Origin of the sequence: Streptomyces sp. MS06 (assembly GCF_047200655.1) — a bacterium.
GTDB lineage: Bacteria > Actinomycetota > Actinomycetes > Streptomycetales > Streptomycetaceae > Streptomyces.
Genome location: NZ_JBJZOJ010000007.1, coordinates 57,672 through 113,066, shown reverse-complemented (window position 1 = coordinate 113,066; position 55,395 = coordinate 57,672). Strand labels below are relative to the sequence as shown.

General features: G+C 71.8%; 56 protein-coding genes (1 of these 56 cut by a window edge). 24 read left to right on the top strand and 32 right to left on the bottom strand.

Translation table 11 applies throughout. The features are described from left to right. Nucleotides 1-51 precede the first annotated feature (51 nt). Nucleotides 52-2,232 carry a DEAD/DEAH box helicase gene (locus ACL02U_RS05515; RefSeq protein WP_412789494.1) on the bottom strand — a complete coding sequence of 727 codons (2,181 nt, stop codon included), beginning with the start codon at nucleotides 2,230-2,232 and terminating at the stop codon, nucleotides 52-54. On the opposite strand from ACL02U_RS05515, the gene ACL02U_RS05510 reads away from it, so the two are divergent. After that, on the top strand, nucleotides 2,210-2,713 hold the full coding sequence (locus tag ACL02U_RS05510; protein ID WP_412789493.1) for a CPCC family cysteine-rich protein: 504 nt from the start codon (nucleotides 2,210-2,212) through the stop codon (nucleotides 2,711-2,713). The genes ACL02U_RS05515 and ACL02U_RS05510 overlap by 23 nt on opposite strands. 14 nt (nucleotides 2,714-2,727) lie before the next feature. Here the strand turns inward: ACL02U_RS05510 and ACL02U_RS05505 are convergent, their stop codons facing one another. The 6 genes from ACL02U_RS05505 to ACL02U_RS05480 form a co-directional block, all read right to left on the bottom strand. Next, entirely contained in the window at nucleotides 2,728-3,168 is a 441-nt protein-coding gene (locus ACL02U_RS05505; RefSeq protein WP_412789492.1) for a hypothetical protein, read from the bottom strand. Nucleotides 3,169-3,368: 200 nt separating this feature from the next. Further along, complete coding sequence (locus tag ACL02U_RS05500; protein WP_412789491.1) at nucleotides 3,369-3,782, bottom strand: PIN domain-containing protein; 414 nt, start codon at nucleotides 3,780-3,782, stop codon at nucleotides 3,369-3,371. Beyond that, entirely contained in the window at nucleotides 3,764-4,048 is a 285-nt protein-coding gene (locus tag ACL02U_RS05495; protein ID WP_412789490.1) for a hypothetical protein, read from the bottom strand. Before ACL02U_RS05495 ends, ACL02U_RS05500 begins: the two co-directional genes overlap by 19 nt. Before the next feature lie 692 nt (nucleotides 4,049-4,740). Then, nucleotides 4,741-4,956 (bottom strand): hypothetical protein, encoded by a 216-nt coding sequence (locus tag ACL02U_RS05490; protein ID WP_384453052.1) that lies wholly within the window; start codon nucleotides 4,954-4,956, stop codon nucleotides 4,741-4,743. 293 nt (nucleotides 4,957-5,249) lie between these two features. After that, entirely contained in the window at nucleotides 5,250-5,813 is a 564-nt protein-coding gene (locus tag ACL02U_RS05485; protein WP_412789489.1) for a peptide deformylase, read from the bottom strand. Further along, entirely contained in the window at nucleotides 5,810-6,784 is a 975-nt protein-coding gene (locus tag ACL02U_RS05480) for a helix-turn-helix domain-containing protein (protein ID WP_412789488.1), read from the bottom strand. Before ACL02U_RS05480 ends, ACL02U_RS05485 begins: the two co-directional genes overlap by 4 nt. Before the next feature lie 147 nt (nucleotides 6,785-6,931). On the opposite strand from ACL02U_RS05480, the gene ACL02U_RS05475 reads away from it, so the two are divergent. The 5 genes from ACL02U_RS05475 to ACL02U_RS05455 are packed head-to-tail and all read left to right on the top strand — an operon-like array spanning nucleotide 6,932 to nucleotide 11,453. Beyond that, a complete protein-coding gene (locus ACL02U_RS05475) occupies nucleotides 6,932-8,086 on the top strand; it encodes a glycosyltransferase family 1 protein (protein ID WP_412789487.1) in 1,155 nt (384 codons plus the stop codon). Beyond that, nucleotides 8,083-8,787, top strand: a complete 705-nt coding sequence (locus tag ACL02U_RS05470) for a hypothetical protein (protein WP_412789486.1) — start codon at nucleotides 8,083-8,085, stop codon at nucleotides 8,785-8,787. The genes ACL02U_RS05475 and ACL02U_RS05470 overlap by 4 nt, the downstream gene beginning before the upstream one ends. Beyond that, entirely contained in the window at nucleotides 8,784-10,013 is a 1,230-nt protein-coding gene (locus ACL02U_RS05465; protein WP_412789485.1) for a glycosyltransferase, read from the top strand. The genes ACL02U_RS05470 and ACL02U_RS05465 overlap by 4 nt, the downstream gene beginning before the upstream one ends. Continuing rightward, complete coding sequence (locus ACL02U_RS05460) at nucleotides 10,014-10,880, top strand: glycosyltransferase family 2 protein (protein ID WP_412789484.1); 867 nt, start codon at nucleotides 10,014-10,016, stop codon at nucleotides 10,878-10,880. 48 nt (nucleotides 10,881-10,928) lie between these two features. Further along, entirely contained in the window at nucleotides 10,929-11,453 is a 525-nt protein-coding gene (locus ACL02U_RS05455) for an AAA family ATPase (protein WP_412789483.1), read from the top strand. 27 nt (nucleotides 11,454-11,480) lie between these two features. Here the strand turns inward: ACL02U_RS05455 and ACL02U_RS05450 are convergent, their stop codons facing one another. Together ACL02U_RS05450 and ACL02U_RS05445 are read right to left on the bottom strand one after the other, a co-directional pair. Next, nucleotides 11,481-11,963 carry a hypothetical protein gene (locus tag ACL02U_RS05450; protein ID WP_412789482.1) on the bottom strand — a complete coding sequence of 161 codons (483 nt, stop codon included), beginning with the start codon at nucleotides 11,961-11,963 and terminating at the stop codon, nucleotides 11,481-11,483. 1 nt (nucleotide 11,964) lies between these two features. Further along, nucleotides 11,965-12,189: a hypothetical protein gene (locus tag ACL02U_RS05445; protein ID WP_412789481.1), complete on the bottom strand. Its 225-nt coding sequence runs from the start codon at nucleotides 12,187-12,189 to the stop codon at nucleotides 11,965-11,967. Nucleotides 12,190-12,289: 100 nt separating this feature from the next. On the opposite strand from ACL02U_RS05445, the gene ACL02U_RS05440 reads away from it, so the two are divergent. After that, nucleotides 12,290-12,697, top strand: coding sequence for a hypothetical protein (locus ACL02U_RS05440; RefSeq protein ID WP_412789480.1), 408 nt, complete (start codon nucleotides 12,290-12,292; stop codon nucleotides 12,695-12,697). A gap of 108 nt (nucleotides 12,698-12,805) precedes the next feature. Here the strand turns inward: ACL02U_RS05440 and ychF are convergent, their stop codons facing one another. Beyond that, nucleotides 12,806-13,894 carry a redox-regulated ATPase YchF gene (gene ychF / locus ACL02U_RS05435; protein ID WP_412789479.1) on the bottom strand — a complete coding sequence of 363 codons (1,089 nt, stop codon included), beginning with the start codon at nucleotides 13,892-13,894 and terminating at the stop codon, nucleotides 12,806-12,808. A gap of 413 nt (nucleotides 13,895-14,307) precedes the next feature. Here ychF and ACL02U_RS05430 point away from each other — a divergent pair, with 413 nt between their 5' ends. After that, entirely contained in the window at nucleotides 14,308-14,706 is a 399-nt protein-coding gene (locus tag ACL02U_RS05430) for a DUF6542 domain-containing protein (protein WP_412789478.1), read from the top strand. Between the two features lie 221 nt (nucleotides 14,707-14,927). Here the strand turns inward: ACL02U_RS05430 and ppgK are convergent, their stop codons facing one another. Continuing rightward, a complete protein-coding gene (gene ppgK / locus ACL02U_RS05425) occupies nucleotides 14,928-15,671 on the bottom strand; it encodes a polyphosphate--glucose phosphotransferase (protein WP_412789477.1) in 744 nt (247 codons plus the stop codon). A gap of 29 nt (nucleotides 15,672-15,700) precedes the next feature. Next, nucleotides 15,701-16,735 (bottom strand): 4-hydroxy-3-methylbut-2-enyl diphosphate reductase, encoded by a 1,035-nt coding sequence (locus ACL02U_RS05420; RefSeq protein ID WP_412789476.1) that lies wholly within the window; start codon nucleotides 16,733-16,735, stop codon nucleotides 15,701-15,703. Nucleotides 16,736-17,234: 499 nt separating this feature from the next. Between ACL02U_RS05420 and xseA the strand changes: the two genes are divergently transcribed. The 3 genes from xseA (at nucleotide 17,235) to ACL02U_RS05405 (ending at nucleotide 19,403) form a co-directional block, all read left to right on the top strand. Beyond that, a complete protein-coding gene (xseA, locus tag ACL02U_RS05415; RefSeq protein WP_412789475.1) occupies nucleotides 17,235-18,443 on the top strand; it encodes an exodeoxyribonuclease VII large subunit in 1,209 nt (402 codons plus the stop codon). A 9-nt stretch (nucleotides 18,444-18,452) separates the two neighbouring features. Then, nucleotides 18,453-18,695 carry an exodeoxyribonuclease VII small subunit gene (locus ACL02U_RS05410; RefSeq protein ID WP_412789474.1) on the top strand — a complete coding sequence of 81 codons (243 nt, stop codon included), beginning with the start codon at nucleotides 18,453-18,455 and terminating at the stop codon, nucleotides 18,693-18,695. 117 nt (nucleotides 18,696-18,812) lie between these two features. Continuing rightward, nucleotides 18,813-19,403: a malonic semialdehyde reductase gene (locus ACL02U_RS05405; RefSeq protein ID WP_412789473.1), complete on the top strand. Its 591-nt coding sequence runs from the start codon at nucleotides 18,813-18,815 to the stop codon at nucleotides 19,401-19,403. A gap of 184 nt (nucleotides 19,404-19,587) precedes the next feature. Here ACL02U_RS05405 and ACL02U_RS05400 read toward each other — a convergent pair whose 3' ends face one another. Further along, nucleotides 19,588-20,115, bottom strand: a complete 528-nt coding sequence (locus tag ACL02U_RS05400) for a DUF4245 domain-containing protein (protein ID WP_412789472.1) — start codon at nucleotides 20,113-20,115, stop codon at nucleotides 19,588-19,590. Between the two features lie 126 nt (nucleotides 20,116-20,241). Here ACL02U_RS05400 and glpX point away from each other — a divergent pair, with 126 nt between their 5' ends. Further along, nucleotides 20,242-21,276, top strand: coding sequence for a class II fructose-bisphosphatase (glpX, locus tag ACL02U_RS05395; protein ID WP_412789471.1), 1,035 nt, complete (start codon nucleotides 20,242-20,244; stop codon nucleotides 21,274-21,276). A 105-nt stretch (nucleotides 21,277-21,381) separates the two neighbouring features. On the opposite strand, the gene ACL02U_RS05390 is transcribed toward glpX, so the two are convergent. After that, on the bottom strand, nucleotides 21,382-21,759 hold the full coding sequence (locus ACL02U_RS05390) for a WhiB family transcriptional regulator (RefSeq protein ID WP_412789470.1): 378 nt from the start codon (nucleotides 21,757-21,759) through the stop codon (nucleotides 21,382-21,384). Nucleotides 21,760-21,934: 175 nt separating this feature from the next. Continuing rightward, nucleotides 21,935-22,621: a DUF1707 SHOCT-like domain-containing protein gene (locus ACL02U_RS05385; protein WP_412789469.1), complete on the bottom strand. Its 687-nt coding sequence runs from the start codon at nucleotides 22,619-22,621 to the stop codon at nucleotides 21,935-21,937. A 168-nt stretch (nucleotides 22,622-22,789) separates the two neighbouring features. Between ACL02U_RS05385 and ACL02U_RS05380 the strand changes: the two genes are divergently transcribed. From ACL02U_RS05380 to ACL02U_RS05365, 4 genes are all read left to right on the top strand, one after another. Beyond that, nucleotides 22,790-24,481 (top strand): fumarate hydratase, encoded by a 1,692-nt coding sequence (locus tag ACL02U_RS05380; protein ID WP_412789468.1) that lies wholly within the window; start codon nucleotides 22,790-22,792, stop codon nucleotides 24,479-24,481. A 301-nt stretch (nucleotides 24,482-24,782) separates the two neighbouring features. Next, a complete protein-coding gene (locus ACL02U_RS05375; protein ID WP_412789467.1) occupies nucleotides 24,783-26,180 on the top strand; it encodes a class II fumarate hydratase in 1,398 nt (465 codons plus the stop codon). Between the two features lie 380 nt (nucleotides 26,181-26,560). Continuing rightward, nucleotides 26,561-27,265, top strand: coding sequence for a DUF402 domain-containing protein (locus ACL02U_RS05370; protein WP_412789466.1), 705 nt, complete (start codon nucleotides 26,561-26,563; stop codon nucleotides 27,263-27,265). 298 nt (nucleotides 27,266-27,563) lie between these two features. Then, complete coding sequence (locus ACL02U_RS05365) at nucleotides 27,564-29,687, top strand: SpoIIE family protein phosphatase (protein ID WP_412789465.1); 2,124 nt, start codon at nucleotides 27,564-27,566, stop codon at nucleotides 29,685-29,687. Nucleotides 29,688-29,812: 125 nt separating this feature from the next. On the opposite strand, the gene ACL02U_RS05360 is transcribed toward ACL02U_RS05365, so the two are convergent. Next, nucleotides 29,813-32,128 (bottom strand): transglycosylase domain-containing protein, encoded by a 2,316-nt coding sequence (locus ACL02U_RS05360; RefSeq protein ID WP_412789464.1) that lies wholly within the window; start codon nucleotides 32,126-32,128, stop codon nucleotides 29,813-29,815. Nucleotides 32,129-32,626: 498 nt separating this feature from the next. Here ACL02U_RS05360 and ACL02U_RS05355 point away from each other — a divergent pair, with 498 nt between their 5' ends. From ACL02U_RS05355 to ACL02U_RS05345, 3 genes are read left to right on the top strand one after another with little or no spacing between them, the layout of a single operon-like run. After that, on the top strand, nucleotides 32,627-33,154 hold the full coding sequence (locus ACL02U_RS05355) for a PadR family transcriptional regulator (RefSeq protein WP_412789463.1): 528 nt from the start codon (nucleotides 32,627-32,629) through the stop codon (nucleotides 33,152-33,154). Then, a complete protein-coding gene (locus ACL02U_RS05350) occupies nucleotides 33,151-33,840 on the top strand; it encodes an ABC transporter ATP-binding protein (RefSeq protein WP_412789462.1) in 690 nt (229 codons plus the stop codon). The genes ACL02U_RS05355 and ACL02U_RS05350 overlap by 4 nt, the downstream gene beginning before the upstream one ends. Beyond that, nucleotides 33,837-36,170: an ABC transporter permease gene (locus ACL02U_RS05345; protein WP_412789461.1), complete on the top strand. Its 2,334-nt coding sequence runs from the start codon at nucleotides 33,837-33,839 to the stop codon at nucleotides 36,168-36,170. The genes ACL02U_RS05350 and ACL02U_RS05345 overlap by 4 nt, the downstream gene beginning before the upstream one ends. 51 nt (nucleotides 36,171-36,221) lie before the next feature. On the opposite strand, the gene ACL02U_RS05340 is transcribed toward ACL02U_RS05345, so the two are convergent. From ACL02U_RS05340 to ACL02U_RS05325, 4 genes are all read right to left on the bottom strand, one after another. Continuing rightward, nucleotides 36,222-36,653 (bottom strand): hypothetical protein, encoded by a 432-nt coding sequence (locus ACL02U_RS05340; protein ID WP_412789460.1) that lies wholly within the window; start codon nucleotides 36,651-36,653, stop codon nucleotides 36,222-36,224. Between the two features lie 4 nt (nucleotides 36,654-36,657). After that, complete coding sequence (locus tag ACL02U_RS05335) at nucleotides 36,658-37,044, bottom strand: roadblock/LC7 domain-containing protein (RefSeq protein ID WP_412789459.1); 387 nt, start codon at nucleotides 37,042-37,044, stop codon at nucleotides 36,658-36,660. Nucleotides 37,045-37,099: 55 nt separating this feature from the next. After that, nucleotides 37,100-38,023 (bottom strand): MarR family transcriptional regulator, encoded by a 924-nt coding sequence (locus ACL02U_RS05330; protein WP_412789458.1) that lies wholly within the window; start codon nucleotides 38,021-38,023, stop codon nucleotides 37,100-37,102. 422 nt (nucleotides 38,024-38,445) lie between these two features. After that, nucleotides 38,446-39,396 carry a LysR substrate-binding domain-containing protein gene (locus tag ACL02U_RS05325; RefSeq protein WP_412789457.1) on the bottom strand — a complete coding sequence of 317 codons (951 nt, stop codon included), beginning with the start codon at nucleotides 39,394-39,396 and terminating at the stop codon, nucleotides 38,446-38,448. A 133-nt stretch (nucleotides 39,397-39,529) separates the two neighbouring features. Between ACL02U_RS05325 and ACL02U_RS05320 the strand changes: the two genes are divergently transcribed. From ACL02U_RS05320 to ACL02U_RS05310, 3 genes are all read left to right on the top strand, one after another. Further along, the gene (locus ACL02U_RS05320) at nucleotides 39,530-40,084 is read left to right on the top strand and encodes a peroxiredoxin (protein WP_412789456.1); all 555 of its coding nucleotides are present in this window, start codon (nucleotides 39,530-39,532) and stop codon (nucleotides 40,082-40,084) included. Between the two features lie 6 nt (nucleotides 40,085-40,090). Beyond that, nucleotides 40,091-40,633, top strand: coding sequence for an alkyl hydroperoxide reductase (locus ACL02U_RS05315; RefSeq protein ID WP_412789455.1), 543 nt, complete (start codon nucleotides 40,091-40,093; stop codon nucleotides 40,631-40,633). A gap of 155 nt (nucleotides 40,634-40,788) precedes the next feature. Next, nucleotides 40,789-41,220 (top strand): cupin domain-containing protein, encoded by a 432-nt coding sequence (locus ACL02U_RS05310; RefSeq protein WP_412789454.1) that lies wholly within the window; start codon nucleotides 40,789-40,791, stop codon nucleotides 41,218-41,220. A 92-nt stretch (nucleotides 41,221-41,312) separates the two neighbouring features. Here ACL02U_RS05310 and ACL02U_RS05305 read toward each other — a convergent pair whose 3' ends face one another. From ACL02U_RS05305 to ACL02U_RS05290, 4 genes are all read right to left on the bottom strand, one after another. Further along, entirely contained in the window at nucleotides 41,313-42,701 is a 1,389-nt protein-coding gene (locus ACL02U_RS05305; protein ID WP_412789453.1) for an AI-2E family transporter, read from the bottom strand. A 139-nt stretch (nucleotides 42,702-42,840) separates the two neighbouring features. Next, nucleotides 42,841-43,527 (bottom strand): transglycosylase SLT domain-containing protein, encoded by a 687-nt coding sequence (locus ACL02U_RS05300; RefSeq protein WP_412789452.1) that lies wholly within the window; start codon nucleotides 43,525-43,527, stop codon nucleotides 42,841-42,843. Nucleotides 43,528-43,962: 435 nt separating this feature from the next. Then, nucleotides 43,963-45,288, bottom strand: a complete 1,326-nt coding sequence (locus ACL02U_RS05295; RefSeq protein WP_412789451.1) for a PhoH family protein — start codon at nucleotides 45,286-45,288, stop codon at nucleotides 43,963-43,965. 538 nt (nucleotides 45,289-45,826) lie between these two features. Further along, the gene (locus ACL02U_RS05290) at nucleotides 45,827-46,600 is read right to left on the bottom strand and encodes an isoprenyl transferase (RefSeq protein WP_412789450.1); all 774 of its coding nucleotides are present in this window, start codon (nucleotides 46,598-46,600) and stop codon (nucleotides 45,827-45,829) included. 876 nt (nucleotides 46,601-47,476) lie between these two features. Here ACL02U_RS05290 and ACL02U_RS05285 point away from each other — a divergent pair. After that, nucleotides 47,477-47,851 (top strand): DUF192 domain-containing protein, encoded by a 375-nt coding sequence (locus ACL02U_RS05285; RefSeq protein WP_412789449.1) that lies wholly within the window; start codon nucleotides 47,477-47,479, stop codon nucleotides 47,849-47,851. Between the two features lie 198 nt (nucleotides 47,852-48,049). After that, nucleotides 48,050-48,616 carry a dihydrofolate reductase family protein gene (locus ACL02U_RS05280; RefSeq protein ID WP_412789448.1) on the top strand — a complete coding sequence of 189 codons (567 nt, stop codon included), beginning with the start codon at nucleotides 48,050-48,052 and terminating at the stop codon, nucleotides 48,614-48,616. A gap of 135 nt (nucleotides 48,617-48,751) precedes the next feature. Here ACL02U_RS05280 and ACL02U_RS05275 read toward each other — a convergent pair whose 3' ends face one another. The 8 genes from ACL02U_RS05275 to ACL02U_RS05240 form a co-directional block, all read right to left on the bottom strand. Beyond that, nucleotides 48,752-49,399 carry an OmpA family protein gene (locus ACL02U_RS05275; RefSeq protein ID WP_412789447.1) on the bottom strand — a complete coding sequence of 216 codons (648 nt, stop codon included), beginning with the start codon at nucleotides 49,397-49,399 and terminating at the stop codon, nucleotides 48,752-48,754. Nucleotides 49,400-49,406: 7 nt separating this feature from the next. After that, complete coding sequence (locus ACL02U_RS05270) at nucleotides 49,407-50,000, bottom strand: hypothetical protein (RefSeq protein ID WP_412789446.1); 594 nt, start codon at nucleotides 49,998-50,000, stop codon at nucleotides 49,407-49,409. Nucleotides 50,001-50,035: 35 nt separating this feature from the next. After that, nucleotides 50,036-50,635 carry a pilus assembly protein TadG-related protein gene (locus ACL02U_RS05265; RefSeq protein WP_412789523.1) on the bottom strand — a complete coding sequence of 200 codons (600 nt, stop codon included), beginning with the start codon at nucleotides 50,633-50,635 and terminating at the stop codon, nucleotides 50,036-50,038. Further along, nucleotides 50,632-50,841 carry a Flp family type IVb pilin gene (locus tag ACL02U_RS05260; protein ID WP_412789445.1) on the bottom strand — a complete coding sequence of 70 codons (210 nt, stop codon included), beginning with the start codon at nucleotides 50,839-50,841 and terminating at the stop codon, nucleotides 50,632-50,634. The genes ACL02U_RS05265 and ACL02U_RS05260 overlap by 4 nt, the downstream gene beginning before the upstream one ends. 159 nt (nucleotides 50,842-51,000) lie before the next feature. Continuing rightward, a complete protein-coding gene (locus ACL02U_RS05255; protein WP_412789444.1) occupies nucleotides 51,001-51,810 on the bottom strand; it encodes a response regulator in 810 nt (269 codons plus the stop codon). A gap of 66 nt (nucleotides 51,811-51,876) precedes the next feature. Further along, nucleotides 51,877-53,523, bottom strand: coding sequence for a sensor histidine kinase (locus ACL02U_RS05250; RefSeq protein ID WP_412789522.1), 1,647 nt, complete (start codon nucleotides 53,521-53,523; stop codon nucleotides 51,877-51,879). A 25-nt stretch (nucleotides 53,524-53,548) separates the two neighbouring features. Beyond that, nucleotides 53,549-54,451, bottom strand: a complete 903-nt coding sequence (locus ACL02U_RS05245) for a DUF5936 domain-containing protein (RefSeq protein ID WP_412789443.1) — start codon at nucleotides 54,449-54,451, stop codon at nucleotides 53,549-53,551. Nucleotides 54,452-54,465: 14 nt separating this feature from the next. Continuing rightward, nucleotides 54,466-55,395 carry the 3' portion of a type II secretion system F family protein gene (locus tag ACL02U_RS05240; protein WP_412789442.1) on the bottom strand. The gene runs 15 nt beyond the window's last position, so 930 of the gene's 945 nt are visible here — the last part of the coding sequence; the start codon falls outside the window, past its right edge; its stop codon occupies nucleotides 54,466-54,468.

Here is a 55,395-nt window from a genome sequence, read left to right as displayed (position 1 = left end):
GACGGCCGTTTACGGGTGTCCCGCGGACTGGCTGCGGACCGGAGGACACCCTCACTCGGATGACGTGGGCCTCTCGTCCGCCATCCCCAGACGCGCCTGTTCCTCCTCGACGATCCGGCGTGCCAGCTCGGTGTCCGACACGTCGACCGCGTCCGGGGTGGCTTCGGCCACGGCGCTGCGGCGGGCGTAGGCGTCGAACAGGCGCGTCTTGGTTTCCAGCATCTTCACCATGCGTTCGTCCACGCCTCCGGTGGCGAGGAGACGGTGCACGCGAACCGGCCTGACCTGGCCCATACGGTGGGCTCGGGCCACCGCCTGATGTTCGATGGTCGGCTTGATCTGAGGTTCGCAGATGACGACGACGGAGGCGGCCTGCATGTTGAGGCCGACGCCCGCTGCCTGGATCTGCCCCAGGAGCACCGCCGGGCCCTGGACACCGGCGAAGTCGTCGACGATCTCCTGGCGACGCTGGGCCGGTACGGCGCCGGTCAGCGGACCGAACACGGGAGTGTCCCCGGCGGGTCCGGCCGCGAGGGCCTCCTTCACCACGCCCAGTACGTCCTTGAAGTTGGAGAAGACCACCGTCTTCTGCCCGTTCTCGCCGGCCTCCTGAACGATCTCCCGGAGCCGGTCCAGCTTGGCCGACTTCTCGGGGCGCACGTACGCGGCCCTGCGCATGGCCATGAAGTTGCCCGCGCGCACGGCTTCGCGGTACGCCTCCTCGTCCGAAGCGCTCAGCTCCTCCCACTCGTCGGTCTGCTGAAGGCTCGGGAGTTCCGTCAGCACGTCCTCCTGGTTGCGCCGCAGGTAGACCGGGGCCACAGCCTTGCGGAAGGCGACCGATCCGGCCAACGCGTCGCGTTCACCGAGGGAGTCCGCGACGTCGCCATCGAGCATCCGAACCAAGTTGCGGAACTCCACGACCCTGTTCTCCATCGGAGTTCCGGTCATGAACAGGATGCGCTCGCAACGCTCCGCCCACAGGCCGACCGCTTGGGACCGCTTGGCCTTCGGGTTCTTCACGGAGTGCGCTTCGTCGACCACCAGCAGCCCGACCTCCCCGCCGCCCGGTGCGGGAAGGCCTCGCAGCGCGTCGAACGTGGTCACCCCCACGCCGCCCCGTCCCTTCCAGTCGGCGAACGCGTAGTGCCGGTCGGGACCGTGGAGCACCATGACGCGCAGGGCGCTGCGGGCCGCGATCTCCCGTGTCCAGTTCACGAGGACGCTCGCCGGGCAGACGATCATGAAGTGACTCTGTCCCTCGGTGGCCAGGTGGGCGAGGACGGCGATCGCCTGGATGGTCTTCCCGAGGCCCATCTCGTCGCCGAGTATCACCTTGCGCTGCGCGAGCGCGAACCGTGCGCCGAACGCCTGGTAACCGCGCAGGGAGACCCGCCGGTGTGTGTCGTCGAGGTGCTGGGTCCGTACCCGCTCCGCGATCTCGTCCGGCAGAAAGCCCTCTGCGGCAGCCGCGTCCGGCAGCCGCCCGGAGATCTCGGCGAGCAGGCTGTAGTACTCGGCGGAGCGGAGTTCGAAGTCCACCCGGGCCGCGACGTCGGACGAGTGCCCACGGAGCAGGTCCACCGACGCCTGGGCGAGCAGTTCGGGCAGCCCGGCCTGCTCCGCCTCGTCCACCAGCGACCGGGTCTCGGCGACCGCCGCCCACGCGCGAGCCTTCTTCTCCCGGCCGGCCAGAAGTATCCGGACCCTTCCGGTGGCGGGCCTCGCGTCGACCAGCAACGGACCGAGCCGTTCCGCCAGGACGGTGGCTTTGTCGACCGCGCGCCGGGCGTCCGGACCGGCCTCCACCAGGACGTGCAGGGCCCTGACGAGCGCGGTGGTGCGCGGTTCCGGCCGGTCCACGTCGATGTGGACGGCCACGGTCTCGTGCACGGCATCGGAGAGCCGGCGGGCGGCGGCGAGCATCTGGTCGACGGTGCGCTGCCCGACACCGGGAATCTGCCGCAGCCGGTAGGGGCCCGCTTCGAGAACACTGCCCAGGGTGCGCAGTCCGCTCTTCTCGACGCTCCCCAGCCGCAGCCGCCCTTCGGTGACGTCCTGCAGCCGGGCGACCGGAATGGCGTCGAGCTCCCGCTTCACCGCCGCATCGTGGATCGGCTTCAGTGCCGCCCGTACCGCCTCCACCGCCCTTCCGTGGTCAGCGACCACTGCCTGAGCCGCCTCATGCAGTCGCGCTCCCCTCGCGACCGTGTCCCGCTCGCCACGCCCCACGCTTCCCGCCCCTCTCCGACCCTCCCCGCATCCTCCCACCGCCCTCACCGGGCCCGACGGGCGATTACGGGTGTCCTGCGGACTGGCTGCGGACTGGCCAGGGGCTCCGAGGCTGCGAAATCTCTGGCACACCGGCGGGGCCGGCAAGGAGACTGTGCAGGTGAGCGACTCCTACCCCTGTCCCTGCTGCGGGCACCGCGTGCTGGGCGCGATGCCCGGCTCGGACAAGATCTGCCCCGTCTGCTTCCGGGAGGACGATGTGCTGCGGGCCGGCAGTCTGGCTGCAGGTCACCGATGGCTTGAGAGCAAGACCTCAGGGCTGGGTGACGCATCCCGCTGCCGTGACGACGCCGGCGATGACGGTTGCGACCATGGGGATCTCGGCCGGGGCCCCGCTCGCCACCGAGCAGGCGGTACTCACACGCCAGCGACGCTCACGCCGTCCACTGCGACTTCCATGCCCCGGCCAGGGCCCGCCTGATCCCGTGCCCGGCGTCACGACGTCCCGCACTTGTAGTGACGTTCGATTCCTTCCGCCGCGTCTGTCAGTACCTGGCCGACCCGGGGGACCAGAACTGCGGACTTCCAGTGGTAGTGCTTGCGGACCCGGATCGTGGTGGTGAGGATCAGGTCGACCTGGCCTGTACCGTCGCGGTGCAGTGCATAGGCACACAAATCCGCCAGACGGACCCGTGCCTCGGCCTGAGTAGCCCAGCCTGCACGGCTGCCCGGCACACGCTCGGCTCCCTTGGGCGGGGTGACACTGCCCTGCATTCCGTCGCGCAACGTCAGCACGAACTGGATGTCCCGGTCGTCGTCACCGGTTCTGACCTCACACCTCGCTTCCTGCGCGTCTGCGGCTGATTCCGTGGCCGTGGCGGGGTTCTCTGTGGCGAGCAGGGGTTTGACCTGCGCCGGGGTTGGCGTCCATGCCACATCACTTCCGCCCGGGCAGGAGCGGACCGAGGTCGAGGCGTGGCTCGCGTTCGCGGATGCGTACCTCCAAAACCTCACCGAATCGGCCTCAGCGCCGAAACTGCCCACGCCGCCGAAACCCAGCGGCGACGACCTCAAGCCATTCCTCGGTCACTGGAGCCCCTACGGACCCCGCTCCTACTGAGCCGGACCAAGGGAAATCACACCGCCACGAGCCGGACCCGCTCGCCGCACAGCTTGGCCATGTCGTCAATATCGGAAGTCAGCATGACCACGGGGCGGTGCTGTCGCAGCGCGGCCTCGGCGACGGCCGCATCAATCGCGTACTTGTGTCCGTGCAACCCGGCATTCATCAGCAACTTCGAGGCAGCCCTCGCCTCCTCGTCACCGACCGGGACGACCCGCAGCCCGGAAAGCACCCAGTTCAGGCGTGACTTCTTCGTACGGGCGTGGACGGCCTCGATGATGGTGAGCGCACTGATCACGACCTCCATGCCGCGCGAGCGCGCCTCAGCGATCAGAGCCACCACCTGTTCGTCGTCAGCGAGCAGCTTGGAGAGTCCCTCGCTGTCGAGGACGAGCGTCCCCTCGTGACTCAGCCTGCGGCGGGCCACTCGGCCTCCTCGGCGAACACCTCGTCGAAGACCTGCCGCGCCCGCTGACGAGCCGGCTCGGAGACCGGCCCCTTGCGGCTCTCGTAGTCCGCCAGGTACTCGTCCAGGACCTGCCCGCGCAGCTCACGCTCGACCGCCTCGGCGATGAAAGCGGAGAACTCCCGCTTGCCCACCCGAGCCCGGATCGCCTCCGCGGTCCCCTCCGGCAGCGACAAGCTCACCCGCGTCGCTGGCCCTTCCCCGATGTTGTACGTCGCCTCAGCCATGCCCCCGATTGTGTCAAACGAGTAGGAAAAGCGCCACGTCGGCACTACCTTCACAGCTAGGTCAGCGCCCGCTCACACAAATCCCAGCACGGGCACCCCCATCCCATCCCAACACGATCCCAGCACGGTACGGATGACCAGGGATGACGACAGGTGACGAGGAATCAGCTATCCCAGCACCATCCCAGCACGGGAAAAAACAAAGGGCCCGACTCCGAAGAGTCGGACCCTATCTGACCTGCACGTTTGCCAGATCAGCGACGTGGTGTTACGCCACACGTTGAAGCGGAACGTCTGCGAGCCGATCCTGACCTGCGACGGAGCTCCGCGCTGGGCTCTGACCTAGGGTTCCTCGTTGGCATGCGTTGGCTCCCGACGGCCGTTTACGGGTGTCCTGCGGACTGGCTGCGGACTGGCCGGGCGGGCGGAGGCCGAGAAATCGATGGCGCACCGGCGGGACCAGTGAGGAGACTGCCCAGGTGAGCGACCGCTACCCCTGCCCGCGCTGCGGACACCGCGTGCTGAGCGCGATGCCCGGCTCGTACGAGATCTGGCCGATCTGATCCCGGGAGGACAACAAGGTCCAGCTCCGCCGGCCATGGGTAGCGGGGCGAGCAACAAGTTGCGCGTGCCCTGAGTGCGCCTGTTCCGCACCGCCCATCGTGACTGGTTCGGCAGTTCGCGAGATGCTCTCAGTGCGTGTACGGATCAGCCAGTGCCAACGGCGTCCGGGCCGCTTCCAGAGCCGACCCCGGAAAGGCGGGCCCGGCGGTGTAGAAGCGGGCACGGGTGCGGCCGACCGGTGTCAGGACCTCCCCCGCGACCAGGTCCCGCAGGTCGCGTTGGGCCCGCTGCAGGCTCAGGTCCTCCGTTCGTTCGTAGCGTGTACGACGTACCCGCCCGGACATCGCCACATCATGCAGGGCGGAAACCACCCTCTCGTCCAGCCCCCGGCCCTCCGCGAACTCACCCAGCAGGAGCCACAGCGTGAGGCGGGTGACTTGAGCATGTACATCTTGATGACACTGGCGCAGGTTCGGAGCGGCTCCTACGGAGCGAGGGCGTCGGCCATGGCTTGGGCGAGCTCGTCGATCGTCCGCACCACGCACCTGGGCGGCGTGATTCAGATCCGAGGCTCGGCGTCGCGGTCGTGATCGGCATCCGCCTGGCAGGGTGAGGGCGGAGCGCCGCCCGGTGCGGCCTACTCGTAGACCCAGGCCCGGCCGGTCTGGCGATACTCCTCCACCGGGATCGGGTCGACGCCGGTCCTCATGCGGGCGGTGTACAGCAGGCCGTCGAGATGGTCGATCTCGTGGTGGATGAGGCGGGCGAGACCGCGCTCGTACACGGTGGTGACGGTCTCGCCGGTCAGGGCCATGGTCTCGACGGTGATCTTCAGGGGGCGGAGGACGAGGCCGCGGACGTCGAAGAAGCTCAGGCAGCCCTCATACTGCTCGTCCAGCTCGTCGGAGCGGTCGGTGATCTTCGGGTTGAGCAGGATGACGGCGGGTGCGTCGCCGGGCGGCTGGACGACGGCTGCGGAGCGGCCGATACCGATCTGTGGGGCGGCGATGCCCATGCCCTTGGCGAAGGGGTGGACCTGGCCGATCCGTTCCATCGCGGCGAACAGTTCGTCGGTGATGCGCTCGGCTTCGTCGTGCTCGGCGGGCAGGGTGAAGGCGCGGGCCGGTTCGGCCAGGATGCCGGCGCCGTGCTGGACGACTCCGAGGTCGCGCATCTGCTGGCTGGGCCGCACGTCAATCACCTGAAGTCCCCTTGTTCAGTGTTGTGTTCGGGCCGTGCCCGGAACCTCCACTCAAGACGGTACCGAGCGTGGAGGGCGGGCGTGGTCGTGATCCAGGTGAATTGCCTCAGTTCACCGTTGTCGCTGCGGACGGGTGGGGTCCGCAGGGGTGAGGCTTCGGCGGTCATGGAGGTCTCGGTGCCCCACACGACGGGGTCAAGGGCGGCGGGGAAGGCGAGCTGGACTTCGAGTTGTTCGGTGGGCAGGCGGACGGCCCGCTGGAACCAGTTGCCCCATTTGTCGTCGCTGACGGTGTAGGCGTACTCGATCCATACGGATTCGCCGGGGTAGAGCGGGAAGCGGCCGTGTTCGTTGTCGAACAGCAGCCAGACTTCCTTGAAGGCGTCCCGGTCGTGTTTGGCCTGCCAGCGCATCGTCTCGCCGCGGCAGGTGGCGGTGAGGTCGAGTTCGGTCCAGGTCAGCGGGTGGACTCGGTAGTGGGCGTTGGACTGCTCGGGGTCGCCTGGGTATCGGTCGACGGAGATGCGGATCAGGTAGCGGGTCACCGGTTCGTCGCCGGTGTTCCGCAGCAAACGCCTCATGGTGAGCCGGTATGAGTGGCCGTCGTACTGGAGGCGGGCGGCGTCGTGTTCGACGACGAGGGCGGAGCCGGTGGCGTACGGCTGCTCGGGCCTGCGCTGGGTCGGTGGGGCTGTGGGCTGACGCCGGGACTTCGTCCGGGCCTGCTCGTAGTCGCACCAGCGCCGCCAGATCGCCTTCCCGGCGTTCAGGTGCTCGTCGGCGAGCCGGGCGAACTCCTCGGTGGGCTTGTGGCGGCCGGACTCGACGTGGCTGACGTACGACGGGTCGAAGCCCATGGCCAGCGCTAATGCCCGCTTGGACATGCCGCGTACTTCCCGCCACCGGGCCACCTCGGCCGCGAAGTCCTCGGCCGTCTGCTCGACGGTGATCTCCTCGCTGTGCGCGTCCATCGAAGCCCCGCTCCGCGTCACTTGTTGGTGAGCATGAATGAACCGTGAGTGATCCAAGTTCATCATCCCGTCACGGCGTGCGTCGCCGTTTTCCTTCCCTCAGCGGCCCGGATCGACCCCCGGGCGGATGAGGGAGGCGACGCAACCATGCGCGTGCTGTACCTGCTCAACATCTCCAACCCCGACCGGTTGTCGGCGGATTCGGGGTGGATCTTCGCGGATCTACTGGCCCCGTCCCTGGCCGACGCCGGGGCGAAAGTGACCGTCGCGGCCCCGGCTGCGGCCGGGGATGCCCGCTGCGGTTTCCACCGGACGAAGGTGCCCGGGACGAAGTACCGGGCCCGGTTCTCGGCGGACATCGACGAGTTGGTGGCCCTGATCAGTGCGGAGAAGCCGGACGTGGTGGTGGCCAACCAGGTCGAGGAGGCCCCGGCGGTCCGCACGGCGCTGCTGGAGGTCGGATCGGACGCGCTGCTGGCCGGGTACTGCCACTACCTGCCGTTTTCGTTCGCGGGCGGCGGGCAGATGTTGCTCGACCCGTCGCTGGACGACGCGGGGCTCGGGCGGCCGGTGCTGCTGGCGTTCGCTGCGGGCCTGGCTGCGTGCGACCGGGTGATGGTCCACTCCTCCACGGCCGCCTCGTGGGTGTCGGCCGCCGCGGCCCGGATGACGGTGGACCTGGGCGACCGGCTGCGGGTGGTGCCCGCACCGCGTGACGAGCGCCTGGTCCGCGCCCCCGCCACGATCCGGCCCACGGCCGGTACGGCGATCGGTGTCTACAACCACCGGCTGTACGCGCACTACGGCACCGAGCAGTTCGTGGATCTGGCCCGCCAGCTCAGCGACTCCGGCGCCGTGCGGCTGCGGGTCATGGACCTGTTCGGCCAGCGCCGGGCCGAGCGCAAGGGCCTGGACGACAGCCCCGAGAAGATGCGCGGGAAGCTCGCCGCGCTGCCGCACGTGCAGGTTGTGTCCGATCGTGGCGTCCGCGTCCGCTACAAAAACCTGCTGGCCGGCGCCCGCTTCGGCATCGCCCCGTTCCGGCCCGGCTGCCCGTGGTCGATGAGCGTGATCGACTGCCAGGGCATGGGCCTGCCGGTCATCTCGCCCCGCCTGGGCTGGCTCGCCGAACACATCGACCCCGAGCTGTGCTTCACCACCCCGGACGAAGCCGTCGTTCTGGCCGAACGCCTCGCCACAGACGACGAGTTCCACGCCGTCCACGCCAAGCGGGCCCACGCCTCCACCGCCGACTTCACCCCCGCCCTGGTGGCCGCCCGCTACCTGGAGGCGATCTCGTGACCGGCTTCGACGCCGTCTTCCTCTCCTACAACGAGCCGATGGCCAACTCCCTGCACTCCCGGCTCCAGCGGACGCTGGGCGGCACGGTCAAGCGCCTGCACGGGGTGCATGGGATGCGGCGGGCCTACCGGCTGTGCGCCGAGGTCGTGGAGCGCGAACAGTTCTTCCTCGCCGACGGCGACTTCGCCATCGACACTGACTTCGATGTGACCACCGTCGAACCGCTGGACGAGGGCATCTCCATGCGGGTGTGGCGGGCGGTCAACCCGGTCAACGGCCTGACCTACGGCTACGGCGGCCTGAAACTGATCCGCCGCAGTGCTCTGCGGGAGATGGGCGACGCCGTGGACGTGCTCGCCGCCCTGCCCGGCCGGATCGAATTCGCCCAGCACACCGCCGGGATCACGCGGTTCAACCAGAGCCCCTTCCACGCCTGGAAGGCCGGTTTCCGCGAGTGCGCGATGCTCGCCCGCGGCAGCGAATACGGCATGGCCGACGACGACGCCCACCAGCGCGTCGATGCCTGGATGCGCAGCCACAGCGGCGAGTTCGCCGCCTACGCCGCTGCCGGGGCCACCGAGGGCGTCGCCTTCGCCCGCCAGGCCGCGCGTGACCCGCAGCAGTTCGACCACCTCAACGACCCCACCTGGCTGCGGGAGAGGTTCACCGCCGCCCACGGGGACCAGGCGGTCTCCGGATGAGGGGCCCACTCGTGCTCATCGAGCCGTACGCGAACCACCTGGGCGGGCATCACCAGCACACGCTGTCGGCCCTCGCCCAGGCCCGGCCCGGCAGCCTCGTCATCGCCCCGCACGGGATCGCCACCGAGGCGGTACGTGCCCTGCGCGAGGCGGGCGCCCGGCTGGTAACCGCACCGGCCGGTCTCCCGGCTGCCGTGCTACTGGGCGTCTCCCGCCTGGCGGCCGGGCTCTCCGCGGCCGGGCAGCGGGTCCTCCGCTCGCGCCGCTGGCCCCGCCGTCTGCGCAGGGTGCCGCACCAGATCACCCTCATCGCCCGCTGTCTGGCCGAGGCGTCCGCGCTGCGGTCCGCCCGCCGCCTGGAGCCGGGTGCCGATGCGGTGGTGATCCTGACGGCGTGCGAGGCCCTGCACGGGGCCGCAGCCCTCCTCGGCGGGCAGCCGCACCTGCGGTTCGTCCACGAGGCGGTCACGAGTGAGGACACGGTCGTGCGACTGCTGGGCCGACTCACCCGCCGAGGCGAGCAACAGGTGATCGCCGTGTACCCGACCCAGGCCGTCGGCGATCAGTGCGCTACGACCTTCGCCGACCTGCCCGCGGTGGTGGGTGCCTTCGCGGTCGACGACGGCCGCCGCCTGAGTGCTGCTGAGCGCGACGGAGGCCGGGCCGCGTTCGACATACCCGCCGCAGAGGCCGTGGTCTGCCTGGTCGGCGGCTGGTGGCCCTACAAGGACATCACCGTCGTCGACGCCGCCCTGGCCCGGCTCAAGGATCCCCTGCATCTGGTGGTCACCGGCTCTCCACTCGACGAAGCCGTCCTCACGCGGTGGCGATCCCTGCCCGGCCTGCGGGTGCACGCCGTGCCCGGCCCGGTCAGCGACGCCGTGCTACGGCTCGTGTACGCCGCCGCCGACGCCGCCCTCGTCACCCGCCGCCCCGGGACCGGCAAGGAATCCGGCCTCGTCATGGACGCCGCCCGCCTCGGTGTCCCCCTGGTCATCTCCGAACACGACGGCGCCCTCACCGCCCGCCTGCACGGCCAGCCCTGGGCCCTGTCGTTCGCCGCCGGCGACCCGGACGCCCTCGCAGACGCCCTGCACGCCGTCATCCGCCAGTCGCCTCCGCTGCCCGGACCGGAGGTTCCGAGCCTGCTCGGGATGCGGTCCGCCTCCGAGCAGGCCGACTTCCTCACCCGCACCTTCGCCCCCTTGCGCACGAAGGAGTCCTGAATGCCGAGCACGCCTCCCGCGCTGATCGCCGTCGTCGGCCCCGTCGAGCCGCCTTTGCTGACCGCCTGGGCCCGCCACTACCGGTGGTTGGGCATCGAGCGGTTCCTGCTGGCCTTCCACTTCCCCGACCACGTACCCGACCGGCAACGGCATGAGCTCCAGGCCGCGTGCCGGGAGCTGGGCATCATCCCCACCGGCACCAGCACCGGCCCGTGGCACGAGCACACCAACACCCAGCTCCGCGACGCCCTGCGGCACCGGGCCGGTCCCGGCTGGCACCTGCTTGCCGACGCCGACGAGTTCCAGCAGTACCCCGCCCCGCTGAACGAGGTGATCGCCCAGGCCGAGAGGTCCGGAAACCGTGTGGTGGGCGGTCTGATGCTCGACCGTGTCGCCGCGAGCGGACGCCTGGCCAAATGGCGGCCCGAGGGCGGTCTCGATCTGGCCTATCCCCTCGGCGGTCATCTCACTCACCGGCTCCTGCACGGCGACCCGAGAAAAATCGTCCTCGCCCGCCACGACGTCACCGTCTCCTCCGGCAACCACCGTGCTCCGGGCCACCGGCCGGACGCGGACCGCATCTGCGCGGTTCACCATTTCAAGTGGCGCTCGGGCGTCCTGGACGACCTGCGCCGCCGGGTCCAGCACTTCACTTCCGGCACCTGGCAGGAACACACCCCGGCCGTCCGCGACGAGGCCGGACGCCTGCTGGCCCACGTCGGCCAGCACGGCGGCGTGATCAACACCAGTGATCCGCGGTTCGCCTTCCGCCGGGTAAGCCTGGACCGCATGCCCTTCAGCTGGCCCTCCGAGGCCCGCAACATCTTCACCACCTGGCGTCCGCACGCCCACAGCGGCCAGGATTGACACACGACGCTTTCACGAGCGGACAGCATGTCGCGGAAGGATGACCCCGTGCCCCTCGCCGTACTCCTGGCCGGCCTCACCGGCTCCGGGAAGACCACCGTCGCCCAGGCCCTGGCCGACCGCGGCTACCTCCGGCTGTCCGTGGATGAGGAGGTCCACCGCCTCCACGGCCGATACGGCGTGGACTACCCCGAGCACACCTACTTCGAGCGGGAACGGCCCGTGGTCGAAGCGACCCGAGAGCGATTCATCAAGGAGATCGAGGCCGGGAACGACGTCGTCCTGGACCACGGCCTGTGGCGCCGTGCCGAGCGCGACGCCTGGCGGCAGGCCGCCCGCGAAGCGGGCGGCCTGCCCGTTGTGGTCTACCTGCCCGCCGACCGCGAAGAGCTGCTGCGGCGCCTGGCCGAGCGCAACGTACGCGAGGACGCCAACGCGCTGACCGTCACCCCTGAAGCTCTGGATGACTTCTTCGCCCGCTTCGACCCCCCGGCCGACGACGAGGACGTGATCGTCTACACCGGTGACCTGGACGTGCTGGTGACGGCACTCATCGAGGCCCGGGGGCGATAAAGCCGCCGGGCCTCGGTCCGGAGGTCGTCAGCTGCACGATCCGTACGGGGCCGTGCCGCCGCGGGCGGCAGGCAGGCGGCTGACGTTGCCGACTGCGGCGGCCTGTTCCCTCAGCCGCTCGATCTCCTCGTGCTGGGCGGCCAGCCGGGAGATCGCGAGGGTCTTGAAGGCCGTGAGCTCGGCGAGATCCGCGTCCCGCTCGGCGGCCCGTTCCTTCAGCTCGGCGACTTGAGCCTTCAACCGTTCGATCTGGGCTGCCCTGGGGTCCGTGACGATCCCGGCAGCCTGGGCGTCCTTCACCCGCCGTTCGAACTCCTCGGCGAGGTGCTGGTAGGGGCCTGGGCGATCTCCCTTCGGATAGAAGCCGGTACGGGTCACTCCGGCCTCGACTGCCAAGGTCTTGAGATCGCAGCCGCCGCCCGGCGGGATCGCTCCGGCCAGCAGCCGGTCCATCGCCGCTCGGATCGCCTCTTCGTTCCGGGCGCGGGTCTCTGCTGTCAGGCGTCCCATCTCAGTCCTCCGTCCCGACCGCGGTTGTCGACCCATCGCTGGCGGTGTCGATGTCCGCGAGGACCTTCTCCGCGCGGGTCAACTCGGCCTCCAGCCGGGCCCGTTCGGCCTTCTGCCCGCGCCCGAGCATCCCGATGAACACCTTGTTCTGCTCGACGGTCTTCTCCCAGACCGGGCGATGGCGGGGGTGATGGGTGGCTTGCGGGCAGCGAGCCGAGTCGCACATGCCGATCAGCGGTCGGTCTGCGGTCGGTGTCCCCGCGAGTTTCAGGCCCCTGCTTCGATGGGTGTTCCGGTCGGGGACCGAGTCTCCCCCAGCACGGAACATGCTCAGGTCAGCGCCTTGGGGCCTGCACTTCGGGATGACCCTGGAGGAGATCACTCGCGTCCTCGGCAAAGGACCGGCCGTCTCGTCCTACTCCCACCACGGCGAAGACCAGCAGCTCAACTACGCCGACTTCGCTGAGAGCGGGATCAGGGCTCTCTTTCGCGACGGCCGCCTGGGGTGCGGCGTGAACGATGCGGCGGGCTACCTCGGCCCACTCGGTGTCGGTGACGCCAGGGCATCCCCTGGCGCAGTGGGGACCGAAGCGGGGACCGAACGGAGTCGCGGTACGTTGAACATCTACACCCACCTGTGGCCCGACTCCGAGGAGCGGACCCGGGCCGCCGTCGACAAGGCGTACGCGGACCAGTCCGCCGACGCCCAGCCGCAGGTCGACGAAGCGGCGTAGCCGCTCCCCCGCGCGCTGACCGACGTCGGCACGCTGCGGACTCTGTGCGGACCGCAAAGGCCGCCCAACCCGCTCCGTCGCAGGTCAGACGGCCTTTCGTCGAACGTATTAGACGTTGAAGCGGAACTCCACCACGTCCCCGTCCTTCATGACGTAGTCCTTGCCCTCCATGCGTGCCTTGCCCTTGGCGCGGGCCTCGGCGACCGAACCGGTATCGACCAGGTCGTCGAAGGAGATGACCTCGGCCTTGATGAAGCCCTTCTGGAAGTCGGTGTGGATCACACCGGCGGCCTCGGGGGCGGTGGCGCCCTTCCTGATGGTCCAGGCGCGGGATTCCTTGGGTCCGGCGGTGAGGTAGGTCTGCAGGCCGAGGGTGGCGAAGCCGACGCGGGCGAGGGTGGCGAGGCCGGGCTCGTGCTGGCCGACGGACTCCAGCAGTTCCAGCGCCTCCTCCTCGTCGAGTTCGGCGAGGTCGGCCTCCAGCTTGGCGTTGAGGAAGATGGCCTCGGCGGGGGCGACCAGGGCGCGCTGCTCGTTCTTGAAGTCCTCGTCGGTCAGCTCGTCCTCGTCGACGTTGAAGACGTAGAGGAACGGCTTGGTGGTGAGCAGGTGCAGGTCGTGCAGGGGCTCGGCGCGCTCGCTGCCCTGGACGATGCCGTGTGTGAAGAGCGTGTCGCCCTTCTCCAGGAGTTCCTTGGCCTCCTCGACGGCCTTGACCTTGCCGGCGAGGTCCTTCTTGATCCGCGACTCCTTCTGCAGGCGCGGCAGGACCTTCTCGATGGTCTGGAGGTCGGCGAGGATCAGCTCGGTGTTGATCGTCTCGATGTCACTGCGGGGGGACACCTTGCCGTCGACGTGGACGACGTTCTCGTCCTGGAAGGCGCGGATGACCTGGCAGATCGCGTCGGACTCGCGGATGTTCGCCAGGAACTTGTTGCCCAGGCCCTCGCCCTCGGAGGCGCCGCGCACGATGCCGGCGATGTCGACGAAGTCGACGGTCGCCGGAAGGACCCGCTCGGAGGAGAAGATTCCGGCCAGTTTCGGAAGGCGGGCGTCCGGGACGCCGACCACGCCGACGTTGGGCTCGATCGTGGCGAACGGGTAGTTGGCCGCCAGCACGTCGTTCTTGGTCAGGGCGTTGAACAGGGTCGACTTGCCGACGTTGGGCAGACCGACGATTCCGATCGTGAGCGACACGTTGCGACTTCCCGTACGTGAGGGTGGAGGCGGGGCGGCGGGCCCGGGTGGGCCGATCCACCAGTCTACGGGGTGCCCGACCGCCCCCCGGCGGTCGTCTCGAACGCTTGGCCAAGCTCCGGCCAACGGCGTGTCCGAGCAGTGATTCGGCACATAAACCGACCTAAGTTGGTCCAATGGAGCAGGACCAGCACGGGGCGCGACCCTCTCAGCACGGACCGCGACGGCGCACACCGTCCTCGGCGCTGCCGCCGCAGGCGCGCGGCACCGGTGACGCCCGCCCGCTCCGGCCCTCCCGGAACCCCCGACCGGCTCCGCCCCGGGCGCGCGGGTCCCGTCCGCCGGGGCCGCGGGGCGGGAACCCGGACGGCGCCGCCGGACCGCACCGTCCGGCGGCGGGGCGTACCGCGGCCGTGCCGGTCCGGCGGCTGCCCAACCCGCGGCTGACCGGGCTGGGCGGGGGGCTTTTCTGCGGGGCCGTCATGGTCGCCCTCGGCAGCCTGGACCGGCTGCTGCTCGGGCCCTCCCTGACGGTGTACGGGGTGCTGTTCCTGCCGGTGTGCGCGCTGACGGCGCTGTGGATGCGCAAGGGCGACCTGGTGTCCGCGCCCGTGGTGGTGCCGATCGCGTTCGCGGCGGGCATGGTCGCCGTGGCGGACGGCCAGGGCGTCGGCGGGCGGCTGATGGGCCTGGTCACGGCGCTGGCCACGCAGGCCGGGTGGCTCTACGGGGGGACGCTGGTAGCCGGGGGGATCGCGACGGTGCGCAAGCTCCGGATGATGGGCCGACGGCGCCTCGCGCAGCGCCGGTAGCGCTGACGCCCGCCGGACGGGCACGCCTCGCCGGACGGACACGCCTCACCGGGCGGGCACGCCTCGCCGGGCGGCAAGCCGTCGTGCGGGCACCCGCGGTCGGCCGGCACCGAGCCCGGGACGGTGCGCACCGACCACCGGGACCGGAGCGCACCGGCACCGGAGCGAGGCGCCGGTGCCGGTGCGGGTGTACCGGCACCGGCACCGGCGGGGTGGGCCGGCTAGTGTCCCGCCGCGTGCATCGCCGCGCCGACGATGCCGGCATTGTTCTGGAGCTCGGCCGGGACGATCTCCGCCCTGATGCCGTCGATGTGGGGCAGGAACTTGTGGGCCTTGCGGCTGACGCCGCCGCCGATGATGAACAGCTCCGGGGAGAACAGCATCTCCACGTGGGCGAGGTACTTGCCGACCCGGTGGGCCCAGTGCTCCCACGACAGGTCGTGGTCCTCCTTGGCCTTGCTGGAGGCCTTCTTCTCCGCGTCGTGGCCGTGCAGCTCCAGATGCCCCAGCTCGGTGTTGGGGACCAGGACGCCGTCGGTGAAGACGGCACTGCCGATGCCGGTGCCGAAGGTGAGCAGGATGACCGTGCCGTGGCGGCCCTTGCCGGCGCCGAAGTGCATCTCGGCGACGCCGGCCGCGTCGGCGTCGTTGACCACCGTCACCGGCATGCCGCCGAGCCGCTCGCCGAACAGGGCGCGGGCGTCGGTGTCGACCCAGCCCGGGTCGACGTTGGCCGCCGTACGCACGGTGGCGCCGTCGGTGACGACGCCGGGGAAGGTGAGGCCGACCGGGCCCGTCCAGCCGAAGTGCTCGACGACCTCCCGTACGCCGTCCGCCACCCGGTCCGGTGTCGCGGGTTGCGGGGTGAGCACCTTGCGGCGCTCCTCGGAGAGATCGCCCCTGTCCAGGTCCACCGGGGCGCCCTTGATCCCCGATCCGCCGATGTCCACGCCGAAGATCTGCATGGCTCCACGTTACGACGGACGACTGACCGTCACGCCCGGTCGGGTCCGGTGGTGTCGGCGGTGCCCGTGCCGCCGCGCTCGGCGACCAGGGCGGTGGCCTCGTCGCGCAGGTCGCGGCGCAGCTCCTTGGGCAGCGAGAAGGTGATGGACTCCTCGGCGGCCCGGACGATCTCCACGTCGCCGTAACCGCGCTCGGCGAGCCACTCGAGCACCTGCTCGACGAGTACGTCCGGCACGGAGGCGCCGGAGGTGACGCCGACCGTCGTCACGCCGTCCAGCCACGCCTCGTCGATCTCGTCGGCGAAGTCCACGAGGTGGGCCGCGCGGGCGCCGGCCAGCTTGGCGACCTCCACCAGCCGCTTGGAGTTGGAGGAGTTGCGGGAGCCGACGACGACGACCAGGTCGGCCTCGGCGCCCATCTGCTTGACGGCGAGCTGGCGGTTCTGCGTGGCGTAGCAGATGTCGTCGCTGGGCGGGGAGAGGAGCTGCGGGAACTTGCCCTTCAGCGCGTCGACGGTCTCCATGGTCTCGTCGACCGAGAGGGTGGTCTGGGAGAGCCAGACCACCTTCGAGGGGTCGCGCACCTCGACGTTCGCGGCGTCCTCGGGGCCGTCGACGAGCTGGATGTGCTCGGGGGCCTCGCCGGAGGTGCCGATGACCTCCTCGTGGCCCTCGTGCCCGATGAGGAGGATGTCGTAGTCCTCGTTGGCGAACCGGACGGCTTCCTTGTGGACCTTCGTGACGAGCGGGCAGGTGGCGTCGATGGTGGCGAGCCGTCCGCGCCGGGCCTCCTCGTGGACGGCGGGTGCGACGCCGTGCGCGGAGAACATCACGATGTTGCCGGGCGGCACCTCCTCCGTCCGCTCGACGAAGACGGCGCCCTTCTTCTCGAGGGTCTGCACCACGTACTTGTTGTGCACGATCTCGTGCCGGACGTAGACCGGAGCACCGTACTGCTCCAGGGCCTTCTCGACGGCGATCACGGCGCGGTCCACACCCGCGCAGTAGCCACGGGGAGCGGCGAGCAGGACACGGCGGCCAGGCGAAGCAGTCATGCACCCCATCGTAAGGCCGTGCCCGGGCGCGCTCGGCGGCGCAGGGACCGCGCGCCGCGCGGGTGCGGGGAAGGGAGGGTCGGACGGTCCGGGGCCCGCGTCCGAGACCGCCTGGGACGGGGACATCCGCCTGCGGCCGCGGGGGCGGGGGCGGGGAGGGGAAGGGAAGGGGAGGGAAGGGGAGGCACCGATCCTCCCGCCCCCTCGGCGCCGGCACCGCGCTCCGGGCCGCCGCCGAAAGGTCGAGAGCCGGGCCGGAGCCTCCGGCCCGGCGGAACTCGGCCCGGCGGAACTCGGCCTGGCGGAACTCGGCCCGGCGGAACTCGGCCCGCCAGGACTCGGCCCAGGGGAGCCGGCCCGGGGACCTGGCCCGGGGCCCCGATCCGGGCGACGGTCGGCGTGGGTGGCCTGCCGGGTTGGCGGAGGGGTGCAGGGCCGCCGGACGCGGGTGCCGCCGCGGGTGCCGCCGCGCCGTGCGTTGTCGGTGGCGGCGGCTACGCTCACCGGCATGGCTGTCAACACGTCCCCGGACGCACCGCTGCCCGTCGGTGAGGTCTCCCGGCTCATCGGGGGGTGGATCGACCGGCTCGGGGCGGTGTGGGTCGAGGGGCAGATCACGCAGTTGTCGCGGCGGCCCGGCGCGGGGGTCGTGTTCCTGACGCTGCGGGACCCCTCGTACGACATCTCCGTCAGCGTCACCTGCTATCGGCAGGTGTTCGACGCCGTCGCCGATGTGATCGGGGAGGGTGCGCGGGTCGTGGTGCACGCCAAGCCGGAGTGGTACGCGCCGCGGGGGCAGTTGTCGCTGCGGGCGGCCGCGATCCGGCCGGTGGGGGTCGGTGAGCTGCTGGCGCGGTTGGAGCAGCTGAAGAAGTCACTCGCCGCGGAGGGCCTGTTCGCGCCGGAGCGGAAGAAGCGGCTGCCGTTCCTGCCGCAGTTGGTCGGACTGGTCTGCGGGCGGGCGTCGGCGGCGGAGCGGGACGTGCTGGAGAACGCCCGGCACCGCTGGCCGGCCGTCCGGTTCGAGGTGCGCAATGTCGCCGTGCAGGGCGTGCACGCCGTGCCGCAGGTGGTGCAGGCGGTCAAGGAGCTGGACGAGATCGACGCCGTGGACGTGATCGTCGTGGCCCGGGGCGGCGGCAGCGTGGAGGACCTGCTGCCGTTCTCCGACGAGCAGCTGGTGCGGGCGGTCGCCGCGTGCCGTACACCGGTGGTGTCCGCGATCGGGCACGAGCCGGACAACCCGCTGCTGGACCATGTCGCCGATCTGCGCGCCTCGACGCCGACCGACGCGGCCAAGAAGGTCGTACCGGACGTCGGCGAGGAGCTGGAGCGGGTGCGGATGCTGCGGGGCCGGGCCCGGCGCTGCGTGGAGGCCCACGTGCAGCGGGAGGAGCGCGGGCTGGCCCACGCGCTCGCCCGGCCCTCCATGGAGGATCCGCACCGGATGATCGACGCGCGGGCGGAGCAGGTGGACGCCCTGGTGGAGCGGTCCCGGCGGTGTCTGGGGCATCTGCTGGACCGGGCGGAGTCGGAGCTGGCGCACACGCACGCGCGGGTGGTGGCGCTCTCGCCCGCGGCGACTCTGAAGCGCGGGTACGCGGTACTGCAGCAGGCCGGCGGGCACGTGGTGCGCGATCCGGACGAGGTGTCGGCGGACGAGGCGCTGCGGGTGCGGGTCGCAGAGGGCGAGTTCACGGTGAGAGTCGATGGCTAGGGTGGGCGGATGACCGGCAGTACGGATGAGGCGCTCGGCTACGAGCAGGCGCGGGACGAGCTGATCGACGTGGTGCGGCGGCTGGAGGCCGGCGGTACCACGCTGGAGGAGTCGCTGGCCCTGTGGGAGCGCGGCGAGGAGCTGGCCCGGGTGTGCCGGCGCTGGCTGGAGGGCGCGCGGGCGCGGCTGGACAAGGCCTTGGCGGAGGAGGAAGAGGCGGCGACGGAGGAGCAGCGTCCGGAACGGCTGTGAAGGTGATCACCCGACGCGGACTTTAGTTGAAGCTTTAACCTTTCCTGTCGTACCGTCGGGGACACCAGTCAATCCGGTGCGCCGGATCCGGACGCCACGCACAGAGAAGGTCCCCGCATGCCCCTCGTTCTCGACTCCGCCGCCCAGGACCTGCTGTTCCGCGAGGCCCGCACCGCCAACGCGTTCACCGACGAGCCGGTGACCGACGCCCAGGTGCAGGCGATCTACGAGCTGGTCAAGTACGGCCCGACCGCCTTCAACCAGACGCCGCTGCGCATCACCCTGGTGCGCTCCCCCGAAGCCCGGGAGCGGCTGGTGGCGCACATGGCGGAGGGCAACCGGGCCAAGACGGCCACCGCCCCGCTGGTGGCGATCCTTTCCGCGGACAACGAGTTCCACGAGGAGCTGCCGGCCCTGTTCCCGGCCTTCCCGCAGGCCAAGGACGCGTTCTTCGCGCAACGCCCGGTCCGTGAGGCCTCCGCCGGGCTGAACGCCGCGCTCCAGGCCGCCTACTTCATCGTCGGCGTACGGGCCGCGGGCCTGGCCGCCGGCCCGATGACCGGTTTCGACGCGGAGGGAGTGCGCAAGGAGTTCCTGGACGGCGACCACACCCCGCTGATGGTCGTCAACATCGGCCGGCCGGGCGAGAACGCCTCGCACCCGCGCTCCCCCCGCCTGGCCTACGAGCAGGTCTTCACCACCGTCTGAACCGCCCGACCCGCACTCCCGTCCGCGGAACACCGAGGCCCCCGGCGTCAGCGCAGCACCGCCGGGGGCCTCGGGCACTCTCCGGACGCTCCGGCTCAGGCCGGGCCGGCCCGGCTCAGCTGAGACTAGGTGGTCAGGTCAGGTCAGGTGGTCAGGCCCGGCCAGGTGGTCGGGGCGCTTCCGCTCACGCCAGGTCGAGGGCCGCCGCCATCGCCTTCAGCTGGGTGAACGATCCGGTGCCGGCCACCACCGTGGTCGAGCCGCCGGTGCGGTCCTGGAGCACCAGGGCGTCGTAGCGGCCGCCGCTGCAGCGGATCCAGGTGCGGCCGCCGATCTCCTCCGTGGTGTCCGTCGGCTTCCCGCCCTGGCTCGCCTCGTCGATGAACACGGCGCGCTTCTGAGTGGACTGCTCGATCGTCACGTACTGCCCGTCGGGGGCCTGGAAGCCGAGGTGCCAGGCGTCGAAGTCGTCGCCGCGGAAGCGCACGGAGGTCGCCTTCCAGGCCTCCGGCAGCCCCTCGGGCGCGGCCACCGGGTACGAGGCCGCGCGACGCGCCGTGAGCAGCTCGACGCGGTAGTCGACGCGCTTGAGGTCCGGGGCGTGGTCGTCGTGCGGGATGAAGAGGTACACCACCGTCGCCGCGACCACGATCAGCGCCAGGGAGAGGACCATGTCCCGGACTGTCTTCTGCTTGCCGTTCGAACCTGCCACGCCCCCTATCGTCGCAGGTGCCCGGTCCGCTCATCCGTGGGGTCCCCTGCTCATCCAGTCGGACTGGCGATAGAGTCGGGAGCACACCCTCATCCGGCCGTCGCCGTATCAGAAAGGTGCGCTCCGATGACCGAGCACCATCACTTGCCGTCCGAGCTGGACGTTCCGTCCGAGGCTCCCGACCGCAACCTCGCCCTGGAGCTCGTCCGGGTGACCGAAGCCGCGGCGATGGCCGCGGGCCGCTGGGTAGGGCGCGGCGACAAGAACGGCGCCGACGGTGCCGCCGTGCGCGCCATGCGCACCCTCGTCTCGACCGTGTCGATGAACGGTGTCGTCGTCATCGGCGAGGGCGAGAAGGACGAGGCACCGATGCTCTTCAACGGGGAGCAGGTCGGTGACGGGACCGGCCCCGAGTGCGACATCGCCGTCGACCCGATCGACGGCACCACGCTGACCGCCAAGGGCATGTCCAACGCGATCGCCGTGCTGGCCGCCGCCGAGCGCGGGTCGATGTTCGACCCGTCCGCCGTCTTCTACATGGACAAGCTGGTCACCGGGCCGGAGGCCGCCGACTTCGTCGACATCGACGCGCCGGTGGAAGTCAACATCCGCCGGATCGCGAAGGCCAAGCGGTCCACGGTGGAGGACGTCACCGTGGTGATCCTGGACCGGCCCCGCCACCACCGGCTGATCGAGGACGTCCGGGAGGCCGGCGCCCGCATCAAGCTGATCTCCGACGGAGACGTGGCCGGATCGATCTACGCCCTGCGCGAGGGCACCGGCGTCGACCTGCTGCTCGGCATCGGCGGCACCCCCGAGGGCATCATCTCGGCGTGCGCGGTGAAGTGCCTGGGCGGCACCATCCAGGGCAAGCTGTGGCCGAAGGACGACGCGGAGCGGCAGCGGGCCGTGGACGCCGGGCACGATCTGGACCGCGTGCTGACCACCGACGACCTGGTCGAGGGCGACAACGTCTTCTTCGTCGCGACCGGCATCACCGACGGTGAGCTGCTGCGGGGCGTGCGCTACGGCTCCGAGACGGCACTGACCGAGTCGATCGTGATGCGGTCGAGGTCCGGCACGGTCCGGCGGATCGACTCCGAGCACCGGCTGAGCAAGCTGCGCGCCTACAGCGCGATCGACTTCGACCGCGCGAAGTGAGGACCCGCCGGCCGCCGCAGCCGAGAGGCGCGGACCGGTCGGCCGCCGTACGCCGACGGGACGCCCCCGGTGCGGAGGGGGCGTCCCGTCGGGCGTGCCGGGCCGTCAGCCCGCCGCCGGTATCCGGTTCGCGGTGCGGGCGGCCTTCTGCAACTCCATCTCGCGACGGCGCCGCCGGGCCAGGGCCACCCGGCGCTCGGCGGCGGTGAGGCCGCCCCAGACTCCGTAGGGCTCCGGCTGCAGCAGTGCGTGCTCCCGGCATTCGATCATGACCGGGCAGCGCGCGCAGACCCGCTTGGCCGCCTCCTCCCGGGACAGCCGGGCCGCGGTGGGTTCCTTGGACGGTGCGAAGAACAGGCCGGCCTCGTCGCGCCGGCACACCGCCTCGGTGTGCCACGGTGCGTCCTGGTCCCTGTCCCGTGCCGGCACCCGCGGGGCCGGAACGGCAGCTACCTGCAGGGACGAATGCGGCGGTTGCAGCACGGTCTACTCCTGACGACGGCTTCGCGAGCGAGAGACGACGGAGCAAGGCCTACCCGCTGTACGCGCGCCTATGCACTGAGTTCCCGACCGCAGGTTCGAAAGGCCGGCGCAGGGACCCGAGGCGCGGCCCGGGACGCGACCGGGCGCCGCCCGGCGGGTCCGCGGTTCACGACCGTCAACGGTCCAGGTGTCTGCGCAAACGCTTGTCGACCTTGCGCTGCACCCGGTCGAGGATGTCCGCGACGCGCCGGCCGCGCCGGGGCCAGGCCTCCACGTTGCCCAGGACGGCCCAGCCGTCCACGTAGACGACGGGCGCGTCGGCGTCCGCCGAGTCGACCGCGTCCACCTCGAAGTTGCCGAGCACGCCGCCGCCGGACCCGCGCAGCGAGACGTTCTCCGGGACCCGGACCTCGACGTTGCCGAAGATCGAGAGCGCCTTGATCACCACCTGCTGGTACTCGAACAGCGCCTCGCTGAGGTCGAGCTCCACGCTGCCGAACACCGAGTGCGCGTGGATCCGGCGGCCGACGCGCCAGCGCCCCCGGCGGACGGCGCTGCTGAACACCGCGACCACGCGGTCGTCCGGGTCCTGCGGGACGGTACCCGGAGCCGGCCGGCGGGGCGGGGCGGCGTGCGGCGGGGCGGTCCCGCGGCCGGGGTGGGCGGCCGGCAGGTCCCGGATGAAGGCCTCCAGCTCGCCGACCGTCCTGGCGGCCAGCACCCCCTCCACCCGCTCGGCGTGCTCGGCGGCGGTCAGGCGGCCCTCGGCCAGCGCGTCCCGCAGGATGTCGGCGATGCGGTCACGGTCGGCGTCGGAGGCGCGCAGCTCGGCGGTCGGCGCGGTCTGCTTCTGAAGGTCCACGGCAGCAGCGTAGCGAAACACGATAGATCGCGACACCCCGCGCGGAGGCCGACCTCACAGTCCGGGCGCCGGCGGCACGTCCTAGGCTGGTGGGCGCTGCCAACGGAGGCCAGCCGTCGCGTCCGCGTGACCCGGGCGCGCGCGTCCGTCGAGTGAGGAATGGGCGAGATGACCCTTAGCTCCCCCCCTGTCCGCCCTGAGTTCGCGTACACCGATCTGCTCCCCATGGGGGAGGACACCACCCCGTACCGGCTGGTGACCTCCGAGGGTGTGTCCACCTTCGAGGCCGACGGGCGGACCTTCCTCAAGGTGGAGCCCGAGGCGCTGCGCAGGCTGGCCGCGGAGGCCGTCCACGACATCCAGCACTACCTGCGCCCGGCCCACCTGGCGCAGCTGCGCCGCATCATCGACGACCCGGAGGCCAGTGCGAACGACAAGTTCGTCGCCCTGGACCTGCTGAAGAACGCGAACATCGCGGCGGCGGGCGTGCTGCCCATGTGCCAGGACACCGGCACCGCGATCGTCATGGGCAAGCGCGGTCAGAACGTGCTGACCGGGGGCGGCGACGAGGAGGCCCTCTCGCACGGCATCCACGACGCGTACACCAGGCTCAACCTGCGCTACTCGCAGATGGCCCCGCTGACCATGTGGGAGGAGCGGAACACCGGGTCCAACCTCCCCGCGCAGATCGAGCTGTACGCGACCGACGGCGGCGCCTACAAGTTCCTGTTCATGGCGAAGGGCGGCGGCAGCGCCAACAAGTCCTTCCTCTACCAGGAGACCAAGGCGGTCCTGAACGAGGCCTCCATGATGAGGTTCCTGGAGGAGAAGATCCGTTCGCTGGGCACCGCGGCCTGCCCGCCGTACCACCTGGCGATCGTCGTCGGCGGCACCTCCGCCGAGTACGCGCTGAAGACCGCGAAGTACGCCTCCGCGCACTACCTGGACGAGATCCCGGGCGAGGGTTCGCCGCTCGGGCACGGCTTCCGCGACCGGGAGCTGGAGGAGAAGGTCTTCGAGCTGACCCAGAAGATCGGCATCGGCGCGCAGTTCGGCGGCAAGTACTTCTGCCACGACGTCCGCGTGGTCCGCCTGCCGCGGCACGGCGCCTCCTGCCCCGTCGCGATCGCGGTGTCCTGCTCGGCCGACCGCCAGGCCGTCGCGAAGATCACCGCCGAGGGCGTCTTCCTGGAGCAGTTGGAGACCGACCCGGCGCGGTTTCTCCCGGACACCACGGAGGAGCACCTCGACGCCGGGGGCGACGTCGTCCGCGTCGACCTGAACCAGCCCATGGAGGCGATCCTCGCCGAGCTGACCAGGCACCCGGTCAAGACGCGCCTGTCGCTCACCGGCCCGCTCGTCGTCGCCCGCGACATCGCGCACGCCAAGATCAAGGAGCGGCTGGACGCGGGCGAGGAGATGCCGCAGTACCTCAGGGACCACCCGGTGTACTACGCGGGCCCCGCGAAGACGCCCGAGGGCTACGCCTCGGGGTCCTTCGGCCCGACGACCGCCGGCCGGATGGACGGCTACGTCGAGCAGTTCCAGGCCGCCGGGGGCTCCCGGGTGATGCTCGCCAAGGGCAACCGCAGCAAGCAGGTGACCGACGCGTGCGCCGCGCACGGCGGCTTCTACCTCGGCTCCATCGGCGGCCCGGCGGCCCGCCTCGCCCAGGACTGCATCAAGAAGGTCGAGGTGCTGGAGTACGAGGAGCTGGGCATGGAGGCCGTCTGGCGGATCGAGGTGGAGGACTTCCCGGCGTTCGTCGTCGTCGACGACAAGGGCAACGACTTCTTCCAGGACCCGGCCCCGCAGCCGACGTTCACCTCGATCCCGGTGCGCGGCCCCGGCCTCTCCTGACCGGTCCCCGCCGGGCGCGGCAGCCCGCGACGACCTGAGGGCGGGCGCGGCGAAGCCGCACCCGGGCCCGCACGAAGCCCCCGGCCCGCGCCGGGGGCTTCGTGCGGTGCGCGGCCGACACCGGAGCCCCGGGCGCCCCCGGACCCGAGGGACGCCGCCGGCTGTGATCCAGGCCCCGGTTCCGGTCCGGCCCCGTCCCCATCCAGGTCCCGGTCCCGGCCGGCCGACTCGCCCCGCCGCGGGCCCGTCCCGGGAACAGCCGCCGCGTCCGGGACGCTGTGACGGACGGAGGTGATCGGCAGTGGCCGACGAACAGCAGAGCTATCGCATCGAGCACGACTCCATGGGCGAGGTCCGCGTACCGGCGGAGGCCAAGTGGCGGGCGCAGACCCAGCGGGCGATCGAGAACTTCCCGGTCTCCGGGCAGCGCATCGAGCGGGCGCACATCGAGGCACTGGCCCGGATCAAGGGGGCCGCGGCGAAGGCCAACGCCGAACTGGGCGTGCTCGACCGGGAGGTGGCCGCGGCGATCCGGGAGGCGTCGGCCGAGGTCGCCGAGGGCCGGTGGGACGCGCACTTCCCGGTCGACGTCTTCCAGACCGGGTCCGGCACCTCCTCCAACATGAACGCCAACGAGGTGATCGCGACCCTGGCCGGCGAGCGGCTGGGGCGGGACGTGCACCCCAACGACCACGTCAACGCCTCGCAGTCGTCCAACGACGTGTTCCCGTCCTCCCTGCACATCGCCGCCACCGCCGCCGTCACCCGGGACCTGGTCCCGGCGCTGCGCCGTCTGGCCGGTGCCCTGAGCCGCAAGGCGGAGGAGTTCGCCGACGTGGTGAAGTCGGGGCGCACCCACCTCATGGACGCCACGCCCGTCACGCTCGGGCAGGAGTTCGCCGGGTACGCGGCGCAGGTCCGGTACGGCGTGGAGCGGCTGGAGGCCTCCCTGCCCCGGCTCGCCGAACTGCCGCTGGGCGGAACGGCCGTCGGCACCGGGATCAACACGCCCCCCGGGTTTCCGGCCGCCGTGATCGCCGAGCTCGTCCGGGAGACCGGCCTGCCGCTCACCGAGGCGCGGGACCACTTCGAGGCGCAGGGTGCCCGGGACGGGATCGTCGAGACCAGCGGGCAGCTGCGGGTGGTCGCCGTGTCGCTGACCAAGATCTGCAACGACCTGCGGTGGATGGCGTCCGGCCCCCGAACCGGGCTGGCCGAGATCGCGCTGCCCGATCTGCAGCCGGGCTCGTCGATCATGCCGGGGAAGGTCAACCCGGTGGTCCCGGAGGCCGTTCTCATGGTGGCCGCCCAGGTGATCGGCAACGACGCCACCGTGGCCGCGGCCGGCGCGGCGGGCACCTTCGAGCTGAACGTGATGCTGCCGGTCATCGCGAAGAACGTGCTGGAGTCGGTGCGGCTGCTCGCGAACGCCTCCCGGCTGCTCGCCGACCGGACCGTCGACGGGATCACCGCCGACCGGGACCGGGCCCGCGAGTACGCCGAGTCCTCGCCGTCCGTCGTCACCCCGCTGAACAGGTACCTCGGCTACGAGGAGGCCGCCAGGATCGCCAAACGGGCCCTAGCCGAGCGGACGACCATTCGGCAGGCGGTGCTCGACGGCGGTTACGTCGAGCGCGGCGAGCTGACCGCCGAGCAGCTCGACGAGGCGCTGGACGTACTGCGGATGACCCGCCCCTGACCGGACGCCCCGACGGCCCGACCACCTGCCGCCCGGGCTGCCCGGAGGGTCGACCGGAGGTCCACCACCCCGGGCCCGGCGTGCCCGGCCGACCGGGGCCCCAACGGTCCGGCGCCCGATACCCGCACCGCCCGCCCGGCCGAGTCGGCCACCGCACCGGCCCGGGGCCCGCCGCCCCGCGCACGCCGACCCCGACGGGACCGGCCCCGCGCACGCCGACCCCGGGCGGACCGGCCCCGCGCACGGCAGCCCCGGACAGGCCGCCACACAGCGCCCCCGGGACGGCCGGGCACCCGCGCAGCGCCCCCGGACGGACCCGCGCCGCGCGGGTCGTGACGCGCGCCGCAGCGTCGTGTGCCCGGGGCACCTAAAATCCGCGCATGACGGACGGCGATGCGGTGGGTGCGAACGGCGATGCGGGTGCGGAGGCCGGGACGGCCGGGTGGTGGGCGCCCGGGAGTCAGGTCCTGTGGCGGTACCGGGAGAACGCGGGCGAGCGCTTCCACATCGCCCGCCCGGTGACCGTCGTCCGGGACGACGCGGAGCTGCTCGCCGTCTGGATGGCTCCAGGCACCGAGTGCGTGAAGCCGGTGCTCGCCGACGGCACGCCGGTGCACGAGGAGCCCCTGCACTCCCGCTACACCAAGCCGCGCACGGTGCGCCGCGACCGGTGGTTCGGCACCGGTGTGCTGAAGCTGGCCGCCCCGGGGCAGCCGTGGTCGGTGTGGCTGTTCTGGGAGCCGGGCTGGCAGTTCAAGAACTGGTACGTCAACCTGGAGCAGCCGCTGACCCGGTGGGCCGGCGGAGTGGACTCCGAGGACCATTTCCTGGACATCTCGGTTCACGCGGACCGCAGTTGGCACTGGCGGGACGAGGACGAGTTCGCGCAGGCCCAGCGGGACGGGCTGGTCGGCGCCGACCTCGCCGAGCGGGTCGGCCGGGCCGGGCGGCGGGCCGTGGAGGTGATCCGCGCCTGGGGGCCGCCGTTCTCCGACGGCTGGGAGCACTGGCGCCCGGATCCCGCCTGGCCGGTGCCCGCACTGCCGGACGACTGGGACCGCGCACCCGCACACGTGTCCTCATGAGACCCTTGATGTGCCCCCGGGCGTGAAACGTAGGATCGTCCTCCGCAAGGACGCACGGCAGCAACTCCCGGAGCGGGCGCCGAGTCTGACCTGATGTCACCGAGGGGCGGCAGGACGTGAGCGAGGGGTACGAGGTCAACGGCCGTCCGGCCGGCCGCCACCGGTGCGCCGGTGGCGGAGGAACGAGCTGCGACCACACCGGAATTCCGTTCCCAGGGCACGTATCGCGGGTATCGGGACTTCGGCGGGCCGAACTCCACGCACGGCGCGCAGCCCCGGACGGACGGACTCGACACGCGTGACGGAGCACCCCATCTCCTACGGACGCCCCCAGCCGGGCGTCGAACCCACGGACCCCCGCGGGCCGCTCCTGCGTACCCCCGCACCCGACGCACCGGCGTTCCCCTCCCCCGTCCAGGCCCGCGGCGGTGAGGTCCCGCCGTCCGGGCCGGCGCCGGACACGGCGGCGCCGCGCGGGAAGGACGCGCCCGACGTGGACACCGGACCCGAGCACGCCCAGCCGCCCGGCACGCCCGCGGCGCGGACGCAGCCACACGTGCAGGAGCACCGTCCGCGGCCCGCACCGGAGGTCATCCCGGCGCAGCCGGACGCCGGCGGCCAGGCGCGCCCGGACGGGGCGCCCGGCGGACAGGAGCGGCGCACCGGGCAGCAGCCGGCGCCGGGGCGGCCGACGCCGATGCGGCGGGACGGCGACCGGCTGCGGTTCGTCGGTGCGGCCACCCGGCGGATCGCCCGCGGCCTGGACCTGGACGAGATCGTGATGGGGCTGTGCCGGGCCACCGTGCCCACCTTCGCCGACACGATCCTGGTCTATCTGCGGGATCCGCTGCCGGTCGGCGACGAGCGGCCGGCCGGTCCGCTGCTGCTGCGGCTGCGGCGGACCGACCGGATACCCGTCGACCGGGACACCGAGGGGGGCGGTTTCGCGCCGCTGCCGCAGCCGGCTCCGGACCCGGGCGAGCCGACCGATCTGTCCGCGATCACCGCGGAGCAGTGCGAGGTGCGGCCCGGCGGTGCGCTCGCCGAGGTGCTGCGCGGGGTGCGCCCGGTGTTCGCCGACGGGCCCGACGCGCGGGCCGCCCTGCCGGAACTGCTGGGCGCGGGCAGCGAGTCGGCCGTACCGGGCGGGCAGCGCACCATCCTCGCGCCGCTGCGCGGCCGGCGTCGGGTGATCGGTGCCGCGGTCTTCCTCCGGCGCCCGGACCGGCTCGCCTTCGACGCGGACGACCTGCTGGTGGCCGCCCAGCTTGCCACGCACAGCGCCCTCGGCATCGACAAGGCGGTGCTGTACGGGCGGGAGGCCTACATCGCGGACGAGTTGCAGCGGACCATGCTGCCGGAGACGCTGCCCCGCCCGACCGGCGTGCGGCTGGCGTCGCGCTACCTCCCGGCCGCGGAGACCGCGCGGGTGGGCGGCGACTGGTACGACGCGATCCCGCTGCCGGGCAGCCGCGTCGCCCTGGTCGTCGGCGACGTCATGGGGCACTCCATGACCTCGGCGGCGATCATGGGCCAGCTGCGTACCACCGCGCAGACGCTGGCGGGGCTGGACCTGCCGCCGCAGGAGGTGCTGCACCACCTCGACGAGCAGGCGCAGCGCCTGGGCACCGACCGCATGGCGACCTGCATGTACGCCGTGTACGACCCGGTCTCGCACCGCATCACGATCGCCAACGCGGGCCATCCGCCGCCGGTCCTGCTGCACCTGGGCGGGCGTGCGGAGGTGCTGCGGGTGCCGCCGGGCGCGCCCATCGGTGTCGGCGGCGTCGACTTCGAGGCCGTGGAGCTGGACGCGCCCGCCGGTGCCACGCTGCTGCTGTACACCGACGGGCTGGTGGAGTCGCGGCTGCGGGACGTGTGGACCGGGATAGAGCAGTTGCGGGAGAAGCTCGCCGCGACCGCGCAGCTGACCGGGCCGGACCATCCGCCGCCGCTGGAGGCGCTGTGCGACGAGGTGCTGGACATGCTCGGGCCGGGCGACCGGGACGACGACATCGCGCTGCTCGCCGCCCGCTTCGACGGGATCGCGCCGAGTGATGTGGCGTACTGGTTCCTGGAGCCGGAGGAGACCGCTCCCGGCCGGGCCCGTCGGCTGGCCCGGCGGGCGCTGGCCCGCTGGGGCCTGGAGGACCTCAGCGACTCGGTGGAACTGCTGGTCAGCGAGGTGGTGACGAACGCCGTGCGGTACGCGTCCCGGCCGGTCACCCTGCGCCTGCTCCGTACCGACGTGCTGCGCTGCGAGGTCGGCGACGACGTGCCGCAGCTGCCGCGGCTGCGGCAGGCGCGCGCCACCGACGAGGGCGGGCGCGGGCTGTACCTGGTGAACAAGATGGCCCGGCGCTGGGGGGCGACCCGGCTGAGCACGGGCAAGGTGGTGTGGTTCGAGCTGCACCGGTCCTGAGCGGCCGGCCGGCGGGGTTGGGGGCGGCTCCCCGGGCCGCCGCCCGGCCGGTGGCCTGACGGGCGGTGACCGCCCGGGTGGCGGAGAGGGGAGGGGCGCCCGGACCGGGCGCCCCTCCCCCGCGCTCACTGGGTGCCGCCGCCGCCGAGCGGGTTCGCCGGGCTCTGCTGCGGTGAGCCGGACGGTGAGCCGGACGGCTGGCCGGGCGACTCAGAGGGGGTCCCGGACGGGGTCTGGCTGGGCGACTCGGTCTGCGAGGGCGACTGGGACGGCTCCTCGGTGGGCGAGGGCTGCTGGGTGGGCGACTCGGTCTGCGAGGGCGACTGGGACGGCTCCCCGGTGTCCGAGGGGGACTCGGACGGGGTCGGCGTGTCGGCCGGCTCCACCGCGGCGCCCTGCTTGGTCTCCAGGTCGAACTCGGTGACCTTCTTCTGCACGCCGAACATGTACTCGGCCCAGATCTTCGCCGGGACGTCGCCGCCGTTGATGCGCGGCTTGCCGAGCACCTTGTGCAGCGAGACGTGCCCGTACGGGGGCTTCGGCATCTCGCCGAAGACGCCGACCGCGGTGACCAGTCCGGGCGTGTAGCCGCTGAACCAGGCCGTGACGTTGTTCTCGGCGGTGCCGGTCTTGCCGGCGACCTTCTGGCCGTGGCGCTCGGGGTTGTTGCGCACCGACCCGCGGGCGGTGCCGTCGTCGACCACGCCGGTGAGCACGGAGGTGACGGTGTCGGCCGCCTCGCGGCTGATGACCTGGTCGCCTATCGGGTCGGGCAGGTCCAGGGTGCCCTTGTTCCACTGGACGTCCTTGACGACGGCCGGGGTGACCTTCTTGCCGTGGTTGTCGAGGGTGGCGTAGACCCCGGCCATCTGCAGCGGGCTGGCGCCCATGGTGCCGAGCGTCTGGGCCGGCACCGGCTGCAGTTTCTTGGTGTCCATGCCGAGCTTCTCGCCGGTCGCGAGCACCTTGCTCATGCCGACGTCGACGCCGAGCTGCGCGAAGACGGAGTTGACGGAGTAGTTCATCGCCGTCTGCACGGTGATGTCGCCGAAGTCGGTGTCGTCCTCGTTCTGCGGGGCGAAGCCGACCTTGCGGCCGTGGTCGACCACCTGCCGCCGGCTGGTGCCGTCGTAGTAGGTGTCGGCTCTGATCGGCTCCCCGTCCTGGGTCTCGGCGCCCTGGTCGAGAGCGGCGGCGAGGACGACCGGCTTGAAAGTGGAGGCGGGCTGGAAGTCGGTGCGGGTGGCGTTGTTGGTGTAGTGGTCGAAGTAGTCCTTGCCGCCGTACATCGCGACGACCGCGCCCGTCTTCGGGTCCACCGAGACGGCGCCCGCCTGGGCCTTCTGGTCGTCGGGCCGCTTGGCGTCCAGCTTGCCGGTCAGCTGGTCCTTCGCGGCCTTCTCCAGCGCCGCCTGCTTCTTGCGGTCGATGTTGAGGGTGATGGTCCAGCCGCCGCGGCCGACGAGGTCCTCGGCCTGCTTCTTGTTCTCGGCGACGCCCTGCGCGACGAGCTGCCGCTCCAGTTCCTGGTTGGCCGCCTCCACCAGGTAGCCCTTCTGCCCGCCGAGGCCGGGGGCCGGCTTGGGCTTCTGGGGTTCGGGGAACTTCATGGCGTCGCGGTCGGCCTTGTCCAGCCAGCCCTCCTCGACCATGTTGTCCAGGACGTAGTTCCACCGCGCGGTGACCAGCTTCCGGCCCTCGGCGGAGGCGACCGCCCAGTCGTACTGGCTGGGCGCCTGGAGCAGCGCGGCGAGGTAGGCGCCCTGCGCCACGGTGAGCTTGTCGGCGTCGACGCCGTAGTAGGCCTGGGCGGCGGCCTGGATCCCGTAGGCGTTGCGGCCGTAGTAGCTGGTGTTGATGTACCCGGCCAGGATGTAGTCCTTGGACTTCTCGCGGTCCAGTTTCAGCGAGATGACCAGTTCCCGCAGCTTGCGGGTGACCGTCTGCTCCTGGGTCAGGTAGTAGTTCTTGACGTACTGCTGGGTGATGGTCGAGCCGCCCTGCGCGCCCTTGCCGGAGAGCGTGTTGAGCAGGCCTCGCGCGGTGCCCTTGAGGTCGACGCCGTTGTCCTTGTAGAAGGTCTTGTTCTCGGCGGCGACGAAGGTGTACTGGACCTTCTTCGGCACGTGGGAGAGGTCGACGAGTTCGCGGTTGACCTTGCCCTGGCGGGACATGACGGTGCCGTCGCTGTACTTGTAGATGTTGCTCTGGCGGGTGGCGTCGGCATTCCCCTCGGGGATGTCGATCATCATGTAGAGCACGACGAAGGCGCCGATGCCGAGCAGGCACAGCCCGAGGAAGGTGCCGAGGATCTTCTTCCAGGTGAACAGCCGGCGTATGCCGCTCTTGCCACCGCCGGCCGCGCCCGACGAGCGGCGGCGCCCGGGTGCCGCGCGGCGGCCACCGCGCTGTCGCGCTCGTCTCTCTTCCGCTCGTCCCATGGCTCCGTCTTCTCCGCTTCGTTCTCGGCCGTCACACAGGTTCCGGGCTCAGGTCAGCTCAGAAAGCTAACACCCTGGTATGTGACAAAGGGCGTCCGATCCGCTCTTTTGCGGACGTGACAATGAGCACCCCCGCCATGGGAACCGACGAGCGGGAGGCGCGGAGGGTTGCCTCGTACCGGAAAAGCGCCGCCGGGCCGGGCGGCCCGGCTGCCGGGCGCGGGGGAGGTCCGCGCCGCCCTCGGGCAGCGGCCGCAAGTGCCGCCCGAGCCCGGTGGGGCCCTGCGCCGGCCCGCCGGGGTTGCCGCGCCTCCCGTCACAGACCCGCCCGTCGCGGAACCCCTGTCACGGAACCGCCCGTCACGGACCGGCCTGTCACGGACCGGTCTGTCACGGAACCGTGACGATCGGCTCCCACCTGGGCCGGAGCACCCCGCGCCACGCCCTCTGCACTCCATGTATACACACCGGGTATACACCGCGTGTAGAGTCGTCGGCATGTCCATCGGTCACACCCTTCTGGGACTCCTGGAGTCCGGCCCCCGCCACGGCTACGACCTGAAGCGGGCCTTCGACGAGAAGTTCGGCCACGACCGGCCGCTGCACTACGGCCAGGTCTATTCGACGATGTCCCGCCTGCTGAGGAACGGGCTCGTGGAGGTCGACGGCATCGAGTCCGGCGGCGGCCCCGAACGCAAGCGGTACGCCATCACCGAGGCCGGCGTCACCGACGTCGAACGCTGGCTCGGCACCCCGGAGAAGCCCGAGCCGTACCTCCAGTCCACGCTGTACACCAAGGTCGTCCTGGCCCTGCTCACCCACCGCGACGCGACCGGCGTCCTGGACGCGCAGCGCGCCGAGCACCTGCGCAGCATGCGCGTCCTCACCGACCGCAAGCGCCGGGGGGACCTCGCCGACCAACTCATCTGCGACCACGCCCTGTTCCACCTGGAGGCCGACCTGCGGTGGCTGGAACTGGCCGCCGCCCGGCTGGAGAAGCTCCGTCAGGCGGTGGTGTCCGCATGACCGCCCCCGCCGGCTCCCTCCTCGAGGCCCGCGGCCTGCGCAAGGCCTACGGTCCCACCGTCGCCCTCGACGGCGCCGACTTCTCCATCCACCCCGGCGAGATCGTCGCCGTCATGGGCCCCTCCGGCTCCGGCAAGTCGACCCTGCTCCACTGCCTCGCCGGCATCGTCCCGCCGGACGAGGGGTCCATCACCTACGACGGGCGGGAACTGGCCGCACTGGACGACGCCGGTCGCAGTGCGCTGCGCCGCTCCGAGTTCGGGTTCGTGTTCCAGTTCGGCCAGTTGGTGCCCGAACTGACCTGTGTGGAGAACGTGGCCCTGCCGCTGCGGCTGAACGGCACCGCCCGCAGGGAGGCCGAACGGGCCGCGCTGTCCTGGATGGAGCGGCTGGAGGTCGACGACGTGCGCGGCAAGCGCCCCGGCGAGGTGTCCGGCGGGCAGGGCCAGCGGGTCGCGGTCGCTCGCTCTCTCGTCACCGACCCCCGGGTCGTCTTCGCCGACGAGCCCACCGGGGCGCTCGACTCCCTCAACGGCGAACGCGTGATGGAACTGCTGACCGACGCCGCCCGCTCGGCCGACGCCGCGGTGGTCCTCGTCACCCACGAGGCGCGGGTGGCGGCCTACTCCGACCGCGAGATCGTCGTGCGGGACGGCCGGTCCCGGGACATGGAGCAGTTCGTATGAGCACGGCACGGCAGTGGGCCGGCGATCTGGCGATGGGGATGCGGTTCGCCTTCGGCGGCGGGCGCGAGGGCTGGACCCGGGCCCTGCTGACCGCCGTCGGCGTCGGACTGGGCGTGACGCTGCTGCTGCTGGCCGCCGCGGTCCCGCACGCGCTCTCGGCGCGGCACCACCGCGAGGAGGCACGCGCGGACCACACCTTCGGCCAGCCCGACCGGCCCAGGGCCGACAACACGCTCATCGTCGCCGACGCCAACACCACGTACGGCGAACTGAGCGTGGGCGGGCGCCTGCTGGAGGCGGAGGGCCCGCGGGCGCCGCGGCCGCCCGGCGTGGACCGGCTTCCGGCACCCGGGGAGATGGTCGTCTCCCCCGCGCTGAAGGACCTGCTCGCCTCGGACGGCGGAGCGCTGCTGCGGCCCCGGCTGCCGTACCGCATCACCGGCACGATCACCGAGCAGGGTCTGACCGGCCCGAACGAGCTGGTCTTCTACGCGGGCGCCGACGACCTCGCCCCGCGCATCGACCACGACTCGGTCGCCCGCATCACCGCCTTCGGCGAACCGGTCACCAGGATCCGGGAACGCCTCGACCCGGTGCTGCTGCTGCTGATCCTGGTCGTGTTCACGGTGCTGCTGATGCCGGTGGCCGTGTTCATCGCGGCCGCCGTCCGGTTCGGCGGCGAACGGCGCGACCGGCGGCTCGCCGCGCTGCGGCTGGTCGGCTCCGACACCCGGATGACCCGGCGGATCGCGGCCGGCGAGGCGCTCGGCGGCTCCCTGCTCGGACTGGTGCTCGGCGCGGGGTTCTTCCTGGCCGCCCGTCAGGTGGCCGGGCACGTCCAGGTGCTGGACGTGAGCGTCTTCCCCAGCGACCTCGATCCGTCCCCGCTGCTCGCCGCGGTGGTGGCACTCGCGGTGCCGGCCGCCTCGGTGCTGGTCACCCTGTTCGCCCTGCGCGGTGTGGTGATCGAGCCGCTGGGCGTGGTGCGGACCGCGAGGCCCGCCCGCCGCCGGCTGTGGTGGCGGCTGCTGCTCCCGCTCGGCGGCCTGGCGCTGCTCTACCCGATGATCGGCAAGGGCCGCGACCACGGCACGTTCAACCAGTACCTGGTGATCGGTGGTGTCCTGCTGCTGCTGGTCGGGGTGACCGCCCTGCTGCCGTGGATCGTGGAAGCGGTCGTCGCCAGGCTCGGCGCCGGCGGGGTCTCCTGGCAGCTCGCCGTGCGACGCCTGCAGTTGAGCAGCGGTACGGCGGCCCGCTCGGTCAACGGCATCGCGGTCGCGGTGGCCGGGGCGATCGCGCTGCAGATGCTGTTCTCCGGAGTGCAGGGCGACTACACCGAGCCCACGGGCAAGGACCTGCGGCGGGCGCAGATGCAGGTCGGCATCGGCGACGGAAGCCGCCTGCCGGAAGCGGCGGAGAAGCTGAACGCGACCCGGGGTGTACGCGCGGCGATCGAGCTGACCAGCCTGTCCCTGGGAGACGGGCCGAAGAACCCCGGGTCGAGCGCCGAACTCACCGTCGGCGGCTGCGCGGCCCTGCGGGAGGTCGCCACGCTGCCCTCCTGCCGCGCCGGAGACGTCTTCGCGGTGACCGGCGCCGACCACGAAATGCGGAGCCCGGCGCCCGGGCCGGGCGACACCCTGTACATCGACCCCTCCTACGAGGGCTCACCCGGCCTGCGGGTCGCCTGGAGGGTCCCCTCGGACGTCAAGCACGCCGTCTCCGTGAAGGGTCTGTTCGGCTACCGGCGGGGCGGCTTCCTGATGACGCCGCAGGCGCTTCCGCGCAGCGCGGCCCCGGCCGGGCACACGCAGATCTACCTGCGGCTGGACCGGTCGGTGCCGGACGCACCGGAGTACGTGCGCAACACCGCGGCCCGCCTCGACCCGCTCGCGCAGGTGGTGACCTGGACGGTCACCCGCGAGTCGCACCGCTTCGCCTCCATCCGCACCGGCCTGTTCGTGGGCGCCGCCTGCGTGCTGGCACTGATCGGGGTGAGCCTGCTGGTCTCCCAGCTGGAGCAGTTGCGGGACCGCAGGAAGCTGCTGTCGTCCCTGGTCGCCTTCGGCACCCGGCGGCGCACGCTGGGCCTGTCGGTGCTGTGGCAGACCGCGGTGCCGATCGCCCTGGGCCTGCTGCTGGCCTCGGCGGTGGGACTCGCCCTCGGTGCGGTCCTGCTGCGGATGGCGGCCGCCCGGATACGGGTCGACTGGGCGAGCGTGCTCTCGATGTCCGCGATCGGCGGGGGCGTCGTGCTGGCGGTGGCCCTGCTGAGCCTGCCGCCGCTGCTGCGGCTGATGCGGCCGGACGGCCTGCGCACCGAGTGAGCACCGGGTGGGCCCCGGCCGGAACAACGGGTCCGGCCGGGGCCCCCACCGTCACAGGCTGTACTCCCGGATGACCCGGCGCACCTGGGCGAACAGCATGCCCACGTTCACCGACTTGCGGCACACCACCACGGCGACGACGTCCTGCTGCTCGTTCATCCGGACGAACAGATGGGTGACGTTCTCGCTGTTGACCAGGATCTCCTGGAAGAAGTGGCCGTCGTGGCCGTTCTGCTGGCGGCGCTCCTTCCAGAGGTCCTCGATCATCAGCACGGTGCGCCCCTGGAACAGGTCGAGGGTCGCGCCCGCCAGCAGGTCGAGGACCTCCGGCGGGTGGCTGTCGACGGTCTCGTACGCCAGCAGCATTCCGGTCGCCATGTCGACGACGCCGGAGGCGACGCAGTCGGGGGCCTCGGTGCGCAGCGACTTGACCAGGCTGGTCACCTGGTCGGAGAAGCCGGTGGCCATGCGTTTGGTGGCCATGGGGTCACACTCCTTCGGGGGATTTGACGGCGAGGATCGCCTGGATGCGGTCCACGGCCGTCCGGGTGGCGACGTGCAGCCGGTCGACGTCAAGGCCCTCGTCCCCGAGGACGACCACGAGTGCGGTGTCCCCGACGGCGTAGAAGGCGGCGCAGCCGCGGCTGCCGTAGGTGACGGTGCGGCTGAAGTTGCCGCGGCCGGTGACGCTCGCCGTACGGCGGGCCAGTCCCAGACCGGCGGCGGCGAGGGCGGCGAGCTGCTCGCGGTCGATGGACTCGGCGGTGTCGGCCGCGATGAGCATCCCGTCGGCGGCCGCCACCGCCGTGTCGGTGATGCCGGCCACCTGCTCGCGCAGGCCGCGCATCTCCTGCGCGAGGGCTTCGTGGTTCATGACGTCAGGTCTCCGATGTCTGGTCGCATCTGTTCGGGGCTGAGCCCCGGTTCCTTCAGTCCGCGGTCGGGTGCCGCAGGCGGAAGAAGTCCTTCCAGGTCGGCCCGCTCCGCCGCGGGGGGCGGACCTCGGTGATGCCGCTGCTGCCGGGCCGGCGCCGCGGCAGGGCGGCGGGTGCGGGCAGGGGCTGCCGGAGCGGGTCCGGCGTGGGTTCCCGGGGCTGTACGCCCCGGCCGTCGGCCGGCAGCAGGACCGGGACGGGCGCGGGCGCCCCGGTGCACCGCAGCAGCCCTTCACCGAGCATCCAGCCGATCTCCACGGTGACCGGGTACAGCCCGCGCCCCACGCAGAAGGCCAGGTCGCGGGCGCTTCGGCGGCCGTCGGCATGGTCGAGGAGCTCGTTTCGCAGGGTGCTGAGCCGGCTGCTCACGGACGCCTGCGATCCCGGCACGGGCCGCTCCCGGTCGGGGCGCACGGGGTGCGGCAGCTCGGTCACGGCGAGGACCTTGCGGGCGGCGTCGCCCAGCACACGCTGCGGGGGCTCGCCCAGGGCGACGGGCGCGAGGGGCTTGCTGTGCGCGACCCGTTCGCAGCCGCCGATCCGGCCCGCGACGACGGCGAAGGCCGCGTCCTGCAGCGCCATCACGCACACCAGTCCGAGCTGGGCGGTTCCCGCGTACCCGTGGGCGATCAACGCCTCGGCGGGCCAGCGCGCGCCCCGCGACTCGTCGACCAGCCGCTCCCACTGCTCGCCGGTGATCCGGCCGGAACGCAGCAGCAGCGCCTGGGGGCTGGGCGCGCCGGGCGACTCGACCGCGACGACGAGACCGGACCTGAGGTGGAAGGTGCCGCCCGGTGAGCCGTTCACCCGCAGGGCCCCGGAGAACCCCTCGCGCGCACAGCCGGCCAGCGCCCGCGACAGCAGGTCGTACCCGTATCCGCCGAACGGGTCCCGCTCGTCCTCCCCGTTGCCCGCCATCACTCCCCTTGGGCCTCGCACAGATGCCTGAGACGTCACCGTTGAGGGGTATGTCTACCAGCGGGGGACGCACGGTCCGGCCGGACCTGTGGGAGCTGTCCCTACTTGACGGAAGTTGGAACCTGCGGCCGCACAATGGGGCTTTGTTCGGCGCCCATTTGAACGAATGCGATGCCCTGCCGGTCGGCGGGGACGGTCGGGAACGCCGGCTGCCGGGGCGGGAGATCGGTCTCGACGGACGAGACCGCTCGGCCGTCGAGACCGCTCGGCCGGCCGCCGCAAGCCGCCCTGCGGCGGCCGGAAGGCGGGGCGGCGACTCAAGGGGCGAGGCGGCGGCGGCCGGAGGCGGGGCGGCGGCCTCAGGGGCGGGGACGGCCGTTTCAGGGGCGGGGACGGCCGTTTCAGGGGCGGGGACGGCCGTTTCAGGGGCGGGGGTCGAGGACCCGTACCGGCAGCGGGCCCATCGCCTCGCGCAGCGCCGCCGCCAGTTGCCGGTACTCGGCGCCGCGCGCCGCGCCGGTCCGCATGGCGAGGGCGATGCGGCGGGTCGGGGCGGGGTCGGCGAAGGAGCCGGTCAGGAGCTGGTTGCTGCGGGTCGTCTCCAGCTTCAGGGCGGTGCGCGGCAGCAGCGTGCAGCCGAGGCCCCCGGCGACGAGCTGGACCAGGGTGGACAGGCCGGCGGCCGTCGTGGTGACCGGCGCGTCCTCCCGGCCGGCTTCCCGGCAGATGTCCAGCGCCTGGTCGCGCAGGCAGTGCCCTTCGTCCAGCAGCAGCAGGTTGAGCTCCCGAAGCGCCTGCCGACCGATGCCCTCCCGGCCGCCGAGGGGGTGGTCCAGCGGCGTGACCAGTACGAAGTCCTCGTCGAAAAGCGGGAGTTCGGCGACTCCGGGCACGCCCAGCGGCACGGCGAGCAGCAGCAGGTCCAGGCGCCCGGAGAGCAGACCGTCCAGGAGGCTGGCGGTCTGCTCCTCGTGGACCTGGAGGTCGAGGTCCGGGTAGCGCTCGTGCGCCAGGCGCAGCACGGTCGGCAGCAGGTAGGGCGCCACGGTGGGGATGACCCCGAGCCGCAGCGCGCCGGTGAACGGCGCCCGGACCGCCTCCGCCTCCTCCAGCAGGGCTCCGACCTCGCCGAGGACGGCCTTGGCGCGAAGGGCCAGCCGCTCACCGGCCGGCGAGAGCAGTACCTTGCGCGTCGTACGCTCGAGAAGGGTGACACCCAGTGCCTCCTCCAGCGCCGACACGGCGCCGGAGAGCGCCGGCTGGCTCATGCCGATGGCGGCGGCCGCATCGCGGAAGTGCAGATGCTCGGCCACCGCGGCGAACGCCCGGAGCTGGGACAGGCTGGGCTGCCGACGCTTGCTGCCACCACTCACTGATAACTCCCTCCGATCAACACGACCGAGTGTAGCTATTTCTCTGATCAATGCACCCTGTGCCAACATCGGCTCCGTCCAACCCATGGGAAACACCTGCAAAACGGGTGTTCCTCGCTGCAAGGAGAGCCAGTTGCTCACTGTCGGTGACAAGTTCCCCGAGTTCGAACTGACCGCATGCGTCTCGCTGGAGAAGGGCGCGGAGTTCGAGAAGATCGACCACAAGACCTACGAGGGCAAGTGGAAGGTCGTCTTCGCCTGGCCCAAGGACTTCACCTTCGTGTGCCCGACCGAGATCGCCGCCTTCGGCAAGCTGAACGACGAGTTCGCCGACCGCGACGCCCAGGTCCTCGGCTTCTCCGGCGACTCCGAGTTCGTCCACCACGCCTGGCGCAAGGACCACGACGACCTGCGCGACCTGCCCTTCCCGATGATGGCCGACTCCCGGCACGAGCTGATGCGCGACCTGGGCATCGAGGACGAGGAGGGCTTCGCCAAGCGTGCCGTCTTCATCGTCGACCAGAACAACGAGATCCAGTTCTCCATGGTGACCGCCGGCTCCGTCGGCCGTAACCCGAAGGAGGTCCTGCGGGTCCTGGACGCCCTGCAGACCGACGAGCTGTGCCCGTGCAACTGGAGCAAGGGCGAAGACACCCTGGACCCGGTCGCACTGCTGGCGGGTGAGTGACGCACCGTGTCCCTCGACGACCTCAAGGCCCGTGTACCGGACTACGCCAAGGACCTGAAGCTCAACCTGGGCTCGGTCATCGGCAACTCGGACCTTCCCGAGCAGCAGCTGTGGGGCACGGTGCTGGCGACCGCGATCGCCTCCCGCTCCCCCGTCGTGCTGCGTGAGCTGGAGCCCGAGGCGAAGGCGAACCTGAAGCCGGAGGCGTACACGGCGGCCAAGTCCGCCGCCGCGGTGATGGCGATGAACAACGTCTTCTACCGCACCCGCCACCTGCTGTCGGACCACGAGTACGGCAACCTCCGCGCGGGCCTGCGGATGAACGTCATCGGCAACCCCGGCGTCGACAAGGCCGACTTCGAGCTGTGGTCCTTCGCGGTGTCCGCGATCAACGGCTGCGGCATGTGCCTGGACTCGCACGAGCAGGTCCTGCGCAAGGCCGGCGTGGACCGCGAGACGGTCCAGGAGGCGTTCAAGATCGCTTCCGTGATCCAGGCGGTCGGCGTCACCCTGGACGCCGAGGCGGTGCTCGCCGAAGCGGCCGGGTAACCCCGCAGCGCGCCCCACGGCCCCCGCCCCGCCGGCGCTCCCGGTGCGACGGGGGCCGTGCCTCGTCCGGCGCCCCGCAGGCGCCCTCGTGCACCTGCCCCGGGCCGCGCCTACCCTGGAGCCGGGGAGAGGGGGCTCGCCGAAGGAGGCCGGCCATGACCACCCGACCCGAACAGCCGCAGCGACCGGAGCCGTCGGACCGGGCGGACCCGGTCACCCTCATCGGCCCGGAGGAGCGCCGGACGGGACCGCCGACGCCGGGGATGCGACGGCAGGAGGCCTTCGCGTCGCAGGCCATGTGGTCCGGGCTGGTACGCACCGAGCCGGGCACGGTCTCCGGCTGGCACCACCACGACGGCTACGAGACGGTCGTCTACGTGCTGTCCGGTGCGATACGCGTCGACTTCGGCCCGGACGGCGCCGACAGCGTGACCGCCCGCCCCGGCGACTTCGTCCGCGTCCCCCCGGGAACGGTGCACCGGGAGAGCAATACCTCCCCGCAGCCCGCCGAGGCCGTCGTGGTCCGCACCGGCAGCGGACAGCCCGGGCCGTCCACGGTCAACGTCGCAGGCCCGCCGCAGGCCTGACCCCGGGAGGCGGGGGCAGGCCGGCCGGGGAGGCGCCCGGGCCGCCCGGGCCGCCCGGAAGCCTCACCGCGCTGTCCGGCCGCCCGGAAGCCTCACCGCGCTGTCCGGCCGCCCTCCGGCCCGGGCCCCTCGGGCGCACCCGGCGACGGCCCCTCTGCCGCCTCCAGCTCCGGGGCCTGGGGGGAAAGGGAAAGGGCCGCGTCCGAGGCGGTGGCGCCCCTAGGCAGCGGCGCCTGGCGCACCACGGGTGCGCGGGAGTACGCCCGCAGATAGCCGACCACGGTGTTGGTGACCGCGACCAGCGGGACCGCGACCACCGCGCCGCCGATACCGGCGATCATGCCCCCGGCGGTGACCGACAGCACCACGGCCAGCGGATGCACCCGCACCGCCCGGCCGAGGATGAACGGCTGCAGGATGTGCCCCTCGATCTGCTGCACCGCCAGCACCACGACCAGCGTCATCAGCGCGGTGAACACTCCCTGGGTGACGAGCGCCACGACCACCGCCAGCGCCCCGGACACCACCGCGCCGATCAGCGGGATGAACGCGAACAGGAAGATGAACACGGCCAGCGGCACCGCCATCGGCACGTCCAGGAAGTAGATCCCGAGGCCGATGAAGGTGGCGTCGATCAGGGCGACGATCACCGTGCCGCGCACGTACGCCGTCAGCGTCCGCCACGCCCTGGGGCCGGCGCCGGCCACCCCGGGCCGGGCGGCGGCGGGCACCAGCTTCAGCGACCACTCCCAGATGCGCTTGCCGTCGTAGAGCAGGAACAGCGTGGAGAAGGCCGCCAGCAGGATGCCGGTCAGCGCCTCGACCACGACCTGCACGCCCTCCAGCCCGGCCGAGGTGATCTGGTCGGTGTTGGCGCCGACCGCGTCCCGCAGGTTCTTCGCTATCTGGTTGATCTGCTTGTCCGTGACGTGGAACGGACTGTGCAGCAGCCACTTGCGCAGCTCGTCGATACCGTCCTGGACCTGGTTGGAGAGGTTGTCGATGTTCTCCATGACCTGCCAGGTCACGAACCATCCGATCAGCCCCATGATGACGAACCCGGCGAACGCGGTCAGCGCGGTCGCCGGGCCGCGCGGCACTCCGAGCCGCCGCAGCCGGGCGACGGTCGGCTGGAGCAGCGCGGTGATCAGCAGGGCGGCCACGAAGGCGAGGACGACCAGCTGCACAGCGCTGATGACCTTCATCAGCACCCACACCGTGCCGGCGAGCACCAGCAGCCGCCAGCCCGCCTCGGCTGCGACCCGTACGCCCCACGGGACGGCCTGGGCCGGGTCGGGGCGGGCCGGCGGGACGGCTGCGGCGGGCGGCGGGTGGTCGGGCGGCGTCGACACCCGGGCAGGCGGGTGCGGAACCTCCGCGGCGTGCTCCCGCTCGACCTCGGCGCGCCGCTCGTCGAGCCGCTCGCTCATCTCGCTCAGTCCGGCACCGAGCTTGCCGAGCCACCCTGGCACTCGCGACATGATCCGTCCTCTTCCCCCGTCTTTCCCCACCACTCCCCCCAGGAGTCGTCCGGACCGACCGTACATGGCAGCAGCCCCTCCCCCTAGGACGGGGAGGGGCTGTGCGGGGTTGAGAGCCGGGGGCCTCGGGTCCGCCGATTCAGTACCAGTGGTTGGCCTGCCAGAAGGACCAGGCGGCGCAGGGGCTGCCGTACCGGCTGTTCATGTAGTTCAGGCCCCACTTGATCTGGGTGGCCGGGTTGGTCCGCCAGTCGGCGCCCACGCTGGACATCTTGGAGCCGGGCAGCGCCTGGAAGAGGCCGTAGGCGCCCGAGGAGGCGTTGACGGCCCGGTAGTTCCAGCTGGACTCGTGGCTGACGATGCTGCTGAAGCACTGGAACTGGCTGCTGGACACCATCTGCCGTGCCATCGCCTGTATCTGCGAGACGGTGTAGGAGCTCTGCACGGGGAAGCTGGCCGAGCTGCGGCTCGCCGCCAGCTTGGCCTCGGCGCGCTCCTTGGCCTCCTTGGCCGCCTTCTCCGCGCGCTCCTTCTTCGCGATCGCGGTCTTGGCGGCCTCCTTGCGGGCCGCCTCCTCGGCATCCTTCTTGGCGCTCGCGTCAGCCGCGATGGCCTGGGCGTCGGCCTGTTGCGCCAGGGACGCGGTCTGCACCTGGGCCTGCTGGCCCGCGGGGATGTCCGCGAGGAGCGTCGCGTCGGCTGCCGTCGTCTCGGCGTCGTTGTTCTGTGCTGCGGTGCTGCCCGAGGCAACACCGACGACGCTTCCGACAGCGGTGACCGCGGTGGCCGAGGCCACTGCGAATCCCCGGACCGAAATCCGGCTCACACGGTTTCCTTCCAGCAGCGCCCGCTCCGGTGACCCTGGCGGACGCAATCGTGCCCCTGACACTGGCCTCCCCAACTTCGGGGTCACGGGAGGCGCGGGCCCGGTGGGCAACCCCCTGCACGGGAGCGCCGCGTGGTGCGCGGGCGGCATACGGCGACTCTGTGGAGTTGGAAGTGTTCTGCGGTGCCGTACCGCTGGGGGTACGGAGGTGCCGTATGCGGGGCCTGACGAGATTGAGACTCTGCCGTAACCGGACGCCGGTAGGCAATTCTGCGTTGCGTGTGAAAGCTCACATCAGGTTTGGCCCTGGGAGTTTTCCCGAACGGTCACATGCGGCGGCGCCGCCGGGCTAAGCTCTTCCGCTTTGCCCGACGGCGCCGACTTACGCGCAACGGCTATGAAAACGTACGAAGTCACACAGTCGCACCAGGCGGTTCAGATACGCCCCTCCTCCAGCATTTCGGTCACCAGGGCGGCGATCTGGGACCTTTCGGACCGGGTGAGGGTGACATGCGCGAAAAGCGGATGCCCCTTCAGCTTCTCCACCACGGCGACCACACCGTCGTATCGCCCCACGCGCAGATTGTCCCGCTGCGCCACGTCATGGGTGAGGACGACCCGGGAGTTCGCCCCGATCCGGGACAGAACGGTCAGCAGGACGTTCCGTTCGAGGGACTGCGCCTCGTCGACGATCACGAACGCGTCGTGCAGGGAACGTCCGCGGATGTGGGTGAGCGGCAGCACCTCGAGCATCCCGCGCGCGGTGACCTCCTCGATGACCTCGCGGGAGGTGACCGCCGACAGCGTGTCGAAGACGGCCTGCGCCCAGGGGCTCATCTTCTCCGCCTCGCTGCCGGGCAGGTAGCCGAGCTCCTGGCCACCCACCGCGTAGAGCGGCCGGAAGACCATCACCTTCTGGTGCTGACGGCGCTCCAGCACCGCCTCCAGGCCCGCGCACAGCGCCAGCGCCGACTTTCCGGTGCCGGCCCGGCCGCCCATCGACACGATCCCGACGTCCGGGTCGAGCAGCAGGTCCAGCGCGATGCGCTGCTCGGCGCTGCGCCCCTTGATGCCGAAGGCCTCCCGGTCGCCGCGGACCAGCCGGACGTTGCCCTCGGGGGTGACCCGCCCGAGGGCGTTGCCGCGCTCCGAGTGGAGGGCCAGTCCGGTGTGCACGGGGAGGCCGGCGGCCTCCGGGACGTACACGTGCCCCTCCTCGAAGAGGATGTCCACCTGCTCCCCGGGCAGGGTCAGTTCGGACATTCCGGTCCAGCCGGAGTTCTCCGTGATCGCCAGCTCCGCGCGGTACTCCTCGGCGAGGAGACCCACCGAGGAGGCCTTGATCCGCAGGGGCAGGTCCTTCGACACGACGGTGACGTCGAACCCCTCCGCCTGCAGGTTGCGGGCGACCGCGAGGATGCGGGAGTCGTTGTCCCCCAGGCGGTACCCGCTGGGCAGCACGCTGGGGTCCGAGTGGTTGAGCTCGACCCGGAGCGTTCCGCCGAGGTCGCCCATCGGGATGGGGGCGTCCAGGCGGCCGTACCGCAACCGGCAGTCGTCGAGCAGGCGGAGGGCCTGCCGGGCGAAGTAGCCGAGTTCGGGATGGTGCCGTTTCGCCTCCAGCTCCGTGACCACGACGATCGGAAGCACGACCTCGTGCTCGTCGAAGCGGCTCAGGGCGTTCGGGTCGGCCAGCAGGACGCTGGTGTCGAGAACGTAGGTGCGCCGGTCGGGCTTGTGGCGCTTTGTGCTGGTCACCACGGAAGGACGTACCCCCTCGGATGAGGTCGGGGAGCGACGGAGTGGAGCTGGACCGGTCGTCGGCCCTCCTGCACCGCGGGCCGAGAACCGGCCCTCCGCCGCATCATCCGTGTGTTGACCGCACGGTGGGGCTGGTGCAAAGGACCTCCCGGGCGGGCGACCCCGTGCCGCCCGCTGAGACCCGACACCCGTGGGTCGGGTGTCGACCTGCTTGCTGTATGCCCTGGAAGAGGCACCGCCATGCCACGGCATATGACGGCAGGCCGGTGAACTCCGCGTTACGTTCGCGCAGAAGGGGGTATACGGCGCCCTCTCCGGGGGTGGCCCGGGGCCCGAAGGGCGTGTGCGCCGGGAGGCGGCGGGGGCGAACGGGGCGGACGGGGCGGACGGCTGCGGAAGCGTCACCGTCCGCCGCAGGGGCGGTGGCGGGCCGCGACGGCACGGTGCGGGCCGCGTAGGCCGCCGTGGCGTTGACCGCGGGTCGCGTCGGCGCGGTGGCGGGCCGCGTCAGCCGCCGTGGCGTTGACCGCGGGTCGCGTCAGCCGCCGTAACGGCGGTGGCGGGCCGCGTAGTCGCGCAGTGCGCGCAGGAAGTCGACCTTGCGGAAGGCCGGCCAGAAGACGTCGCAGAAGTAGTACTCCGAATGCGCGGTCTGCCACAGCATGAACCCGGACAGCCGCTGCTCGCCGCTGGTGCGGATCACCAGGTCGGGGTCGGGCTGGGCGGCGGTGTACAGATGCTTGCCGATCATGTCGATGTCGACGGACTCGGCGAGGTCCTCCATGGACAGCCCGCGGTCGCCGGCCTCCACGAGCATCGCGCGGACCGCGTCGGCGATCTCCTGGCGGCCGCCGTAGCCGATGGCCACGTTGACCACTATCCCGCCGACGTGGGCGGTGGTCTCCTCGGCGTTCTTGAGGGTGCGCTGCATCCCCGGCGGCAGCAGGTCCAGGGCGCCGACGTGGTGGACGCGCCAGCGGCCGTCGGTGACCAGGGCGCGGACCACGTCCTCGATGATCCCGAGGAGCGGAACGAGCTCCTCCCGGGGCCGGTCGAAATTGTCCGTCGACAGCAGCCAGAGGGTGACGACCTCGACGTCGGTCTCACTGCACCAGCCGAGGAACTCCTCGATCTTCTCCGCCCCGGCCCGGTGGCCCTGGGCGGTGGTCGAACCCGCGGCCTTCGCCCAGCGCCGGTTGCCGTCCATGATGACACCGATGTGCTTGGGCACCTGAGCGTGGTCCAGGTGGCCTTCCACCCGGCGTGCGTAGAGCCTGACCAGCAGGGCGCGCAGTTTGTCGCGCAGGTTCACGAGACTGTCAGCCCCTCCGTAGGGAACGGACCCGAAACGGTCCCCGAAGCCGGAAGCGTACCGCTGCGGAGCGCCGAGCGCCCTGCCGGGGTGCGCGCGGACGGGGCCCGACCGCGGGGCCTGCACCCGCCGGCCCGCGCCCGGCGGGGGTGCGCGACCGGGCGCGGGAGGACCCGGTACGCGCCGCGGGACCGACCGTCGGGACGGAGCGGGGGAGCGGAAGGGAGGGGGGAGGCGTCATGGGGGCGGGAGCATTCGAGTGGCGTCCGACCCGGGACACGAAAACGGGCCGGTCCGTGGGGGGGGGATACGGACCGGCCCGAGGGGGGGTTTCCACCATAACCCTTCGTGAGGGGGGATGGGTGCATCGGCGTGTCATCACTACGCTCCGCAGTCGCCCGGCGACGCGGCGGTGACGCCCGCGCCGGCGGGCAGTGCATTCGAGGAGTCTCGACACGGCAGCCCCGACCAGCGAAAACGACCGGAGCCGCGGGCGGCTCGACGATCCGGGAGCCCGCTGGGAAGCCCCTGTGGACGGAGGCCCCCATTCCCCCGCACGGGTGAGTGCACCCGTTCCGCCTCTTGACGTTGACGGCGGCGGCACCGCGCAGCCCCCTCCACTGCGCGGTGCCGCCCGCGCAGCTTTGCTCACGCGAATTACCTTGGTCTGAACCTAAGCGAGACGACCGTCGGGGTGCCAGCCATACGGGGTAACGATGTGAAAACCTTCGCCCCGCGCATCGCGGTGTCCGCCCTCCGGGGGAGCGAGCAGCGGCGGCCATGCACCGTGCCGTGCCACCAGGGCGGCGCGGTCGCCCGGTCTCTGGTTGGGTGGGCGCCGTGGTTTCGCGGGCGACGCGGCGGGAGGGACTCGGGATGCGGGCACGGTGGCCGGACGGGTGGGCGACGCTGGTCGTGGACGGGAGCGAGGGGGCGGCGCTTGCCGTTCCCCTCGAGATCGCGTCCTCCTACCGCGCCCGCACGAAGGGGCTCCTCGGGCGCGACTCGGTCGAGGGGGCCCTGCTGCTCTCCCCGGCCAACAGCGTGCACACCTTCCGCATGCGGTTCCCCATCGACGTGGCCTACCTCGACCGCGGCCTCCGGGTACTCGCCGTACGCACCATGCAGCCCGGCCGGCTCGGCCTGCCCAGGCTGCGCGCCGGGCACGTGCTGGAGTCGGGCGCCGGAGCCATGGCGGGATGGGGGCTGCGAGTCGGCGCTCGGGTGCGGGTGGACCCCGGAGCAGGCTGAGGAACACCCGTGATCGGTCTCGGATCCGCGGCGCTTCCCCTCGAGGGCGAGGTCGAGATCAGGCGGCTTGCCCGAGTCGGCGGAGTACACCACGCTGAGCCGGGAGCACGACCACCGGCGAGCCCGGATCGCGTACCGATGAGTTTCCCGCGCCGCGCTGGTCCATACGCGGGACACCCACGGACGGAAGGCTGGACCATGCGGAAACTGATCTACGGCATGAACCTGACCCTGGACGGCTACATCGCCGCGGCCGGCGACGACATCGGCTGGAGCGGGCCGCCGAGCGACGAGCTGTTCCAGTGGTGGCTCGACCACGAGCGGGAGAGTGGCCTGTCGCTGTACGGGCGCAAGCTGTGGGAGACGATGAGTTCCTACTGGCCGACGGGCGACCGGCAGCCCGACGCCACCCCGGCGGAGATCGAGTTCGCGCGGAACTGGCGGGACACGCCGAAGGTGGTGTTCTCCTCGACGATCGACGAGGTCGACTGGAACGCCCGCCTGGTCACCGGCGACGCCGTCGCCGAGATCGCCCGGCTCAAGGCCGAGGACGGCAGCCCGATGAACATCGGCGGCGCCACGCTCGCCGGGGCGGCCATGCGCGCCGGGCTGATCGACGAGTACGTGATCGCCACCCATCCGGTCCTGGTGGGCGGCGGCACGCCGTTCTTCACCGCACTGGACGGCTGGGTGAACCTGAACCTGGTGGAGACGCGGACGTTTCCCGGCGGCGTGGTCCTGACCAGGTACGAGACGAGGCGCTGAGCAGCAGCACCCAGGCGCCGGGACTGTCCGAAAGCCCCAGGACGACGGCACAGGTGCCACCGGCGTGCCATCGGGGTTGAGGTTGTGCCGCGAACTCCGAGACCCCGTACGCCCGGTGCTCAACCCCCGGCGCGCTCAGTTCTCAACCCGCGGGAACGTCACCTCCACCCGGCGGTTCTTGCGGCGGCCCGCCTCCGTCGCGTTCGAGGCGATCGGGTACTGCTCGCCGTAGCCGCGCACCTCGAAGGTGATGCTCGCATCGTTCAGGTCGCCGTCGAGGGCGTCCTGCACGGCATTGGCACGCTGCTTCGACAGGACGTCGCCGTGTGCCGAGGAGCCGAGGTTGTCGGTGAAGCCGAAGACGCGGATCCTCGTGGCGTGCTGCTTCCTGATCTCCTCGGCGATCCGCGCGATGCGCGCCTTGGCCTCCCCGCCCAGCTTCGCGCTGTCCTTGCCGAACAGGACCTCCGCCTGCAGGGCGAACGTCACGGACGTGTTGGTCACCTCCTGGCGCTCGTCCCCCGACTGCTCCTCCACCACCGACTTGATGTCCAGCACCTTCGGCGCCGCCAGGGTGGCGCCCTCGGGAAGCTTGAGGTCGGGGTCGGTGGGGTCCACCTTCACCGGTGCGGAGGGGGAGGCGTCCGCTCCGGAGGGGAGGCCGGGGTCGTCGTCGGCATGCGCGGGAGCGGGGGCGTAAAGGACGACGGTGAGCAAGAGAGTGGCGGCGGGGAGGAGGGTTCGGGGGTGGGGGTGCTGAGGGCTGTGGCGGGTGCGGGTCATGAGTGCCTCACCCGGAGATCTGGATCGCGGCGCTGGCAAACGTCGGTAGTTGGAAGGTAACTTGCGTGGTGCTTGCGGGCGGGGCCGGAAACTGCATGAACACCGGCAGGGAATCCCCTGGTTTGATCGAGGAGAAGCCCGTCGTCGTCAAAGGCCTCCCATCGGTGTCCCTTAGCACGTAGTAGCGCTTCTTCTCCTTGTCGTCGATCAGGGTCGCGCCGCCGAGAGACATGCCGTGCCGCAGGATTTCCGTCTCGTCGCCTCGCACCAGAGCGGGTACGGTCACCCGCTTGGGACCGTCGTTCTTCAGATTGCCGTTCACGGTGACGAAACCGCCTGCCTCGCGTTGAGCCGAGGTGATCTGGAGGAGAAGTCCACTCGTGCCCTTCAGTTCGGCCAACGGCGCTTCGGAGTCGCGTTCTTGCGCGCTCGGCTGGGACCCGGTGGCACTGGACGTGGAAGCCGACGACTCATGCTTGTTGCTGTCCCCGCTGTCTGCGCTGCCTCCGCTCCCACAGCCGGCCGCACCGACTACCAGACCGGCCACGAGCGTCAAGGCAGCCATCCCTCTGCGGCGTTTCGCAGCGAACCGAACACTCATCGCTCTGCTTCCTTCTTCAATCGTCTTTTCGCATGTCATTCGTCGGCCAAGTGCACGTCGAAGAGATCCTTGGGCTGAGGCAGGACAGTGAGTTCATCCGTATCCAGGCGCCAGGTCTTCCCCTTGCATGAGAGTTGGGGAAGTGCCTCGTCCGATGCCTCTTCATCAGGGAGGGCGAAGGTGCAGCGAGGCTCGATCACGGCCATGGCGGACGCAGACGCATGGCGGCTCTCAGTGTTCGGGATTACTGAACGGCCGACGGACTTGTTCGTCGTGACATCGACCCGATAGGCCAGTGGCCCGGCTGGGGAGCACCCTGTAACACGAGCGTCGTTCTGTTGTGCGAGTTGGTAGGCACGCCAGCACGACGGCACAACCTCCGCATCGCCGTCGAAGATGGCCTGCCACTTTTCCGGGTCACGCACGTTCTGGGCCCACTGGTCGGCGAGTTGGTCCCTTGTCTCCTGCGCCGCGGCAAGAGCAGCGGCATCTGCGGCGCCTTGGGCCTGGCTCCGATTCACCGCGGCTTGGCCGACGGCAAGGTAGGCAAACGCGAGCAGGAGCAGCCCCCCCACCACTGTGAGATAGATGGGAAAGGCCTGCCCTGAGTCGGCGGACTCGGTCGAGCGAATCAGCCGTTGCCGATAACCTCGTTGATCTTGTCCGAGATTGCCGTGTAGATGGCACTGCCGATGTCCGTCCCCGTGATCGCCAGCACGATCGCTACCACCACGGCGATGATGCCCAGATACTCCACCGCCGTCTGCCCCTTGTCCTCGCGGCGCGCTCGGGCCGCTCGGGACTGGAGGTATGCGACCGTGGAGTTGATCCAGTTGCTCATGCTGTTCCCCTCCGGGTGTCGCGCCACCGGCTCCCTGCTCGCCGGTGCCGCTGTCGGCTCGGGCACCGTAGGCGGCGAGGCGTCTTGGCGTCGAGGGTCCCAGGGCCCAAAGGCGGGCCCAGAGGGTGGACGGGTGCTCCTGCCGGGCCGACACGGGGCTCACCGCAGCCCGCGGGCGGAGTCGCCCGGCCGGGGGTTCGTGCCCAGCCACTTGGCGGTCGCCTCGGCTCGGCTGGCGCTGTCCAGCTTGGCGAAGATGCGGTTGATGTGGTTCTTGACCGTCTTCTCGCTGATGAAGCAGGCGGCGGCGATCTGCCGGTTGTTCATGCCGGTGGTGATGAGGTCCATGATCTCCCCCTCCCGCGCGCTGAGTCGGTACCTCGACCTGTCGGGACACCTCCCTGACTGTCCCACAGGGAATTGCATTCGCGAAAGCCCTTTGGGTAAAACTGCCTTTGCTGGCACTGGACTTGCACGCCTTGTGTGTGCATCCGCACCGTTGCCGGACCGGAGGTGGGCGAGGAGTGCGCCTGCGGCGGTCGGAGTGAGGTGGGGACGCCCCACCGCGACGTCCCGCACGGCCGCGACGAGCTGGTCGACGGTGAACTCTCCGTGGACCAGGTAGCCGCCCGCTCCGCGGCGCAGCGCCTCCTGCACGACGTCCGACTCACCGCTGTAGGTGAGCATCACGACGGGGGCGATGCGCACCAGGTGCGGAAGTGCCGCGATGCCGTCCATGCCCGGCATGCGGACGTCGAGCAGAACGGCGTCGGGGCGGTGCCGCTCGGCCGCGGCACAGGCCTCGCGGCCGTCGGCGGCCTCGGCCACGACGGCGATGTCCTCGCATCCGGACAGCACCGCGGTGAGTCCCGCGCGGACGACCGGGTTGTCGTCGGCCACGACGAGTCTCAACTCACCTGCGGGGGACGGGGACAAGGGTGTCCGAACCGGGGGCGTGAGATTCGGCATCGGGGCTCCTCTGCGGGGTGGGGGGAGTGCGGGGGCGAAGGTGCGGGGCTGCCGGCCTGGGGCGCGTCAGCGACCGGTGGGGGGTGGCAGGGGCAGTTCCAGGCGTATCTCGGTTCCCCGGTGCCGGACTTCCGGGCCGACTCCGGCAGGGGTGTAGCGGCCGGTCGTGCGTTCGGTGGCTCCCCCGATGTGCAGGCGTGCGCCCACGGCCGCGGCGCGCTCCGCCATGCCGAGCAGTCCGAAGTGGCGGGCGCTGCGGAGGTTTTCGAGCGTCGTGTCGGGCGGCAGGCCCCGGCCGTCGTCCAGGACGCTGACGTGCAGGACGCTGCCGCCGGCCACGTCGGCGCGTACGTCGGCGCGTACGTCGATCCTGGTGGGACCTGCGTGGCGGTGGGCGTTCTCCAGGGCTTCGCCGGTGATGGCGAGCACCTGGCGGGCGGTGTCGGGCGGGAGCAGGGGCGGCGCCTGAAGCGGGCGGGCGGGGGCGTGGTACGTGACGGGGACTGGGGTGCGGGCGGCGAAGTCACGGGACTGGGCCACCAGAGCGGCAAGGATGTCGCCGCCGAGAGGGGCCGGGCCGCCGTCGCCGCGCAGTTCGGTGAGCAGGGTCCGCGTCTCGGTGGCCGCGTGGCGGGCCGAGCGGGCGATCAGCTGTGCCTGCCCCCTCACCAGGGCGGGGTCGGGGACGCGGCCGTCCGGCGAGGCTGCACGGGCCGCGAGGCCGTCCGCGGCGAGGGCCACGCCGTGCAGGGTCTTCGCGAGGCTGTCGTGCAGCTCTCGCGCGAGCCTGGCGCGTTCGGCGTCGACCGCCTCGGCGGCGGCCAGCCGGGACCGTGCCGCGGTGAGCGCCTCGGCCACGGCTCCGTAGCGGAGCAGCAGTCCGCGCAGGGTGGATCCGAGGGCGCCGGTGATGACGCAGAGGCCGGGCAGGAGGAGGGAGTCGGCCGGCGCGGTGTGGAGAGCATCGCCCCGCACTCCGTACACCAGCAGCAGGATCAGCGACTGGAGCGAGGCGAAGCAGGCCGCTCCGCGCCAGCCGTAGAGGATGCCGGCGAGGAGGGGGGTGCAGACGCTGACGTAGCCGAGGGTGGTTTCCGGGCCGGCCGAGAAGAGCAGCAGGGAGCCGATGAGCGTGTCGACGGCCAGCAGGGTGGGGTGGCGCAGGAGGAGGGCCCCGTAGCGTTCCCAGTCGCGGAACAGGACGTAGGAGGCCATGAAGGTGGCTACGACCGCCGCGCCGACCAGTCGGGTACCGATTCCGGGAGCGGCGTTCAGCAGCGCGGAGGGAGCGGCCAGGGCGATCATGGCGAGGCGGAATCCGGCGAACTGGCGGCACATCGCCTGGAGGGCGTTGCGTTCGGGACCGGGTTCGCGGCCCGGAACGGCCTCGGGACCGGGTTCGCGGTCGGTGCCGGCTCCGGGTCCTGGGCCGATGCCGCATCCGGGTTCGGGACCGCGTTCGGCGACGGGACCGGGATCGAGCCCGGGGACGGGTCCGGGTCCTGGGCCGATGCCGTGTCCGGGTTCGGGTTGCGGTGCGGGGGGAGACGGGTGGGCCGCGGCGGCGTGTCCGGTCCGCGGGCCTTCCGCGGACCGGCTTGGGCCACCCGGCCCGGGCAGCCGCGGTGCGCTCGGCCGGCCCTCGCCCCCGGCACCGGCCGGCCGGTGCGGAGTCCTCCCGCCGGAGGTGGTCGGCCGTCCGCGGTACGGCATGATCCGCGCCATCTCGCCCCTCCCCCTATTCCCCCGTGATCGAGCCGAAGTCGGTGCCCGACCCGAGCAGGAGTCCGGCGCCGAGCAGCAGCATCGTCGCCGGAACCATGAACGTGGTGATCACCAGCGTGGCCCGGGGCACCGCGCGCGCCGCCTTGCGCCGGGCGTTCTGGGCGTCCGTGCGCCGCATGTCCTTGGCGAGGGACATCAGGGTGTCGACGATCGGGGCGCCCAGCTCCTCGCCCTGCTGCAGGGCCGTGACGAACATCGCCACCTGCTCGGAGTCGTTGCGCCGCCTCAGCTCCGCGAAGGCCTGGCGGCGGCTCATGCCGAGGTCCATCTGGCGCAGGGTGATACGGATCTCGTCGGCCCAGGGGCCCTCGTAGCGGGAGGAGACCCGGTCCAGGGCCTGGCGGAAGCCGAGGCCGGCGCTGACGACCACGGCCAGCACGTCCAGGAAGTCGGGCAGGGTCCGCTCGATGACGTCCCGGCGTACGCGGATGGCGGCCCAGATGCCGACCTCGGTCCAGAACGCGCCGAAGGCGAGGAGGAGCAGCGCCACCAGGTACTGGCCGCGGAGCAGGAAGACCAGGAAGCCGACGGCGCCGAGGAAGCCGTACACCGCTCTGCGGGCCGCGTAGCGGTCGATGGTCAGGCCGCCGGGGTTGCCCGCGAGGTCGATCCTGCGGCGGTACCGGGCGACCAGCGCGGGTCCCATCAGGCGCAGGACGGCGGGGGCGTAGCGCATGCCCATCCGGTCGATGAGCGAGTCGACGGCGCCGGTGCGGGTGGCGCCCACCTCCAGGGCGAGCGCGAGGTCGCTCGGGAGTCTGGCGTCGGCGCGGTACATCCGCAGGCCGGCGAAGACGCCCGCCACGCTCAGTCCCATGAGCAGTGCGAGCAGGAGTCCCAGGTGTCCCAGTCCCATGTCGGCCGCCCCCTTCAGACGTCGATGCGCGACATGCGCCGGATGAGGAGGAAGCCGACCGCGTACAGGCCGAAGGCGATGATCACGCAGGCCTGCCCGACGGGTGAGCCGGTCATCCGCTCCAGGGCGCCGTCCTTGACCGCGTTCATCAGGAACAGCGACCCGATGCCCAGTACCGGGACGGCGTAGGAGGTCATGCTGACCTGGGAGAGCTGTGTGCGGATCTCCCGGCGGGTCTCCTTGCGCTCCTCCAGCGTCTCGGTCAGGTTGCGCAGGGCGCCGACCACCTGCCCGCCGGCGCGGTTGGACAGCACCAGGGTGGTGACCAGGACGACGAGTTCCCGGGAGGGCAGGCGGTCGGCCAGCTCGCCGAGCGCGTCGTCCATCGGCACACCGACCGCGAGCTGGTGCGCGACCTTGCCGAGTTCCTCGCCCGCGGGTGCCTCCAGCTCCTCGGCGGCCATGCCGATGGCGGTGCGCAGGGCGAGGCCGGCCTGGGTGGCGTTGGCGAGGATCCGGGCGAGTTCGGGGAGCTGGTTGATGAACCTCTCGATACGTTTCTGGCGCTGCCAGGAGAGGAACTGCAGAGCCGCCCAGACGGCCAGCAGCGCGGCGAGGGGGCCGAAGAAGGGCGCGAGGACCTGCTGACCCAGCAGCCACAGTCCGGCGACCGCCGCCACCAGGCCCGCGGTGAACTCCCCCGGGGTGATGTCCAGGCCCGTGGCGAGCAGCCGCCGTTCCAGCGCGCGGCCGGGTGCCGTGCGGCGGACCCGGCGGTCCAGGGAGCGGAATCGGCGGCGGCGGCCCGCGGGCGGAAGCCGGTGGGTGTGCGTCAGGCGGTCCACCAGGGCGGCTCGCTGCGCTCGGCCGCGGGCCAGGAAGTGCATCCCGAGGACGGCGAGGACGCAGGCCAGCAGGGTGATGCCGAGGGTGAGCCCGCTGAG

Excerpts from the sequence above, each read along its gene's own strand:
- ACL02U_RS05495 (WP_412789490.1), bottom strand. The coding sequence starts at position 4,048 with ATGGCTGAGGCGACGTACAACATCGGGGAAGGGCCAGCGACGCGGGTG.
- ACL02U_RS05490 (WP_384453052.1), bottom strand. The coding sequence starts at position 4,956 with ATGTCCGGGCGGGTACGTCGTACACGCTACGAACGAACGGAGGACCTG.
- ACL02U_RS05480 (WP_412789488.1), bottom strand. The coding sequence starts at position 6,784 with ATGGACGCGCACAGCGAGGAGATCACCGTCGAGCAGACGGCCGAGGAC.
- ACL02U_RS05475 (WP_412789487.1), top strand. The coding sequence starts at position 6,932 with ATGCGCGTGCTGTACCTGCTCAACATCTCCAACCCCGACCGGTTGTCG.
- ACL02U_RS05465 (WP_412789485.1), top strand. The coding sequence starts at position 8,784 with ATGAGGGGCCCACTCGTGCTCATCGAGCCGTACGCGAACCACCTGGGC.
- ACL02U_RS05460 (WP_412789484.1), top strand. The coding sequence starts at position 10,014 with ATGCCGAGCACGCCTCCCGCGCTGATCGCCGTCGTCGGCCCCGTCGAG.
- ACL02U_RS05450 (WP_412789482.1), bottom strand. The coding sequence starts at position 11,963 with ATGGGACGCCTGACAGCAGAGACCCGCGCCCGGAACGAAGAGGCGATC.
- ACL02U_RS05445 (WP_412789481.1), bottom strand. The coding sequence starts at position 12,189 with ATGTGCGACTCGGCTCGCTGCCCGCAAGCCACCCATCACCCCCGCCAT.
- ACL02U_RS05440 (WP_412789480.1), top strand. The coding sequence starts at position 12,290 with ATGCTCAGGTCAGCGCCTTGGGGCCTGCACTTCGGGATGACCCTGGAG.
- ppgK (WP_412789477.1), bottom strand. The coding sequence starts at position 15,671 with ATGCAGATCTTCGGCGTGGACATCGGCGGATCGGGGATCAAGGGCGCC.
- ACL02U_RS05420 (WP_412789476.1), bottom strand. The coding sequence starts at position 16,735 with ATGGGGTGCATGACTGCTTCGCCTGGCCGCCGTGTCCTGCTCGCCGCT.
- xseA (WP_412789475.1), top strand. The coding sequence starts at position 17,235 with ATGGCTGTCAACACGTCCCCGGACGCACCGCTGCCCGTCGGTGAGGTC.
- ACL02U_RS05410 (WP_412789474.1), top strand. The coding sequence starts at position 18,453 with ATGACCGGCAGTACGGATGAGGCGCTCGGCTACGAGCAGGCGCGGGAC.
- ACL02U_RS05405 (WP_412789473.1), top strand. The coding sequence starts at position 18,813 with ATGCCCCTCGTTCTCGACTCCGCCGCCCAGGACCTGCTGTTCCGCGAG.
- glpX (WP_412789471.1), top strand. The coding sequence starts at position 20,242 with ATGACCGAGCACCATCACTTGCCGTCCGAGCTGGACGTTCCGTCCGAG.
- ACL02U_RS05380 (WP_412789468.1), top strand. The coding sequence starts at position 22,790 with ATGACCCTTAGCTCCCCCCCTGTCCGCCCTGAGTTCGCGTACACCGAT.
- ACL02U_RS05370 (WP_412789466.1), top strand. The coding sequence starts at position 26,561 with ATGACGGACGGCGATGCGGTGGGTGCGAACGGCGATGCGGGTGCGGAG.
- ACL02U_RS05360 (WP_412789464.1), bottom strand. The coding sequence starts at position 32,128 with ATGGGACGAGCGGAAGAGAGACGAGCGCGACAGCGCGGTGGCCGCCGC.
- ACL02U_RS05355 (WP_412789463.1), top strand. The coding sequence starts at position 32,627 with ATGTCCATCGGTCACACCCTTCTGGGACTCCTGGAGTCCGGCCCCCGC.
- ACL02U_RS05350 (WP_412789462.1), top strand. The coding sequence starts at position 33,151 with ATGACCGCCCCCGCCGGCTCCCTCCTCGAGGCCCGCGGCCTGCGCAAG.
- ACL02U_RS05345 (WP_412789461.1), top strand. The coding sequence starts at position 33,837 with ATGAGCACGGCACGGCAGTGGGCCGGCGATCTGGCGATGGGGATGCGG.
- ACL02U_RS05340 (WP_412789460.1), bottom strand. The coding sequence starts at position 36,653 with ATGGCCACCAAACGCATGGCCACCGGCTTCTCCGACCAGGTGACCAGC.
- ACL02U_RS05335 (WP_412789459.1), bottom strand. The coding sequence starts at position 37,044 with ATGAACCACGAAGCCCTCGCGCAGGAGATGCGCGGCCTGCGCGAGCAG.
- ACL02U_RS05330 (WP_412789458.1), bottom strand. The coding sequence starts at position 38,023 with ATGGCGGGCAACGGGGAGGACGAGCGGGACCCGTTCGGCGGATACGGG.
- ACL02U_RS05310 (WP_412789454.1), top strand. The coding sequence starts at position 40,789 with ATGACCACCCGACCCGAACAGCCGCAGCGACCGGAGCCGTCGGACCGG.
- ACL02U_RS05305 (WP_412789453.1), bottom strand. The coding sequence starts at position 42,701 with ATGTCGCGAGTGCCAGGGTGGCTCGGCAAGCTCGGTGCCGGACTGAGC.
- ACL02U_RS05285 (WP_412789449.1), top strand. The coding sequence starts at position 47,477 with ATGCGGGCACGGTGGCCGGACGGGTGGGCGACGCTGGTCGTGGACGGG.
- ACL02U_RS05280 (WP_412789448.1), top strand. The coding sequence starts at position 48,050 with ATGCGGAAACTGATCTACGGCATGAACCTGACCCTGGACGGCTACATC.
- ACL02U_RS05275 (WP_412789447.1), bottom strand. The coding sequence starts at position 49,399 with ATGACCCGCACCCGCCACAGCCCTCAGCACCCCCACCCCCGAACCCTC.
- ACL02U_RS05270 (WP_412789446.1), bottom strand. The coding sequence starts at position 50,000 with ATGAGTGTTCGGTTCGCTGCGAAACGCCGCAGAGGGATGGCTGCCTTG.
- ACL02U_RS05260 (WP_412789445.1), bottom strand. The coding sequence starts at position 50,841 with ATGAGCAACTGGATCAACTCCACGGTCGCATACCTCCAGTCCCGAGCG.
- ACL02U_RS05255 (WP_412789444.1), bottom strand. The coding sequence starts at position 51,810 with ATGCCGAATCTCACGCCCCCGGTTCGGACACCCTTGTCCCCGTCCCCC.
- ACL02U_RS05250 (WP_412789522.1), bottom strand. The coding sequence starts at position 53,523 with ATGCCGTACCGCGGACGGCCGACCACCTCCGGCGGGAGGACTCCGCAC.
- ACL02U_RS05245 (WP_412789443.1), bottom strand. The coding sequence starts at position 54,451 with ATGGGACTGGGACACCTGGGACTCCTGCTCGCACTGCTCATGGGACTG.